53 protein-coding genes and 1 riboswitch (1 of these 54 only partly in view) are annotated in these 55,429 nt (G+C 72.3%); of the genes, 29 read left to right on the forward strand and 24 right to left on the reverse strand.

What is annotated here, in order from left to right:
- Positions 1-347 precede the first annotated feature (347 nt).
- Entirely contained in the window at positions 348-1,538 is a 1,191-nt protein-coding gene (locus tag ASF41_RS03435; protein ID WP_056490820.1) for an MFS transporter, read from the forward strand.
- Between the two features lie 7 nt (positions 1,539-1,545).
- Here the strand turns inward: ASF41_RS03435 and cobD are convergent, their stop codons facing one another.
- Positions 1,546-2,550, reverse strand: a complete 1,005-nt coding sequence (gene cobD, locus ASF41_RS03440) for a threonine-phosphate decarboxylase CobD (protein WP_056490823.1) — start codon at positions 2,548-2,550, stop codon at positions 1,546-1,548.
- Positions 2,551-2,562: 12 nt separating this feature from the next.
- Between cobD and cbiB the strand changes: the two genes are divergently transcribed.
- Complete coding sequence (gene cbiB / locus ASF41_RS03445) at positions 2,563-3,564, forward strand: adenosylcobinamide-phosphate synthase CbiB (RefSeq protein WP_056490825.1); 1,002 nt, start codon at positions 2,563-2,565, stop codon at positions 3,562-3,564.
- A complete protein-coding gene (locus tag ASF41_RS03450; protein ID WP_056490828.1) occupies positions 3,561-4,703 on the forward strand; it encodes a DUF3616 domain-containing protein in 1,143 nt (380 codons plus the stop codon). The genes cbiB and ASF41_RS03450 overlap by 4 nt, the downstream gene beginning before the upstream one ends.
- Here ASF41_RS03450 and ASF41_RS24580 read toward each other — a convergent pair.
- From ASF41_RS24580 to cobU, 5 genes are all read right to left on the reverse strand, one after another.
- Entirely contained in the window at positions 4,690-4,827 is a 138-nt protein-coding gene (locus tag ASF41_RS24580; RefSeq protein ID WP_156389707.1) for a hypothetical protein, read from the reverse strand. The two genes, ASF41_RS03450 and ASF41_RS24580, sit on opposite strands and share 14 nt — an antisense overlap.
- Before the next feature lie 67 nt (positions 4,828-4,894).
- On the reverse strand, positions 4,895-6,349 hold the full coding sequence (locus ASF41_RS03455) for a cobyric acid synthase (RefSeq protein ID WP_200941246.1): 1,455 nt from the start codon (positions 6,347-6,349) through the stop codon (positions 4,895-4,897).
- The gene (locus ASF41_RS03460; RefSeq protein ID WP_056490831.1) at positions 6,346-7,062 is read right to left on the reverse strand and encodes a hypothetical protein; all 717 of its coding nucleotides are present in this window, start codon (positions 7,060-7,062) and stop codon (positions 6,346-6,348) included. The genes ASF41_RS03455 and ASF41_RS03460 overlap by 4 nt, the downstream gene beginning before the upstream one ends.
- The gene (gene cobO / locus ASF41_RS03465) at positions 7,062-7,661 is read right to left on the reverse strand and encodes a cob(I)yrinic acid a,c-diamide adenosyltransferase (protein ID WP_056275327.1); all 600 of its coding nucleotides are present in this window, start codon (positions 7,659-7,661) and stop codon (positions 7,062-7,064) included. Before cobO ends, ASF41_RS03460 begins: the two co-directional genes overlap by 1 nt.
- Entirely contained in the window at positions 7,658-8,191 is a 534-nt protein-coding gene (gene cobU / locus ASF41_RS03470; RefSeq protein WP_200941247.1) for a bifunctional adenosylcobinamide kinase/adenosylcobinamide-phosphate guanylyltransferase, read from the reverse strand. The genes cobO and cobU overlap by 4 nt, the downstream gene beginning before the upstream one ends.
- An 85-nt stretch (positions 8,192-8,276) precedes the next feature.
- A riboswitch (cobalamin riboswitch) is annotated at positions 8,277-8,470 on the forward strand.
- Positions 8,471-8,507: 37 nt separating this feature from the next.
- On the opposite strand from cobU, the gene ASF41_RS03475 reads away from it, so the two are divergent.
- From ASF41_RS03475 to cobJ, 9 genes are read left to right on the forward strand one after another with little or no spacing between them, the layout of a single operon-like run.
- A complete protein-coding gene (locus tag ASF41_RS03475; protein ID WP_055947494.1) occupies positions 8,508-8,684 on the forward strand; it encodes a CbtB-domain containing protein in 177 nt (58 codons plus the stop codon).
- A gap of 27 nt (positions 8,685-8,711) precedes the next feature.
- A complete protein-coding gene (locus ASF41_RS03480) occupies positions 8,712-9,482 on the forward strand; it encodes a CbtA family protein (protein WP_056214759.1) in 771 nt (256 codons plus the stop codon).
- On the forward strand, positions 9,475-9,915 hold the full coding sequence (locus ASF41_RS03485; protein ID WP_244479537.1) for a DUF1636 domain-containing protein: 441 nt from the start codon (positions 9,475-9,477) through the stop codon (positions 9,913-9,915). The genes ASF41_RS03480 and ASF41_RS03485 overlap by 8 nt, the downstream gene beginning before the upstream one ends.
- The gene (gene cobW / locus ASF41_RS03490; protein WP_056490837.1) at positions 9,912-10,946 is read left to right on the forward strand and encodes a cobalamin biosynthesis protein CobW; all 1,035 of its coding nucleotides are present in this window, start codon (positions 9,912-9,914) and stop codon (positions 10,944-10,946) included. The genes ASF41_RS03485 and cobW overlap by 4 nt, the downstream gene beginning before the upstream one ends.
- A 9-nt stretch (positions 10,947-10,955) precedes the next feature.
- Positions 10,956-14,309, forward strand: coding sequence for a cobaltochelatase subunit CobN (gene cobN / locus ASF41_RS03495; protein ID WP_056490840.1), 3,354 nt, complete (start codon positions 10,956-10,958; stop codon positions 14,307-14,309).
- Positions 14,306-15,646 (forward strand): hypothetical protein, encoded by a 1,341-nt coding sequence (locus tag ASF41_RS03500; RefSeq protein ID WP_056490843.1) that lies wholly within the window; start codon positions 14,306-14,308, stop codon positions 15,644-15,646. The genes cobN and ASF41_RS03500 overlap by 4 nt, the downstream gene beginning before the upstream one ends.
- Positions 15,643-16,275, forward strand: a complete 633-nt coding sequence (locus ASF41_RS03505) for a precorrin-8X methylmutase (protein ID WP_055947476.1) — start codon at positions 15,643-15,645, stop codon at positions 16,273-16,275. The genes ASF41_RS03500 and ASF41_RS03505 overlap by 4 nt, the downstream gene beginning before the upstream one ends.
- Positions 16,275-17,066 (forward strand): precorrin-2 C(20)-methyltransferase, encoded by a 792-nt coding sequence (locus tag ASF41_RS03510; protein WP_056490845.1) that lies wholly within the window; start codon positions 16,275-16,277, stop codon positions 17,064-17,066. Before ASF41_RS03505 ends, ASF41_RS03510 begins: the two co-directional genes overlap by 1 nt.
- Entirely contained in the window at positions 17,063-17,839 is a 777-nt protein-coding gene (gene cobJ / locus ASF41_RS03515; protein WP_056490848.1) for a precorrin-3B C(17)-methyltransferase, read from the forward strand. Before ASF41_RS03510 ends, cobJ begins: the two co-directional genes overlap by 4 nt.
- A gap of 20 nt (positions 17,840-17,859) precedes the next feature.
- Here the strand turns inward: cobJ and ASF41_RS03520 are convergent, their stop codons facing one another.
- Positions 17,860-18,591, reverse strand: coding sequence for a cobalt-precorrin-6A reductase (locus ASF41_RS03520; RefSeq protein WP_082503969.1), 732 nt, complete (start codon positions 18,589-18,591; stop codon positions 17,860-17,862).
- 28 nt (positions 18,592-18,619) lie between these two features.
- Between ASF41_RS03520 and ASF41_RS03525 the strand changes: the two genes are divergently transcribed.
- The 4 genes from ASF41_RS03525 to ASF41_RS03540 are packed head-to-tail and all read left to right on the forward strand — an operon-like array spanning position 18,620 to position 22,381.
- Entirely contained in the window at positions 18,620-19,858 is a 1,239-nt protein-coding gene (locus ASF41_RS03525; protein ID WP_056490856.1) for a bifunctional cobalt-precorrin-7 (C(5))-methyltransferase/cobalt-precorrin-6B (C(15))-methyltransferase, read from the forward strand.
- Positions 19,855-20,295, forward strand: a complete 441-nt coding sequence (locus ASF41_RS03530; RefSeq protein WP_056491249.1) for a cobalamin biosynthesis protein — start codon at positions 19,855-19,857, stop codon at positions 20,293-20,295. Before ASF41_RS03525 ends, ASF41_RS03530 begins: the two co-directional genes overlap by 4 nt.
- Positions 20,292-21,074: a precorrin-4 C(11)-methyltransferase gene (cobM, locus tag ASF41_RS03535; protein ID WP_056490860.1), complete on the forward strand. Its 783-nt coding sequence runs from the start codon at positions 20,292-20,294 to the stop codon at positions 21,072-21,074. The genes ASF41_RS03530 and cobM overlap by 4 nt, the downstream gene beginning before the upstream one ends.
- Positions 21,071-22,381: a cobyrinate a,c-diamide synthase gene (locus tag ASF41_RS03540; protein ID WP_056490863.1), complete on the forward strand. Its 1,311-nt coding sequence runs from the start codon at positions 21,071-21,073 to the stop codon at positions 22,379-22,381. Before cobM ends, ASF41_RS03540 begins: the two co-directional genes overlap by 4 nt.
- 15 nt (positions 22,382-22,396) lie before the next feature.
- Here ASF41_RS03540 and ASF41_RS03545 read toward each other — a convergent pair whose 3' ends face one another.
- Complete coding sequence (locus ASF41_RS03545; RefSeq protein ID WP_056214719.1) at positions 22,397-22,798, reverse strand: helix-turn-helix domain-containing protein; 402 nt, start codon at positions 22,796-22,798, stop codon at positions 22,397-22,399.
- 481 nt (positions 22,799-23,279) lie between these two features.
- Here ASF41_RS03545 and ASF41_RS03550 point away from each other — a divergent pair, with 481 nt between their 5' ends.
- Positions 23,280-23,615 carry an antibiotic biosynthesis monooxygenase gene (locus tag ASF41_RS03550; protein ID WP_056490865.1) on the forward strand — a complete coding sequence of 112 codons (336 nt, stop codon included), beginning with the start codon at positions 23,280-23,282 and terminating at the stop codon, positions 23,613-23,615.
- Positions 23,616-24,098: 483 nt separating this feature from the next.
- Positions 24,099-25,601 (forward strand): exopolysaccharide biosynthesis polyprenyl glycosylphosphotransferase, encoded by a 1,503-nt coding sequence (locus ASF41_RS03555; protein ID WP_056490868.1) that lies wholly within the window; start codon positions 24,099-24,101, stop codon positions 25,599-25,601.
- Positions 25,602-25,641: 40 nt separating this feature from the next.
- Here the strand turns inward: ASF41_RS03555 and ASF41_RS03560 are convergent, their stop codons facing one another.
- Entirely contained in the window at positions 25,642-26,130 is a 489-nt protein-coding gene (locus ASF41_RS03560) for a Fur family transcriptional regulator (RefSeq protein WP_056214709.1), read from the reverse strand.
- 132 nt (positions 26,131-26,262) lie between these two features.
- Between ASF41_RS03560 and ASF41_RS26395 the strand changes: the two genes are divergently transcribed.
- From ASF41_RS26395 to ASF41_RS03570, 3 genes are read left to right on the forward strand one after another with little or no spacing between them, the layout of a single operon-like run.
- On the forward strand, positions 26,263-26,394 hold the full coding sequence (locus tag ASF41_RS26395) for a hypothetical protein (RefSeq protein WP_274534726.1): 132 nt from the start codon (positions 26,263-26,265) through the stop codon (positions 26,392-26,394).
- Positions 26,395-26,403: 9 nt separating this feature from the next.
- Positions 26,404-27,270 carry a metal ABC transporter ATP-binding protein gene (locus tag ASF41_RS03565; protein ID WP_056490872.1) on the forward strand — a complete coding sequence of 289 codons (867 nt, stop codon included), beginning with the start codon at positions 26,404-26,406 and terminating at the stop codon, positions 27,268-27,270.
- A gap of 38 nt (positions 27,271-27,308) precedes the next feature.
- Positions 27,309-28,133, forward strand: coding sequence for a metal ABC transporter permease (locus tag ASF41_RS03570; RefSeq protein ID WP_156389722.1), 825 nt, complete (start codon positions 27,309-27,311; stop codon positions 28,131-28,133).
- 49 nt (positions 28,134-28,182) lie between these two features.
- On the opposite strand, the gene ASF41_RS03575 is transcribed toward ASF41_RS03570, so the two are convergent.
- A complete protein-coding gene (locus ASF41_RS03575; RefSeq protein WP_274534725.1) occupies positions 28,183-28,785 on the reverse strand; it encodes an exopolysaccharide biosynthesis protein in 603 nt (200 codons plus the stop codon).
- Between the two features lie 335 nt (positions 28,786-29,120).
- Here ASF41_RS03575 and bcsS point away from each other — a divergent pair, with 335 nt between their 5' ends.
- The gene (bcsS, locus tag ASF41_RS03580; protein WP_244479538.1) at positions 29,121-29,840 is read left to right on the forward strand and encodes a cellulose biosynthesis protein BcsS; all 720 of its coding nucleotides are present in this window, start codon (positions 29,121-29,123) and stop codon (positions 29,838-29,840) included.
- On the opposite strand, the gene ASF41_RS03585 is transcribed toward bcsS, so the two are convergent.
- Entirely contained in the window at positions 29,812-31,452 is a 1,641-nt protein-coding gene (locus ASF41_RS03585) for a cryptochrome/photolyase family protein (protein ID WP_082504020.1), read from the reverse strand. The two genes, bcsS and ASF41_RS03585, sit on opposite strands and share 29 nt — an antisense overlap.
- A 234-nt stretch (positions 31,453-31,686) precedes the next feature.
- On the opposite strand from ASF41_RS03585, the gene ASF41_RS03590 reads away from it, so the two are divergent.
- On the forward strand, positions 31,687-32,553 hold the full coding sequence (locus ASF41_RS03590) for a formyltransferase family protein (RefSeq protein WP_056491253.1): 867 nt from the start codon (positions 31,687-31,689) through the stop codon (positions 32,551-32,553).
- A gap of 50 nt (positions 32,554-32,603) precedes the next feature.
- Entirely contained in the window at positions 32,604-32,774 is a 171-nt protein-coding gene (locus tag ASF41_RS23480; protein ID WP_181017229.1) for a DUF2256 domain-containing protein, read from the forward strand.
- A gap of 111 nt (positions 32,775-32,885) precedes the next feature.
- Here ASF41_RS23480 and ASF41_RS24585 read toward each other — a convergent pair whose 3' ends face one another.
- From ASF41_RS24585 to ASF41_RS03610, 4 genes are read right to left on the reverse strand one after another with little or no spacing between them, the layout of a single operon-like run.
- Positions 32,886-33,470 (reverse strand): NTP transferase domain-containing protein, encoded by a 585-nt coding sequence (locus ASF41_RS24585; RefSeq protein ID WP_056490875.1) that lies wholly within the window; start codon positions 33,468-33,470, stop codon positions 32,886-32,888.
- 5 nt (positions 33,471-33,475) lie between these two features.
- The gene (locus ASF41_RS24590) at positions 33,476-34,501 is read right to left on the reverse strand and encodes a molybdopterin-binding protein (RefSeq protein WP_056490878.1); all 1,026 of its coding nucleotides are present in this window, start codon (positions 34,499-34,501) and stop codon (positions 33,476-33,478) included.
- Positions 34,498-35,199, reverse strand: coding sequence for an XdhC family protein (locus ASF41_RS03605; RefSeq protein WP_056214685.1), 702 nt, complete (start codon positions 35,197-35,199; stop codon positions 34,498-34,500). Before ASF41_RS03605 ends, ASF41_RS24590 begins: the two co-directional genes overlap by 4 nt.
- Before the next feature lie 9 nt (positions 35,200-35,208).
- Positions 35,209-35,532 carry an XdhC family protein gene (locus tag ASF41_RS03610; protein ID WP_056490881.1) on the reverse strand — a complete coding sequence of 108 codons (324 nt, stop codon included), beginning with the start codon at positions 35,530-35,532 and terminating at the stop codon, positions 35,209-35,211.
- Between the two features lie 195 nt (positions 35,533-35,727).
- Here ASF41_RS03610 and ASF41_RS03615 point away from each other — a divergent pair, with 195 nt between their 5' ends.
- A complete protein-coding gene (locus ASF41_RS03615; protein WP_056490884.1) occupies positions 35,728-36,879 on the forward strand; it encodes a branched-chain amino acid ABC transporter substrate-binding protein in 1,152 nt (383 codons plus the stop codon).
- 304 nt (positions 36,880-37,183) lie between these two features.
- The gene (infA, locus tag ASF41_RS03620; RefSeq protein WP_056178999.1) at positions 37,184-37,456 is read left to right on the forward strand and encodes a translation initiation factor IF-1; all 273 of its coding nucleotides are present in this window, start codon (positions 37,184-37,186) and stop codon (positions 37,454-37,456) included.
- A 752-nt stretch (positions 37,457-38,208) separates the two neighbouring features.
- Here infA and parC read toward each other — a convergent pair.
- A complete protein-coding gene (gene parC, locus ASF41_RS03625) occupies positions 38,209-40,458 on the reverse strand; it encodes a DNA topoisomerase IV subunit A (protein ID WP_056214674.1) in 2,250 nt (749 codons plus the stop codon).
- Between the two features lie 53 nt (positions 40,459-40,511).
- Positions 40,512-41,252 (reverse strand): DNA repair protein RecO, encoded by a 741-nt coding sequence (recO, locus tag ASF41_RS03630; RefSeq protein WP_056490888.1) that lies wholly within the window; start codon positions 41,250-41,252, stop codon positions 40,512-40,514.
- Positions 41,253-41,381: 129 nt separating this feature from the next.
- Here recO and ASF41_RS03635 point away from each other — a divergent pair, with 129 nt between their 5' ends.
- The 3 genes from ASF41_RS03635 (at position 41,382) to ASF41_RS03645 (ending at position 44,950) form a co-directional block, all read left to right on the forward strand.
- A complete protein-coding gene (locus tag ASF41_RS03635) occupies positions 41,382-41,798 on the forward strand; it encodes a hypothetical protein (protein ID WP_056352479.1) in 417 nt (138 codons plus the stop codon).
- A gap of 148 nt (positions 41,799-41,946) precedes the next feature.
- Positions 41,947-42,666 carry a gamma-glutamylcyclotransferase gene (locus ASF41_RS03640; protein ID WP_056490890.1) on the forward strand — a complete coding sequence of 240 codons (720 nt, stop codon included), beginning with the start codon at positions 41,947-41,949 and terminating at the stop codon, positions 42,664-42,666.
- Between the two features lie 286 nt (positions 42,667-42,952).
- Positions 42,953-44,950, forward strand: coding sequence for a methyl-accepting chemotaxis protein (locus tag ASF41_RS03645; RefSeq protein WP_056490893.1), 1,998 nt, complete (start codon positions 42,953-42,955; stop codon positions 44,948-44,950).
- A gap of 377 nt (positions 44,951-45,327) precedes the next feature.
- Here the strand turns inward: ASF41_RS03645 and dnaE are convergent, their stop codons facing one another.
- The 7 genes from dnaE to ASF41_RS03680 form a co-directional block, all read right to left on the reverse strand.
- Entirely contained in the window at positions 45,328-48,837 is a 3,510-nt protein-coding gene (gene dnaE / locus ASF41_RS03650) for a DNA polymerase III subunit alpha (RefSeq protein ID WP_056490897.1), read from the reverse strand.
- Positions 48,838-49,247: 410 nt separating this feature from the next.
- Positions 49,248-49,961, reverse strand: coding sequence for an ABC transporter ATP-binding protein (locus ASF41_RS03655; protein ID WP_056352471.1), 714 nt, complete (start codon positions 49,959-49,961; stop codon positions 49,248-49,250).
- A gap of 13 nt (positions 49,962-49,974) precedes the next feature.
- Positions 49,975-51,279: a lipoprotein-releasing ABC transporter permease subunit gene (locus ASF41_RS03660; RefSeq protein ID WP_056214648.1), complete on the reverse strand. Its 1,305-nt coding sequence runs from the start codon at positions 51,277-51,279 to the stop codon at positions 49,975-49,977.
- Positions 51,280-51,287: 8 nt separating this feature from the next.
- The gene (gene proS, locus ASF41_RS03665) at positions 51,288-52,613 is read right to left on the reverse strand and encodes a proline--tRNA ligase (protein WP_056490901.1); all 1,326 of its coding nucleotides are present in this window, start codon (positions 52,611-52,613) and stop codon (positions 51,288-51,290) included.
- A 748-nt stretch (positions 52,614-53,361) separates the two neighbouring features.
- Complete coding sequence (locus ASF41_RS03670; protein WP_407067250.1) at positions 53,362-53,697, reverse strand: DUF1467 family protein; 336 nt, start codon at positions 53,695-53,697, stop codon at positions 53,362-53,364.
- 5 nt (positions 53,698-53,702) lie between these two features.
- The gene (gene mce, locus ASF41_RS03675) at positions 53,703-54,107 is read right to left on the reverse strand and encodes a methylmalonyl-CoA epimerase (protein ID WP_056214637.1); all 405 of its coding nucleotides are present in this window, start codon (positions 54,105-54,107) and stop codon (positions 53,703-53,705) included.
- Between the two features lie 274 nt (positions 54,108-54,381).
- Positions 54,382-55,429 carry the 3' portion of a ribonuclease J gene (locus ASF41_RS03680; protein ID WP_056214634.1) on the reverse strand. The gene runs 626 nt beyond the window's last position, so only the last 1,048 of its 1,674 coding nucleotides appear in the window; the start codon falls outside the window, past its right edge — the gene reads right to left on this strand; its stop codon occupies positions 54,382-54,384.

Raw genomic sequence — 55,429 nt, forward strand, 5'->3', positions numbered from 1 at the left:
GTCGCCCATAACATTCGGTATATGGGACGACTGAAATTCCGCGCACATACCCCGCGACGACGTGGCCGAGGGGGTGGCGGCAAGACAAAGCCTCCGTGCGCGAAAGAGTAGGGGCCAAGTCGGGCCGGACGATCAGGGGCGACGAAGACCGATTCCCATCCCTCGTCCGACCGTTCCGGGTTGCCGAAGCCAGTGCGCAGGCCTAACCGGGCAGCGGATGCCCCCGTCGGCGCCCGGATCCCATCGCGGCCCCGGCTCCGCCGCCCCCCCGAGATCCCGCGCATGACCCTCCAAGCCTGCCCGCCCCCCTGCCTGTCCGCGCGCGGAGTCGCCGAGGGCCGCCCCGCATGAGCGGCGGAGCACAGGCCGATACGGCCGGACGCCACGGGTTCACGCCGCGGGCCCGGCTCGGGCTGACCCTGATCGCGGGCGGGGCCGTCGCAAACATCTACTACAACCAGCCCCTCCTCGGGCTCCTCGTCGGGGAGTTCGGCGAGCGTGCCGCCCTCTGGGTCCCGACCGCCTCCCTCGTCGGCTATGGGCTCGGCATCCTCGGCCTGGTGCCGCTGGGGGACACCCTGTCCCGCCGGAGCCTGATCATCGGCCAGACCCTCGGCCTCGCCGTGGCGCTCCTGGCCGCGGCGCTGAGCCCGAACCTCGCCTGCCTGGCCCTGTCCAGCCTCGTCATCGGCATCCTCGCCTCGGCGGCGCAGCAGGCGGTGCCCTTCGCCGCCGAGCTGGCGCCGGACGCCACCCGCGGCAGCGTGGTGGGCCAGGTGATGACCGGCCTCCTCACCGGCATCCTGCTGGCGCGCACGGCCAGCGGCCTCGTGGGCGCGCAGTACGGCTGGCGGGCGGTGTTCTTCGCGGCGGCGGTCGTGGCGCTGGGGATGACCGGCATCGCCGCCGCCACGCTGCCGAAGATTCCGCAGACCCGGCCCCTGCGCTACCGCGCCCTGATGCTGTCGATCCTCCACCTCGTGCGCAGCCAGCCGGTGCTGCGCCGGTCGAGCCTGTCGCAGGGGCTGCTCTTCGCCAGCTTCAACGCCTTCTGGGCGACCCTGGCCCTGCTGGTCGAGGCGCCGCCCTTCAACCTGACGGCGGCCGGGGCGGGGATGTTCGGCGTCATCGGCGTCGCGGGCGCCTTCGTGGCACCGCTCTCGGGCCGCTTCACGGACCGGCGCGGCCCGCGCCCGATGGTGGTGGCCGGCGCCCTCTTCGTGGTCGCGGCCTTCGCGGTGCTGTGGGCGGGCGGCGCCTGGTCCCTGATCGCGGTGGGCCTCGGGGTCCTCCTGATCGACATCGGCCTCAACGCCGCCCTCATCGCCAACCAGACCCGGGTCTACGCCCTCGTTCCGAGCGCCCGCGGGCGGATCAACACCGTGCTGTTCACGGTGATGTTCGTATTCGGGGCGTTCGGGGCCTTCGCCGGTTCCCAGGCCTTCCTCATGGCCGGCTGGTCCGGCGTCTGCGCCGTCGGCATCCTCCTGGCGGGCGCGGGCTTCCTCGTGAACGTGCTGGAGCCGAGGGGCGCCTGATCGTCCCTTACCGGAGGATCCGCGACAGCCGGCACCAGGCCGCCTTGTCCGGCGGCAAGCCGAAGCGCAGGCGCGCGGGGGTCCCGGCGAAGCGCCGGACATAGATCCCGGCCGCGCCGAGGCGGTCGAACAGGCCGGGCGCGTCGGGAAAGTCGGCGGTGCGGAACAGGCAAGTGCCGCCGATCGGCGTCCCGCCGGCCCGCAGGATCATCCGGTCGAGGCGCGCGGCATCCGCGGCCCGGGCGATGGCGGCCTCCCGCCGCCAGGGCGCGTCGGACAGGGCGGCGCGCCCGATGGCCAGCGCCGGGCCCGAGACCGCCCAGGGCCCGAGCGCCTCCGCGAGGGCGGCGGCGAGGCCCGGTTCGCCGAGGGCGAAGCCGAGCCGGATGCCGGCGAGACCGTAGGTCTTTCCGAAAGAGCGCAGGACCACGAGGCCCGGGCCGAGGGAGGCCCCCAGGGTCTCGATCGGCTCCAGGTCGGCGAAGGCCTCGTCGACGACGAGCAGGCCCCCGCGGCCCGCCAGGTCGTTGGCGAGCGCCCGCAGCGTTCCGGCCTCCCAGGTCCGTCCGTCCGGATTGTTGGGGTTCACGACGACGACCACGTCCGTGTCCCGGGCCGCCCCGAGCCCCGGGACGGTCACGACGGCGTGGCCGGCCCGGGCCCAGGCGGCGGCGTGCTCGGCATAGGTGGGCCCCACCACGGCGACGCGGGCGCGTGTCACGAGGCGCGGCAGGGTCTCGATCAGGATCTGGGTTCCGGGCGCGGCGACGATCCGGTCCGGATCGGCCACCCCGTAGGCGTCGGCGGCGGCCGCGCGCAGGGCGCCGAGGTCGGCGGCCGAAGGCAGGCCCCGGAAGGCGCTGGCGTCGAGGACCGGACACGGATAGGGCACCGGATTGATCCCCGTGGAGAGATCCAGCCAGGGCTCGAGCGCTTGCGGGAAGAGGCGTCGGGCGGCATCGAGATCGCCGCCATGGGCGATTCCGTCACCCATCCCCGGGCCGCGCGCCATCACCGAGACCGCATGTCCTGGACCGCCCTCACCCATCCGCCCGATACGCTCATCGTCCTGGTGCTCGCCCTCGCCGTCGAGGCGGCAGCCGGCTATCCGGATCGGCTCTACAGGGCGCTCGGCCATCCTGTCACCTGGATCGGCGCGCTGATCGCGACCCTCGACCGCCACTGGAACCGGGGGGCACCGGTTCGCCGCCGGCTCGCGGGCGTGGCCGGGCTCCTCGTGCTTCTGGGGGTCGTCGGCAGCCTCGCCCTGACCCTCACCGCCCTGGCCGGCGCCGCCGGCCTCCTGCCCGCGCTCCTCGTCCTCGCCCTGCTGGCGGCGAGCCTGCCGGCCCAGCGCAGTCTGCACAACCACGTCGCCCGCGTGGCGGCCGATCTGCGGTGCGAGGGCCTCGCGGGCGGACGCCGCGCGGTGTCGATGATCGTCGGGCGCGATCCCGAGACCCTGGACGAGGCCGGCATCTGCCGGGCGGCCATCGAGAGCCTCTCCGAGAACTTCTCCGACGGCATCGTGGCGCCGGCCTTCTGGATCGGGGTCGGCGGCCTGCCCGGCGGCGCGCTCTACAAGGCGATCAACACCGCCGACAGCATGATCGGCCACCGCACCCCGCGCCACGAGGCCTATGGCTGGGCCGCCGCCCGCCTCGACGATCTCGTGAACCTTCCGGCCTCGCGGCTGACCGCCCTGCTCCTCGTCGCGGCCGCGGCCGTCCATGCCGGCGCTTCGCCCGGCCAAGCCTGGCGGGCGGTGCGGCGAGATGCCAGCCGCCACCGCTCGCCCAATGCCGGCTGGCCGGAGGCCGCCATGGCGGGGGCTCTCGGCTTGGCGCTCGCCGGCCCCCGAACCTACGGCACCACCCGCGTCGCGGATGGCTGGATGGGCGACGGGCGCACGGAGGCGACCCCGGCCGACGTGGAACGGGCGCTTGCGCTCTACCGCACGGCGTGCGGATTCCTGTTCGGACTCGCCCTCCTCCTCCTGGTCCTCCTCAAGGTCGCCGTCGCATGATCCGGTCGAAGACGACACGCCTCGGGCGACGGGGAGCCCTGGCGCTGGCCGCCCTCGGCCTCGCCGCTCCGACCCCCGGCCGCACCGCCGAGGGCCTGCCGACGCCCTACACCGTCACCCGCGATTTCGACGGCGATACGAAGGGCGACGGGGCCTACGACCTCAGCGGCATGGCCTGCCGCCCGACCGACGCGGACGGCAGCCGCCTCTGCGTCGTGGTCAACGACGAGAACCGCGGCGCGCAGTTCGCCCGCCTCGCCGGGACCACGCTGACGCCCGGCGCCACCGCCTACGACCTCGGCACGGCGCCCTCGCCGGCCATCCGGGGCACGCCCCCCGCGCAGTCCCGATGCAGCGGCGGTCCGGGCAGGTTCGATCAGCTCGACGGCGAGGCCGTGGCCTATGCCGAGCCCTTCTTCTACGTCACCGGGTCGCACGGCTGCACCCGGGGCAAGCGCAGGTACAAACTGTCGTCGATGATCCTCACGCGCCTGCGGCCGAACGCCGACGGCACCGCCGCCGCGGAGACGGTGAGCACCTACCGCCTGTTCGACGCCCTGATGGCCTCCGCGCCCGTGCGCGACTCCGTGCTGCGCGACCTGGAATTCGATTGGAACGCCTTGCCGCCGGAGGGCACGCCGCAGCCGAACGGCCTGAACGTCGAAGGGCTCGCGGTCGTGGGCGGGCGCCTCTACGCGGGCCTGCGGGCACCGAGCCTCGCGGGCAAGGCCTTCCTCGTCTCCGTACCGGTCGAGGCGCTGTTCGCGGATGGAAACGCCGCCCTGTCGGCCGAAATCGGCACGATCCCCCTGGAGGCCGGACCCGATGCGGGCGTCCGCGACCTCACGATCCTGCCCGACGGACGGATGCTGGTGCTCACGGGCTCGTCCCGCAACGGCCTGCCCGTTCCCTTTCGGCTGTCCCTCGTCGACCTGCCCTCCGGCGCCCTGACCCCCGTCGCCACCCTCACGCCGGTCCGCGGCGAGAACGAGAAGGGCAAGGTCATCGACGGCAAGGCCGAGGCCGTGGTCCCGCTCGGATCGGGCCGGGTCCTCGTCCTGTTCGACAGCCTTCGGAACGGGGCGCCGCACGCCTACGCGGTGCCGATCCCGGAGAGGGGCGCGCCTACGCCCCCCTGAGGCTCGGGCCGGCTTCCGCCGCGCCCCGGCGCGCGGCGTCGCGGCGGAGCGCCGAGAGCACGACGAACATCAGGCTCGCGCCGAGGCCGAGGCAGGGGTCGATCCGGGGCGGGGACGGGATCATGGAGGCTTCCTCGCCGCACCCGTCGTGAGGCAGGCGTTCCGGCGCCAAGCCTAAAACCGTCGGGACGCTACGAGGCCAGGGCGAGCAGCGCGTCGCAGGCGACATGCGCCTCGCAATGATCCGCGAGCCGGTCGAGTACCGCCTCGATGCCGGCCTCGTAGGCCAGCCCGCTCGGGGCCGCCCCCAGGCGGCCGAGCCAGGCGCCCCGCTGGCGGTCGTCGGAGAACAGGCCGTGCACGTAGGTGCCGGTGACGCGGCCGTCGGCCGAGACCGCGCCGTCGAGGCGCCCGTCCGCGAGCCGGATCGCCGGACGCGCGGTGTCCGGCCCGGTGGTGTCGCCCACATGCATCTCGTAGCCCGAGAACGGCACGCCGTCCGGCTGGCTCGTGCCGGTCACGGCGGCCAGATGCTTCACCGGCGTCATCACGGTCTCGACGTCGAGGAGCCCGAGACCCGGCACGGAGCGGGGCGCACCCTCGATGCCGTGCGGGTCGTCGATGCGCCGGCCGAGCATCTGGTAGCCGCCGCACAGCCCGAGCACCCGCCCGCCGCGCCGGACATGGGCGCGCAGGTCGATGTCCCAGCCCTCCGCGCGAAAGGCGTCGAGGTCGTCGATGGTGGTCTTCGAGCCCGGCAGGAGCACGAGGTCGGCCACCGGGATCGGCTCGCCCGGGCGCACCAGCACCACCGCCACGTCGGGCTCGGCCCGAAGCGGGTCGAGGTCGTCGAAATTGGCGATGCGCGGCAGCACCGGCACGGCAACGACCCTGCGCCGGGCCGATCCGGTGTCCGAGCCCGCGAGGCCGAGGGCGTCCTCCGCCGGCAGGCGCGCCGCGTCGGGAAAGTGCGGGATCAGCCCGAAGCTCGGCCAGCCGGTCGCCTGCGCGATGGTGGCCATGCCGTCGGCGAACAGGCTGGGATCGCCGCGGAAGCGGTTGACGAGGAAGCCCCGGATCATCGCGGCGTCCTCCGGGTCGATCACCGCCTTGGTGCCCACGAGGCTGGCGATGACGCCGCCCCGGTCGATGTCGCCGAGCAGGATCACCGGCGTGCCGGTGGCGCGGGCGAATCCCATATTCGCGATGTCGCCGGCCCGCAGGTTGACCTCGGACGCCGAGCCCGCCCCCTCCACCACCACGAGGTCGGCTTGCGCCTTCAGGTACGAGAAGCTCTCCAGCACGGAGGCGAGGAGACGCGGCTTCCAGGCCTGATAGTCCCGCGCCCTGGCGGTGCCGACCATGCGGCCCTGGACCACGACCTGGCTGCCGGTCTCGCTCTGGGGCTTCAGCAGCACCGGGTTCATGTGCACCGATAGCGCCACCCCCGCCGCCCGCGCCTGCAACGCCTGGGCCCGCCCGATCTCGCCGCCATCGGCGGTGACGGCGGCATTGTTCGACATGTTCTGCGGCTTGAAGGGCCGCACGGCGAGCCCGCGCCGCGCGAAGACCCGGCACAGCCCGGCCACGATCAGCGACTTGCCGACATCCGAGCCGGTGCCCTGGATCATGAGGGCGTGGGTCATGGCTGCGGCCCGTCCGACGGGGATGCGGCGCAGGCCGGATCGGCGGGCCGCGCGGCGCGACGAAAGGCCAGGATGGCGGCCCCGTAGGTCTCGACCACCTCCGAGAACGGCACGCGCTCCGCCGTGAACAGCACGGCCCGGTGCCGGAACAGATGGTCGGGAATCGCGAGGTCGCCGCAGGTCGACGCCGGGGGCGGCGCCTGCTCCCACCCTTGCGGCAGGGGCTGCCACAGGAGTTCCGCCCCGATGGTCTGCCGCGTCGTGCCGAGGGCCTGGACCGCCCGGCCGAACGGCGTGTCGGTGGTCTCGAGCAGGCGGTTCATCTCCGGGGTCAGGCGCTCGGGCACGTACCAGTTGTCCGCCTCCGACAGGACGTGGTCGCCGCAGGCGAGCCGCACCTGACGGTAGCGGAGGACGGTGTCGGGGCCGGCATTCAGGCGCCGGCGCGTCTCCTCCGAGGCGGGCTTGTCCGCGCCGCGCTGCCGATTCGCCGCGAGCCGCGGCGTCGCGGCCATGCCGTGCTCGGTGCACCAGCCTTCGAGGGTCGCGGTGGCGGAGCGGCTGGCGAGCAGCCGGGCGTTCAGGCCCTCCACCACCGCCAGGGCCTCGACGCGGCCGAGATAGCTGGCCGGCCAGGCCGGCGCGGTTTCAGCGTAGGCCGGATGGATGCCCGACAGGACAAGGAGCCCGACCGGGCCGAGGACGAAGCGCATCAGAATTCGATGCCCACCTGCGCCTTCACCCCGGCGGCGAAGTGATGCTTCACGACCGCCATCTCGGTGACGAGGTCGGCGGCCTCGATCAGGGCCGGCTTGGCGTTGCGGCCGGTGACCACGACGTGGAGGTCCGGTCGGCGCGCCCGGAAGGCCGCCACCACGGCCTCGAGATCCAAGTAGTCGTAGCGCAGGGCGATGTTGAGCTCGTCCAGCACCACGAGGCGGATCGTCGGATCGGCCATGAGGTCGAGGGCCTTGGCCCAGGCGTGCTCGGCGGCGGCGATGTCGCGGGCCTTGTCCTGGGTTTCCCAGGTGAAGCCCTCGCCGAGGGTGTGCCAGTCGATCCGGTCGCCGAAGGCCGTGAGGGCGTGCTTCTCGCCGGTGTCCCAGGCACCCTTGATGAACTGCACCACGCCGACGCGCCAGCCGTGGCCCAGCGCCCGCAGCATCAGCCCGAGGGCCGCCGTGGTCTTGCCCTTCCCCGGCCCGGTGTTGACGATGAGGAGCCCCTTCTCAATCGTCTTCTCCGCCACCTCGGCATCCTGGACGGCCTTGCGCTTCTCCATCTTTTCGCGATGGCGGTCGGCGTCGGTCATGGGGTGGCTCCGGGTTGGGGTTTCACGATCAGGGGCAGGCCCGCCACCGTGAGGACGACGCGGTCCGCCTGGGCCGCGAGGCGCTGGTGCAGGCGCCCCGCCGCATCGCGGAAACGGCGGGCCAGCGCGTTGTCCGGCACGATCCCGAGGCCGACCTCGTTGCCCACCAGGACCACCGGGCCGGAGGCCGCCGCGCAGGCCGCGAGCAGCGCGGCGGTGGCGGCGTCCACGTCGGCCTCCGCCAGGATCAGGTTGGTGAGCCAGAGGGTGAGGCAATCGACCAGCACCGGCCCGGTCGCGGCGGCGACCGCCTCGGGCAGGGCGAGCGGCACGTCCTGCGTGATCCAGCCGTCCGGGCGGCGGGCGCGGTGGAGCGCGATGCGCTCGCGCATCTCGTCGTCCCAGGCCTGGGCGGTGGCGAGGTAGAGCCAGGGCCGAGGCTGCGCCTCGATCAGCCCCTCGGCATGGGCGCTCTTGCCGGAGCGCGCGCCGCCGAGCACGAGGGTCAGTCTGGGTGGAGGATGCGGCATGCGGCCTGCTGTGCCCGAAATCGAGGTCCCGGGTCAAAGGCGGGAATCCGATCCGGGCCGCGTTGTCAGCAGATCGGCAACCGCGTAGAAGCGTGGACCGGACGGTGCCCCGGCGACGGGGTGAAAAGGGAATGCGGTGAGGGGGCGACCTCGAAACCGCAGCTGCCCCCGCAACTGTGAGCGGAGACGGGACTGCCATCAGCCACTGGAGCGATCCGGGAAGGCGGCAGGACCAGCGACCCGCGAGCCAGGAGACCTGCCGTCCTCCCGCTCGATGCTTGACGGCCGCCGGCGGGGCGGCCAGGAGATGAACCCGATGTCGACCAACACCCTCGTCCTGACCGGCACCCGCACCAACGAGCGCCTCGGCGCCGTGCTCGTGGCCGCCTTCCTCGGCCTCGGCCTCGTGTTCATGGCAGGCTTCGCCCCCGCGATGGCGCTGCACAACGCGGCGCACGACTTCCGCCACAGCCAGAACTTCCCCTGCCACTGAGCGTCTCCGCTTAAGGCAGACAATCCCATGATCATCCGGCTCGTGTCGGCGGCCCTGGTCGCCGGCTTCCTCGCGGCCGTCGTCGCGACGGGCCTGCAGCTCGCACTCACCTCGCCGCTCATCATCGCGGCCGAGCGCTACGAGACGCAGGCCTCCGCCGCCCCCGTTCGGCCGACCCCCGCCTCGCTGATCGTCCGCGTCCATGGCGGTCACGATCACGGCACCAAGGATCCCTCGGTGGCGGGCGGCGAGGTCGCGCCCGACTGGCAGCCCGGCCCCGGCCTGCCGCGCATGGCCTTCACCGCGCTCGCCACCCTGGTGGGCGGCGTCGGCTACGCGTTCCTGCTCGGTGCCGTGCTCCTGGCCTGCAACCGCGAGCCCAGCCCCGAGACCGGCCTGCGCTTCGCCATCGGCGGCTTCCTCGCGGTGGCGCTGGCCCCCGCCCTCGGCCTCGCGCCGGAACTCCCCGGGATGGAGGCCGCGCCGCTGGCCGACCGCCAGTTCTGGTGGGTGATGACCGCCGCGGCCACCGCCATGGGGCTCTACCTCATCGCGATCCGGCGGGCGCCGATCACCATCGCGGGCGGCATCGTGCTCCTCGTCGCGCCCCATCTCGCGGGTGCGCCGGAGGCGAGCCACGCCGCCTCGAACCTGCCGGCCTCCTACGCCGCGCAGTTCGCGGCGCGCTCGCTGGGCATCGCCTTCGTGTTCTGGGCGGTGATCGGGCTGGCCTATGGCTGGGCCTGGGGGCTGTTCGGCAAGACCCGGCCGACCCACGCGCGGCCGACCCATGCCTGACCACATGCCCAACCCGCGGCCTGACACGGACCACGCCGCCGTCACCCTCTACGTCTGCGCCACCTGCCGGACGGCCGGCGACGCCTCGGAGCCGCGGGCTGGCGCCCGCCTGCTCGCCGCGCTTCAGGACGCCGTGAGCGCCGGCGGCCACCCGGGCATCACGGTCGAGAGCGTCGAATGCCTCTCGGTCTGCAAGCGCCCCTGCACGGTGGCGGTGGCCTCGCAAGGCCGCTGGACCTACGTCTACGGCGATCTCGACCCGGTCGCGTCGGCCGGCACCATCCTGGACGGCGTGGCGCTCTATGCCGAGACGCCGGACGGCATCGTGCCGTGGAAGGCCCGGCCGCAGGAATTCCGCAAGGGCGTCGTCGCCCGCCTTCCCCCATTCCCGCCGCCCGTCGCGGCGCCCCCCCTTCCGGACGCCGCCGAATGACCCTCGTCGCCAAGATCCCCTGCACCATCGTCACGGGCTTCCTCGGGGCCGGCAAGACCACCCTGGTGCGCCACCTCGTGGAGAACGCGAACGGCCGGCGCCTCGCCATCATCGTCAACGAGTTCGGCGACATCGGCTTCGACGGCTCGTTCCTGGCCGCCTGCGGCATCGAGGGCTGCGGCGACGAGGACATCGTCGAGCTCGCCAACGGCTGCATCTGCTGCACCGTGGCCGACGATTTCGTGCCGGCCCTGAACAAGCTCCTCGACCGGGCCGATCCGCCCGAGCACATCCTGATCGAGACCTCGGGCCTCGCCCTACCCAAACCCCTGGTCCAGGCCTTCCAGTGGCCGGCGATCCGCTCGCGGGTGACGGTGGACGGCGTGGTCGCGGTCATCGACGGCCCGGCCGTGGCCGCCGGCTTCTTCGCCGACGATCCGGCGGCGCTCGCCGCCCAGCGCGCTGACGACGCAAGCGTCGACCACGACAATCCCCTCGAGGAGGTGTTCGAGGACCAGCTCCTCTGCGCCGACCTCGTGGTGATGAACAAGGCCGACCTCCTCGACGAGGCCGGGCGCGCCAAGGTCCGGGCCGAGGTCACCGAACACCTGCCCCGCGCGGTGAAGATGGTGGAGGCCGAGCACGGCCGCCTCGACCCGCGCGTGATCCTGGGGATCCAGGCGGCGGCCGAGGACGACCTCGACGCGCGTCCCTCCCACCACGGCGAGGGCGAGGACCACGACCACGACGACTTCGATTCGGTGGCGCTGCCGGTGGCGGCCACGGCCTCGGCCGAGGACCTGGCCATCCGCGTCGCCCGCGCCGCTGAGACGGAGGGCGTGCTGCGCATCAAGGGCTTCGCCGAGGTTACCGGCAAGCCGATGCGCCTCGTGGTCCAGGGCGTCGGTGCCCGCATCGCCCACCATTACGACCGCCCCTGGAAGTCCAGCGAGCTCCGCGACGGCCGCCTCGTGGTGATCGGCCTCAAGGGGTTCGACCAGGCCGCCGTCGCCGCCGCCTTGGCGGGATAAGCGCCCGCCATGCACCTGATCCGCATCGATACGGTCTCCCTCGACGAGGGCGAAGCCGCGATCGATCTCGGTCAGGCGCCGGGGGACATCGTCTTCCTGTCCTTCACCGATTCGGATCTCTTCGGCATGGCTGGCGCCCACGCGGCGGTCTTCCCGCCGGGTTCGGCCGGAGGCCCGACCCTGCGGCTCGCCAAGCTCGCGAAACTTCGCCACCCGATGTCGGTCGACCTCTACGTCGAGTCGGTGATCGCCCAGGCGCGGATGGTGGTGATCCGCTGTCTCGGCGGCCTCGATTACTGGCGCTACGGCATCGAGCGCGCCAGCGCGGCCGCCCGCGCCGCCGGGGTGGCGCTCGTGGTGCTGCCGGGCGACGACCGGCCCGACCCGCGCCTCGACGCCTATTCGACGAAGCCGGAGCTCGCCCCCGACTTCGACGCCTATTTCCGGGCCGGAGGCACGGCGAACCTGCGCCGCCTGGTCGGGCGCATGGCCGCCGCGATCGGATATCCCGCGGCGGTCGAGGCGCCCCTGCCCCTACCCCGCGGCTTCGTCTGCTGCCCGGGCTGCGGCCCCGTCGCGGACGGGCAGGCCCGCGCCGCCGGACGACCGTTCCAGACCGCCCCGGCCGAGGCGCCGCTGGCGCTGGTCGTGGTCTACCGGTCCAGCGTGCTCTCGGGCGACACCGCGCCGATCGCCGCGTTGGGCGCCGCGCTCCAGGCGCGCGGCCTTGCGGTGCTGGCCGTGGCGGTGTCGAGCCTGAAGGACCCCGCCGCGATCGCGCCCCTCCGGGCGGCCATCGCGGCGCATCGGCCCGCCATCGTCATCGCCTCCACCGCCTTCTCGGCGCGGGAGGATGCCGGGTTCGTCCTCGATGCCGCCGATTGCCCGGTCCTACAGGCCTTCAGCATCGGCGCGGCGCGGGACGCCTGGGCCGCCTCCGCCCGGGGCATGGGTGCGGCCGACCTCGCAATGCAGGTCGCCCTGCCGGAATTCGACGGCCGGCTCTCCGGGTTTCCGATCTCGTTCAAGGAGGAGGGTCCGGAAACCGAGGGCTTCGCCGAGCGCCGTGCCGTGCCGCACCCGGAGGGCATCGCGGCCCTGGCCGAGCGTGCCGCCGCCTGGATCCGCCTTGCCCGGCTCCCCCGGGCCGAGCGCCGCCTCGCCCTGGTGCTTTCGGACTATCCCGCCCGCGGCGGCCGCGCGGGCTTTGCCGTCGGCCTCGACACGCCGGAGAGCGCGCGGGCGATCGTCGCGGACTTGGCGCAGGCCGGCTACGGCATCGGCGCATTGCCGGACGCCGAGGCACTGATGCGGGGTCTGACGCAGGGGCCGAAGGACTTCGCGGTCGACCTCGAGGCCTACCGGGACTGGTTCGGCACGCTGCCCGAGACCGCGCGCGCGGCCCTCGACGCCGAATGGGGTCCGCCCGAGGCCGACCCGGTCTGCCGGGACGGCGCGTTCCGCTTCGCGAGCGTGGCCCCTGCGGGCGGGCGCCTCGCGGTCTTCCTGCAGCCCGATCGCGGGCGGTCGACGGACCGCAAGGCCGCCTATCACGACCCAGACGCGGTGCCGACCCACGCCTATCTGGCCTTCCACCTCGGGCTGCGCAGCCAGTTCGACGCCCTCGTTCACCTCGGCACCCACGGCACCGCCGAGTGGCTGCCGGGCAAGGCCGTCGCCCTTTCGCCGGATTGCTGGCCGGCCCGCGCCGTCGGGGCGCTCCCGGTGGTCTATCCCTTCATCGTCGACGATCCGGGCGAGGCCGCGCCCCTGAAGCGGCGACTCGGGGGCGTCGCCCTCGGACACCTGACGCCGCAGACCGGCGTGACGGGGCTCGACCCCGACGCGGCGCGCCTGCGCGCGCTCGTGGAGGAATACTCCGCCGCCAGCGTCCTCGACCCGCGCCGCGCCGCGATCCTGGCGCGCACCATCCTGGACGAGGCGATGTCGGCCGGGCTGCTCGCCGGTGCCGGGATCGACGCCGACACGCCGATGCCGGACGCGCTCGCGGCCCTCGACGCGCATCTGTGCGACCTCGGCGAGGTGACCGCGCGCGACGGGCTGCACGTGTTCGGCCGGGCCGGGGCCGAGGCCTCGGAGGCGGTGGCCGCCTGCGCGGAGGGCGAGCGCCTCGGCCTGCTGCGTGGCCTCGACGGCCGCTTCGTGGCGCCCGGTCCCGCCGGCTCGCCGTCGCGCGGGCGCACCGACGTGATGCCCACGGGCCGCAACCTCGCCACCCTCGACCCGCGCAGCCTGCCGACCCGGGCCGCCACCACCCTGGGGGCCAGGGCCGCCGACGCCGTGGTCCTGCGCTACCTGCAGGACGAGGGCGAGTACCCGGCCCGGATCGTCATGGATCTCTGGGCTTCGCCCACCCTGCGCACCGGCGGCGAAGACATCGCCCACGCCCTGGCCCTGATGGGCGTGCGCCCGGTCTGGGACCACGCCTCCACCCGGGTCACCGGTTTCGAGGTGCTGCCGCTGGCGCTCCTCGACCGGCCGCGCATCGACGTGACGGTGCGGGTCTCGGGCGCCTTTCGCGATACCTTTCCCGAGACCCTGTCGCTCCTCGCCCGGGCCGCCGAGGCAGTGGCAGCGCGGGAGGAAGAGGATGACGAGAATCCGCTGGCCGCCGCCCGCCGCCGGGGCGAGGCGCCGGCCCGAGTCTACGGCGCGGCGCCCGGGCGCTACGGCGCGGGGGCCGGCGGCCTCGCCCTCGACGGGGCTTGGGACAGCCGCGACGATCTCGGGCGGGCCTATCTCGCCGTCACGTCGCACGCCTATGGGAGCGCGGCGGACAGGGAGGATGCGGGCTTCGCCGCCCGGGTGGCCGGCGCCGACGCCTACGTGCACGCCTTCGACGTCGCCGAGCGCGACCTTCTCGACGGCGACGCCGCCGTGGAGGCGATGGGCGGCTTCTCGGCCGCCGCCGCCCTGACGGGGGCGAGCCCCGCCCTCTACAGCCTCGACGTCGCCACGCCCGAGAGCCCGAAGGCGCGCACCGCCCGCGAGGACGCCGCCCGTCTGATCCGGGGCCGCCTCGCCCATCCGCGCTGGATCGCGGCGCAGCTCCGGCACGGCTACCGCGGCGCCCAGGAACTGGCACAGGGGATCGACGCGGTCTTCGTCCTCGCCGCCACCACGGACGCGGTGTGCGACGCCGACCTCGACCGGCTCTACGGGGCGATGATCGCCGACCTCGAGACCTTCGAGACCCTGCGGGCGGCCAATCCGGAGGCGGCCCGCGCCATCCTCGAGCGCTTCGACGAGGCCCGCCGGCGCGGCCTCTGGACCACCCGGCGCAACGCCATGGCGGCCGACGAGATGGCGGCCGACGAGCTGCTGCGCGAGGCGGCGGAATGACCGCGCCCCGCCGCGTCGCCCCGGAGGCGCCGAGCCGGCGCGGCTGGTGCCCCAGCCTCGCCCGGCCGATGCCCACCGGCGACGGCCTGCTCGCCCGCGTCCACCCGCCCCTCGGGCGCCTCACCCCGGCCCAGGCCCGGGCGGTGGCGGCGGGCGCGCGCCGCTTCGGCAACGGCCATGTCGACGTCACAGCGCGGGCCAACCTGCAGATCCGCGGGGTCACCGAGGCGACCCGCTGCGACCTCGCCGAGGCGCTGGCGGCCATCGGTCTCGGGGATGTCCGCCACGACGGGGGCCCGCAACGCCTGACCCTGACCCCGCCGCTGGCCGGGCTCGAACCCGAGGCGGTCCCGGCCCTGGCCCAGGCCATCGAGGCGATCGGGCGGGTGATCCCGGGCCTGCCGCCGAAGTCGCTGGTGGCCGTCGAGGCGGCCACGCACGGGATCAGCCTCGGTTCGGCGGAGGCCGACCTTCACGCCGTCGTCACGCGCGCAGGTTTTGCCCTGCGCCTCGCCGGCGACGCGGCCTGGTGGCGCCTGCCCGACGGTGCGGCGCCGACCATCATCGAGGCGGCCCTGCGCCTGCTGGCGGCGAGCGGGCAACGGCGGATGCGCGATGTTCCGGCAGCGGCCTGGGCGGAGACCCTGGCTCGCTTCGGCCTGCAGCGCATCGCCGGGCCGGCCGAGTCGGCCGCCCTGAGCCCGGGCTTGCTGGCCCTGCCACCCCTCTCTCTCCCGGACAGCGAGTCCCGGCGATCCCCGCCCCCGAGGGCGGAGGGGCGCGTCGCCCTCCTCGTCGACGCCCCCTTCGGCCGCTGCACCGCCGACGCCCTCGACGCGCTCGCCGACACGGCGGACGCCGTCGGCGGTGCGGACCTGCGCCTCTCGCCGACCCGCGGCTTCCTCCTCGTCTGCGCCGACGCCGGCGTTGCCGAAGCCGCGCGGGAAACCCTGGCCGGGGCCGGCTTCCTGACGCGGGCCGACGATCCGCGCGGGGCGGTGGCGGCCTGCCCAGGCGCGCCGGCCTGCGCGTCGGGATCGACCCCGACCCTGCACGACGCGGCCCGCCTGGCCGAGGCGTTCCGGCCCTTCGCGGCGCGCGGCCTGCGCGCCCATGTCTCGGGCTGCCCCAAGGGCTGCGCCCATCCGGGCGCCGCCGACCTCACCCTCGTCGGGCGGGACGGGTGGTACGACGTGGTGCTGTCCGGGCGGCCGGATGCCTTGCCGGCGACGCGCCTCCCTTTCGAGGCCGCGCTGGAGCGCGTAAGGAGGGCGGATTCGGCACATTCCCTCGCCCGGATCTTCCCAGACCACCCGCCAGGACCGCGACCGTCATGAGTTCCCGCCTCGACTACCTGCGTGACGGAGGGGCCATCTATGCCCGCTCCTTCGCGATGATCCGGGCCGAGGCCGATCTCGCGCGCTTCCAGGGCACCGCCGAACGGGTCGTGGTGCGGATGATCCACGCCTGCGGCATGACCGACCTGCCGCGCGACGTGGAGGCCTCCCCGGACTTCGCGCAAGCCGGCGAGGCGGCCCTGAAGGCCGGCGCGCCGATCCTGTGCGACGTCCGCATGGTCGCCGACGGCGTCACGCGGGCGCGGCTGCCCGCCGACAACCGGGTGATCTGCACCTTGAGCGATCCGCGCGTGCCGGACCTCGCCGCCGCCATGAACACCACCCGCTCGGCCGCCGCCATGGAGCTCTGGCGCGAGCACCTGCCCGGCAGCGTCGTGGCGGTGGGCAACGCCCCGACCTCGCTGTTCCGCCTCCTCGAGCTTCTCGACGAGGGCGTGCCGCCCCCTGCCGCCGTCATCGGCATCCCAGTCGGGTTCGTCGGCGCCGCAGAGTCGAAGGAAGCCCTCGCCCGCGACGGTCGGGTGCCCTTCATCGTGGTCCATGGCCGGCGCGGCGGCAGCGCCATGACGGCCGCGGCCATCAACGCGCTCGCGCAAGAGATCGAGTGATGGATTCCGGCGAGCGCCTTCCCCCCGATGCGGCGGAACGGACCGAGATCCCGCGCGCGGTGAGCACCGGCACCCTGTACGGCGTCGGCATGGGCCCGGGCGAGCCGGACTACCTCACCGTGCGCGCCATGCGGGTGCTGGAGCGGGCCCCGGTGCTGGTGCATTTCTGCAAGAAGGGCCGGCGCGGCAACGCCCGCACCATCGCGGACGCCGTGCTCGCCGCCGAGCCGGGGCGCGAATGCCCCCTGGTCTACCCCTACACCACCGAGCTCCACCCGGAGCACCCGGACTACGTCGCGGCCCTCGCCGCCTTCTACGACGACGCGGCCGGGCGCCTCGCCGACCATCTCGGTGCGGGCCGGGACGTCGCCATCCTGTCGGAGGGCGATCCGTTCTTCTACGGCTCGTTCATGCACCTGTGGCGGCGCCTGAAGGACCGCTTCCCCGTGGAGGTCGTGCCCGGCGTCACCGGGATGTCCGGCTGCTGGACCCGCGCCGGCACCCCGATCACCTGGGGCGACGACGTGCTGACCGTGCTGCCCGCCACCCTGCCGCACGCCGCCCTGGTGGAGCGCCTGCGCGCCACCGACGCCGCCGTGCTGATGAAGCTCGGCCGCCACCTGCCGAAGGTGCGGGCGGCGCTCGCCGAGGCCGGCGTGCTGGAGCGCGCGGTCTATGTGGAGCGCGGCACCATGGCGGGCGAGCGGGTGATCGCCCTCAAGGACAAGCCCGACGACGAGGCGCCCTACTTCTCGATGGTGCTCCTGCCCGGCGAGGGACGCCGGCCGTGAGCGGCCCGACCTCGGCTTCCGGGTCCATCGCGATCGTCGGTCTCGGCCCCGGCGATCCGCGCCTCCTGACGGCGGCCGCCCAGGAGGCCCTGGCCCAGGCGCAGGATCTCATCGGCTACATTCCCTACGTCGCCCGCGTGCCCAAGCGGCCGGGTCTCGTCCGCCACGCCAGCGACAACCGGGTGGAGGTCGACCGGGCCCGCCACGCCCTCGAACTCGCCGCCTCCGGCCGGCGCGTCGCGGTGGTCTCCGGCGGCGATCCCGGCGTGTTCGCCATGGCGGCGGCGGTGTTCGAGGCGGTGGAGGCCGGCGATCCGGCCTGGGCCCGGCTCCCCATCACGGTGGAGCCCGGCATCACCGCGATGCTGGCCGCCGCCGCCCGCCTCGGCGCGCCCCTGGGCGGCGATTTCTGCGCGATGTCCCTCTCGGACAACCTCAAGCCCTGGGAGGTCATCACCGCCCGTCTGGAGGCGGTGCTGCGGGCGGATTTCGTGATCTCCCTCTACAACCCGATCTCCTCCGCCCGACCCTGGCAGCTCGGCAAGGCCCTCGATCTGGCCGCCGAGATCCGGCGCGGCGACACGCCGGTGATCTTCGCCCGCGCCGTCTCGCGGCCCGACGAGGCGATCCGAGTGCTCACCCTCGACGAAGCGCGGACGACCACGGCCGACATGGCCACCATGGTGATCATCGGCGCCTCGGCCACCCGCCTGATCCCGCGCGGCGACGCCACGCCCTTCGTCTACACGCCGCGCAGCGTGCCGGCGGCGTGATGCGCGGGTCGGTGCGGGCCTCAGAGGGCGGCGATCCCCCCGAGGGCCGCCGCGACGTCCGGTACGCTCGGCACGTCCGGCTTCTCCGGGCGGTCGACCATCACGACCGGCAGCCCCAGCGCCCGCGCCGCGGCGATCTTGCCGTAGGTGGCGCCGCCCCCGGAATTCTTGCTGACCAGGACCTCGATCGCGCCCTCGGCCAGGAACGCCGCCTCGGCGGCCGCGTCGAAGGGGCCGCGCGCCTGGACCGAAGTCAGCCGCGGGACCGCCAGGGCGATGTCCTCGATGGCGCGCACGACGTAGTCGTGCTGCGGCGCGCCGGCGAAGGCCCCGACCTCCTGCCGGCCGATGGTGAGGAAGACCCGGCGCGGCGCGGGGCCGAGCGCCCGGGCGGCCGCCGCCATGTCGGGCACCGTCGTCCAGCGGTCGCCGGCCACCGGCCTCCAGGCCGGACGGCGGATCGCCAGCAGGCGCGTGCCGGTCCGGGTGCAGGCCTCGGCGGCGTTGGCGCTCATCCGGGCCGCGAAGGGATGCGTCGCATCAACCACGAGGTCGGTGCGGTCCTGGGCCAGCCACGCGGCGAGCCCCTCCACGCCGCCGAACCCGCCGATCCGCGTCGGCACGGGTTCCGGCTTCGGCCGGCTGGTGCGGCCGGCGAGCGACAGGGTGACGGCATCGCGCCGGTCCATGGCCAGGAGCCCGCGCACCAGGGCGCTCGCCTCGCCGGTGCCGCCCAGGATCAGTATCCGCATGCTCCCCCCACCCTCGGGGCCGTTCTCCATGACCGGTAACGCCGTGTCCACCAGCCCGCCGGCCGCCCCCTGGCTCACCATCGTGGGCATCGGCGAGGACGGACGCGCGGGCCTCAGCCCCGCCGCCGCCGCCGCCCTCGACGGCGCGCGCCTCGTCTATGGCGGACGCCGGCACCTGGCGCTGGCCGCGCCGCTCGCCGCCGAGACGCGGGTCTGGCCGAGCCCCATGGCGGACGCCTATCCGGGACTCCTCGCCCGGCGCGGCACGCCCACCTGCATCCTGGCGACCGGCGATCCGTTCCACTACGGCATCGGGGCCGAGATCGCCCGCCTCGTCCCGGCCGCGGAGATGCGGGTCTTCTCCCAACCCTCCGCCTTCAGCCTCGCCTGCGCCCGCCTCGGCTGGCCCCTGGCGGAGACGGGCTGCCTCACCCTGCACGGCCGGGCGCTGCCCCGGCTGATCCCGCATCTCCAGCCCGGCGCCCGCCTCCTGGTCCTGACCTGGGACGAGACGACGCCGGCGGCGGTCGCCGCGCTCCTGGCCGAGCGCGGCCTCGGCGCATCCCGCCTCACCGTCCTGGAGGCCATGGGGGGCCCGCGCGAGCGCCGGCGCAGCGCGACGGCCGCGGGCTTCGACCTCGTGGGGATCGACCCCCTGAACACCCTCGGCATCGAGGTCGTCGGCGCGGCCGCGGCCCAGGTGGTCACCGTGAGCCCCGGCCTCGACGACGCCTGGTTCGAACATGACGGCCAGCTGACCAAGGCCGACATCCGGGCGGTGACGCTGGCAGCCCTGCGCCCCCGCGCCGGCCAGACCCTGTGGGACATCGGCGCCGGGGCCGGCTCCATCTCCATCGAGTGGATGCTGCGCCACCCGAGCCTGCGGGCCATCGCCGTCGAGGGCAACCCGGCCCGGGCCGCCCGCATCGCCCGCAACGCGGCCCGCCTCGGGGTGCCCGACCTGCGCGTGGTGGAGGGTCCCGCCCCGGCGGCGCTGGCCGGCCTGCCGGCCCCCGACACCGTCTTCATCGGCGGAGGCGTCACCGCGCCGGGCGTCCTCGACGCGGCCGTCGCCGCCCTGCCCCCGGGAGGCCGCCTCGTCGCCAACGTGGTGACCCTGGAGGGCGAAGCCGTGCTGCTCGCGGCCTTCGCGCAGCAGGGCGGGAGCCTCAAGCGCCTGACGGTCGCCCATGCGGATCCGGTCGGGCACCTGCACGGCTGGCGCGGGGCGATGCCGGTGACGCAATGGGCCTGGGTGAAGGCATGAGGGGGGATGGCACGGCGCCGGTGGAACCCGGACCGGGCGACCTCGTCGCCGGAATTGGGTTTCGTCATGCGACCGCGCCCGCCGAGATTCTCGCCCTGGTCGCGCAGGCCTGCGACGCCGCAGGCCTGCCGCGCGCCCGCGTCGTCCGCCTCGCCACCGCCGGCGACCGGGCCGAGGAGCCGGCGATCCGCGCCGTCGCCCAGACGCTCGGCTGTCCCCTGGAGGCCGTCCCGCCCGAGGCCCTGATCGCCGTGGACGCCGAAGTGGCCACCCGCTCGCACCGGATCGAGGCCTCGCGCCGGGTCGGCTCGGTGGCGGAGGCCGCCGCCCTCGCCGCCGCCGGACCGGGTGCGACGCTGCTGCTGCGGCGAATCGCCAGTGCCGGGGCGACCTGCGCCCTTGCGCTTCGCGCACAATCCGTCACGCAGGAGCCATGACCGTACACTTCATCGGCGCCGGCCCGGGCGCCGCCGACCTCATCACCGTCCGTGGCCGCGACCTCATCGCGCGCTGCCCCGTCTGCCTGCATGCCGGGTCCCTCGTCGCGCCCGAGATCCTGGGCTGGTGCCCGCCGGGCGCCCGCATCGTCGACACGGCCCCCCTCGACCTCGACGCCATCGTGGCCGAATGCGCGGCCGCCCACGCGGCGGGCCAGGACGTGGCGCGCCTGCATTCGGGGGACCTCTCGATCTGGAGCGCCCTCGCCGAACAGACCCGCCGCCTCACCCAGGCCGGCATCCCCTTCACGGTGACGCCGGGCGTGCCTTCCTTCGCCGCCGCCGCCGCGCTCCTGCGGCGCGAGCTCACCGTTCCGGGCCTCGCCCAGTCCGTCGTCCTCACCCGCACCTCCGGGCGCGCCAGCGCCATGCCGGCGCGCGAGACCCTGGCGGCCTTCGCGGGCACCGGCGCCACCCTCGCCCTGCACCTCTCGATCCACGTCGTCGACGCGGTGGTCTCCGAGCTGACGCCGTTCTACGGCGCCGATTGCCCCGTCGCGGTGGTGTTCCGCGCCACCTGGCCCGACGAGCGGGTGCTCACCGGAACCCTGGCGACGATCGCCGGCCAGGTGGCCGAGGCCGGGCTGGAGCGCACGGCGCTGATCCTGGTGGGGCCCGCCCTCGAACCGGCGGAGTTCCGGGAGAGCGCCCTCTACGCCACCGATTACGACCGGCGCTTCCGGCCGACGGGCGAGCGCGCAAACGGAGACCGACCGTGAGCGTGCCCGGTCTCCTCGTCGCCGCGCCCCGTTCGAGCTCGGGCAAGACCACCGTGACCCTGGCGCTGATGCGGGCGCTGGCCCGGCGGGGCCGGGCCGTGCGCGGCGCCAAGTGCGGGCCGGACTACATCGACCCCGCTTTCCACCAGGCGGCCACCGGCCATCCGAGCTTCAACCTCGACAGCTTCGCCATGCCGGGGCCGATGCTCGACGCCGTGGCGGCCCTCTCGGCTCTGGGCGCCGACCTCGTGATCGCCGAGGGCTCGATGGGGCTGTTCGACGGCATCGTGGCACCGGAGGGGCGCACGGGCGCCAATGCCGACATCGCCGCGCGCTACGGCTGGCCGGTGATCCTCGTCCTCGACGTCTCCGGCGCCGCGCAATCGGCCGCCGCCCTCGCCCTCGGGTGCCGATCCTACGATCCGCGCATCCGCATCGCCGGGGTGATCCTCAACAAGGTCGCGAGTGCCCGCCATCGCCGCCTCGTGGAGGCAGGCCTGAGCCGCATCGGCATGCCGGTGCTCGGGGCGCTGATGCGGGATGCGAGCCTCGTCCTGCCCGAGCGCCATCTCGGCCTCGTCCAGGCCCGCGAGACCAACGACCTCGAGGCCCGGCTCGACCGGCTCGCCGACCTCGCCGAGGCCGGCCTCGACCTCGACGCGATCCTGGCCGCCGCGGCTGGCGCGGCCCCCGCCCCGGGCGCCGGCATCCTGCCCCGGCCGCCGGGCCAGCGCATCGCCATCGCGTCGGATGCGGCCTTCTCGTTCCTGTACCCGCACATGGCGGCGGGCTGGCGGGCGGCGGGCGCCGAACTCGTGCCCTTCTCGCCCCTGGCCGACGAGCCGCCCCCGGCCGATTGCGATGCCGGCTGGCTGCCCGGCGGCTATCCCGAGCTCCATGCCGGCGCCCTGGCGCAGGCCAGGCGCTTCCTCGACGGATTGCGGGTGTTCGCCCGGGGAAAGCCGGTGCACGGGGAGTGCGGCGGCTACATGGTCCTGGGCGAGAGCCTGGAGGATGCGCAGGGGGTCACGCACGCCATGGCGGGCCTGCTGCCGGTGGCGACCTCCTACAAGACCCGCCGCCTGCACCTCGGCTACCGCGTCGCGACGCTGCTGGCCGAGGGCCCCCTCGGGGGCGCGGGCGCACGCCTCGTCGGGCACGAGTTCCACTATGCCAGCGAGACGAGTGCGCCGCCGACCCCCGAGACGGGGCTCGCGGCGGTGACCGATGCGGAGGGCGTACCCCTCGGCCACGCCGGACACCGGCGCGGCGCCGTGACGGGCAGCTTCTTCCACTGGATCGGTTAGGGGCTCGGCGAGCCCCTAACCGGCGGCGGCGGGCTCGGGTGCCTGCTTGCCCATCTTCGCGGCCGTCCGCACGATGGCGAGCACGTCGCGGCGCAGCTGGTCGTCCTCGATCAGCGCGTAGGCCCGCAGCAACTCGATCGCGCCCTGCGCGCTGAGGAAGCCGAAGACATCGGACTGGGTGCCGCCAACCTCGTCTTCCTCGAAGAAGGCCGAGACCGGAACTTCGAGAAGACGGGCGATCTCGCGCAGGCGCCCGGCACCGACGCGGTTCTGCCCCTTCTCGTACTTCTGGACCTGCTGGAAGGTCACGCCCACGGCAGTCCCGAGCGCGGTCTGGCTCAGGCCGCGCGCCTTGCGCAAAGCGGTGATCCTCAATCCGACGAGGCGATCGACGTCGGTAGTCTGCTTAGGCATCATCTCTCGATTCAGTCCCTATAGAAATTTTCAGCCCCCGCCCGGACCAGCCCCGGGGACGATGAGGTTGGAGCGCTTTCGTACGAAGGCGTGCAGGATTCCTTAAGTTCATTCGCCACGAAACCAAGGCAGTCGATCAACGATTGAACGTGGTGGTAGAGACTATCCTTGTCTGCAGTCGAACGCCACTAGATGTTTACTCCGCATGAGCATCGGAGGTGACCGTTCTGAGAGCTTGACCACAAAGCTGGCACGGATTGCAAGCGCGACGTTGCGATCGTCCCTCGCGAGTTTCGCTGCACCGCGAACGCACCCACGGCTCCGAATGCCTGACGAACCGGGCGCGGCCCGGCTTTCATCGGACGGTCCGCGCCGGGCCGGAGCGCGGCGCATCCGCCGCACCGGATGGCTTTTCGTGCCCCTATGCCCCAGGTTAGAGGTGTCGCACGGGATCGTCCGAGACGCCGAAAAACCCAGGTGGATCATGTATATCGCAATGAATCGCTTCAAAGTCGTCAAGGACGCGACGGAAGACTTCGAGCAGGTTTGGCTCGGCCGCGACAGTCATCTCGGCGAGATGCCGGGCTTCGTCGAGTTCCATCTCCTCCGCGGTCCTGAAGGCGAGGACCACGTGCTGTACGCCTCCCACACCATCTGGTCGTCGAAGGCGGATTTCGAGGCCTGGACCCGATCGGAGCAATTCCGGAAGGTCCACGGCCGCGTGCCGTCGACCAAGCCCCTCTACCTGGGCCATCCTCAGTTCGAGGGGTTCGAGACGATCCAGACCGTCGCACGGCCCGATTCGGACGCCGCCGCCTGATGCGTGGGGACCTCTCGCGGCAGCCGCGAGGCCGATCGGATCGACCCGGCGTGACGTGTCCCGGGTCGAGACGTGACGGGACAACCCGGCGAGGCGCGGCCGGCCCGCCGCGCCGGCCGCGCCTGAACCAGGGGCGTCGGGCGGAGGCCGGGATCGATCCCCAGCGCCCGGGCGCTCCGGGTCGAATGATATTCGTGCGCAACCCTCTGCGCGGGACCGACGTTGTGGGGCGGTATGCGCGACCGGACGGATCCGCAGGATCGCGGGACGGCGCCTCAAGGGTCCACCGGAAGAGGTCCTTCGCGAAGCAACCTGTCGAACGCGCGACCCCGTCGCGGTCGAGACCCCGCGCCGCGCCGTCGGACGAGAGCAACGGACTCCGGGCCCATGTCTTGCACCGATCGTCTCGGCATCCCTAACTGATCCGCAATTTCGGTTCAGTTTCGGACAGTCTTCGCATCAGGACGGGACAGAGCGCTCCAGATGTTTCATGACCGAATCCCAGCCGCTCTCGAGAAGCTTCCGGTGTCGCGGGCGCGTCATGATGTCTGGGCGGCGCTTCTCCCCCGACGTAGCCGCACCGCGTTTCGGATCGGGCTCTCGGCTGCGACCGCCATTGCCGATATCCTCGTCATCGTCAGCGTCGCCGCGGGGATCGACGCCGCCTATCGGACGGCCTTCGACGTCACCGGGCCGGTGGCGGGACACAGCGGCAGCTTCGAGCTCGCCGCCCTGGTCGCCCTGTTCGTGCTGCTGACGAACCTCGTCCGCGAGGACTACCATATCGAGACGTTGCTCGCCCGCCGGCCGCACCTGCGGCGGGCGACGACGGTCTGGATCGGGGCCTGGGCCGTCGTGCTCCTGATCGGCTTCGCCACGAAGACCACCCATGAGTATTCGCGCCTGGTGTCCCTGGGGATGTTCGCCGGCGGCCTCCCGGCGATGCTGTTCGCCCGCGCGACGATGCTGCGCCTCGTCCGCAGCGCGGCGACATCGACATCGGGCAACACCAACCGGGTCCATCTGGTCGGCTACGAGGAGGATATCGCGCGGTTCTATGCCCACAACGACCCCGAGGCCCTCGGCCTGCGCGTGATCGGCACGAGTTATCTGCGCCAGGTCGACCCGACCGGCGACGCGGCGGCCCGGCACGCCCAGAGATCGGAGGATCTCGATCTCGCGGTCTCCGTGGTGCGCTTCCTGCGCCCGGACGATGTGTTCATCCTCCTGCCCTGGTCGGACGCCTCGGACATCGAGCGCTGCATCGACGCCTTCCTGCGGGTGCCGGCGGCCCTCCACCTGCGCCCCGGCTCGGTGATGGATCGCTTTCCGGACCTCGCCCTTGCCCGGGTCGGCCGCCTCTCGGGCATCAATATCGGGCGTCGCCCGCTCCAGGCCGGCGAGTTGTTCCTGAAGCGCAGCCTGGACCTGACCCTGGCCCTGATCGCCCTGGTGCTGCTGAGCCCGCTCTTCCTCGTGGTGGCGGCGCTGATCAAGCTCGACAGCCCGGGTCCGGTGTTCTTCCGGCAGAGGCGGTACGGCTTCAACCAGCAGCCCTTCGGCGTCTTCAAGTTCCGCAGCATGAAGGCCGCTCCGGAGGAGGTCTTCAAGCAGGCGACCCGCAACGACAGTCGCATCACGCCGATCGGCCGCGTCCTGCGGCGCTCGAACATCGACGAGCTGCCTCAGCTCATCAACGTGGTGCTTGGCGAGATGTCCCTCGTGGGGCCGCGCCCCCACGCCCTGGCGCATGACCGCAGCTTCGAGAACCGCATCGCCCTCTACGCGCGACGCCACAACGTGATGCCGGGCATCACCGGCTGGGCGCAGGTGAACGGCCTCCGGGGCGAAACCCTCACCGACCTCGACATGCAGCGGCGGGTTCAGCACGACCTGCACTACATCGACAACTGGTCGATCTGGTTCGACCTGCGGATCCTGTTCATGACCGTGTTCTCGCCCCGCGCCTACGAGAACGCGTGCTGAGCCGACGATCGGCCCGGCGCGAGGCCGCGGGCGTGCCCGCTCACTCCGCGGTGGTCCGGCCGAGGCAGGCACCGCACTCGCCCTCGACCTCGAGGATGCGGCTCGTCGGCTTGAAGCCGGCCTTGGCCAGGGTCCGGCCGAGCTGATCCTCCACTTCCGGCGAGGTGGTCTCGTCGATGGTGCCGCAGTTCCGGCAGATCAGGAAGACGAGGCCGGCGCCCTCGGTGTGGGCGTGGCCGCAGGACACGAAGGCGTTGCGGCTGGCGATCCGGTGCACGAGTCCGTGCTCGGTGAGGAAATCCAGGGCGCGGTAGACCGAGACCGCCGCCACGCGTCGCCCCGGCTCGCTTAGGGTCTCGGCGATGTCGTAGGCGCCCATCGGCCGCGTCTGCCCCGCCACGGCCGCCAGCACGTCGCGACGCAGGCGGGTGAATTGCAGGTCGCGCTCGCGACACAGGCGCTCCGCCCGGGCGATCGCTTCTTCCGCCCCGCCGCAACCGTGGTCATGCGTCGCCGCATGGTCGTGCATGATCTGCCCCGTGAACCCGGCCCGTTGAACTGCCCGAGTGTTACAGTGTATCACCGCCAACATAAGCCGGCGCTCCCGTTCGGGCAAATGATCCATCGGTGACCCGAGCCCCGCCGTGACCCAAGCCCCGCCGTGATCCAAGCCCCGCGCCCCCCTGCCGCCCTCCGCCGCTCGCTGTTCCAGGCCGGCGCGTCCTTGCGCTTCGCGGTGGCGCTGGTCCTGACCCTCCTGCTCTGGGCCGCCATCCTGTGGGCCTCCCGATGAGTCGTGACCATGAGCTGTGATCTGCCCGGCGCCATCACGCTCCACGGGCTGACCCTGGGCTACGACCGCCACCCGGCGGTCCACCACCTCGACGGGGTCATTCCGCCCGGGGCCCTCCTCGCCCTGGTCGGGCCGAACGGAGCCGGCAAGTCGACCCTCCTGAAGGGCATCGTCGGTGAGATTCCGTGTCTCGACGGCCGGATCGCCCGTCCGGGCCTCGAGGAGGCCATCGCCTACCTGCCGCAGGCGGCGGAGATCGACCGCAGCTTCCCCCTCAGCGTCCTCGATCTCGTGGCCATGGGCCTGTGGCGGCGCCTCGGCCCCTGGCGGAGCGCGCGCCGGCATCGGGCGACGCTGCTGGACGCCCTCGCCGCCGTCGGCCTCGCCGGATTCGAGGCGCGCCTGATCGGCACCCTGTCGGGCGGCCAGTTCCAGCGGGCGCTGTTCGCGCGCCTGATCGTGCAGGAGGCCCGCGTCCTCCTCCTCGACGAGCCGTTCACGGGGGTCGACGGACGCACCACGGCCGACCTGCTGGCCCTGGTCCGCGCCTGGCACGGGCAGGGCCGCACCATCGTGGCCGCCCTCCACGATCTCGGACAGGTGCGGAGCCACTTCCCGCACACGCTCCTGCTCGCGCGGGAGCGCGTGGCCTGGGGACCGACCGAGCGGGTGCTGACGCCCCAGAACCTCGCCCGCGCCCAGAGCCTGTCGGAGGCCTGGGACGAGGATGCCGCGGTTTGCGGCCGGCACGAGGAGCCGGGCCCGCCCCACGACCACGACCACAGTCCCGACCATGACCACGGCCCCGATGGGCGCCATGCGCATCCGCATGCCCACGACCATGGGGCGGTACGCGACCGGGGGCACGCCGCGTGATCGACCTCCTCTTCGGTCCCTTCGTCGAATTCGGCTTCATGCGCCGGGCCCTGGTCGGCTGTCTCGCCCTGTCGCTCTCGGCCCCGCCCGTCGGCGTGTTCCTGATGCTGCGGCGCATGAGCCTGATGAGCGACGCCATGAGCCACGCGATCCTGCCCGGGGCGGCGGCGGGCTTCCTGGTGGCGGGGCTGTCCCTGCCGGCCATGACCCTGGGCGGCTTGGCCGCCGGCCTCGCGGTGGCGCTGCTGGCCGGCTTCGTGACCCGATCCACCGTGATCAAAGAGGATGCGAGCCTCGCGGCCTTCTACCTGATCTCGCTGGCCGGCGGCGTCCTGCTGGTCTCCCTGCGCGGCTCGCAGATCGACCTGCTGCACATCCTGTTCGGCAGCGTCCTCGCCCTCGACGACCCGGCCCTCTGGCTCCTCGGCGGCATCGCCACCGTGACGCTGTTCGGGCTGGCGGCGATCTATCGACCCCTGGTGATGGAATGCGTCGATCCGCTGTTCCTGCGCACGGTCAGCCGGGCCGGCGGCCCGGTGCACTACGCCTTTCTCGGCCTCGTGGTGATGAACCTCGTCGGAGGCTTCCAGGCCCTCGGCACACTGCTGGCGGTGGGGCTGATGCTGCTGCCGGCCATTGCGGCGCGGTTCTGGGCGGCGGACCTGTCGGGCATGATCCCGGTCTCGGTCCTGATCGCGATGCTGTCGAGCGTGGTCGGGCTCAGCGTGTCCTACCAGGCCGATCTCCCGACCGGGCCCGCGATCGTACTCGCGGCGGGCGGCTTCTACCTGGTCTCGATGCTGATCGGGCGCCGGGGCGGCCTGGTCCGCCGGCTGGTGCGGGCGCGCCATCTCGAAGCCTGACGGGCGCAGCGACCCTCGGAGCGCGGCGATCCTCGGCGCGGTCCGTCCGTCAGAGAGCGAACAGGCTCATGAGGCCGGAGATGATCGCATAGACGAAGCCGGCATTGAGGAGGACGCCCACGGCGCCGATGGCGAGGCCCCCCAGAACCACGACGCCGTCGCGCTCGACGAGGCCGAGGCCGACGAGGCAGATGGCGAGGCCGAGGGGGATCTGCCCCACGATCGGCGCGGCTACGATCAGGGCCAGCGACAGGGTCAGCAGGATGAGGCCGACGCCGCGCATGCCGAGGGCGGTCTCGAACAGGCTCATGCGCGGGCGCGACCAGTGCTCGAGGCGGCGCAGCAGCGGCACGGCCCGGCTGGCGGCCCGCTCGACGTCGCTGCGGGCGACGGACCGGCGCAGCAGCGCGCGGGGCAGCCAGGGCGAGGCCATGCCGGCCGTGATCTGAATCGCCACCAACAGCAGCAGAAGACCGCAGACCAGGGGGATCGGCGGCGGCATCGGCAGGCAATTGGGCAATCCGAGGATGACGATGAGGAGCGCGAAGGCGCGATCCTTCAGGACGGCGACGATCTCGCCGACGGTCAGCCGTTCCCCTTCCTGCTCGGCGAGCACGGTGAGAACCTCGGAAGTTCTGGCAGCTGGTGACAAGAAAGCTCGGCCATTGGCGACGGTCCTGAGCCGGGCTGTAGCCGAGATGGGCGCCGAGGCCAAGCGGCGCATCCGCGCGCCGGAAAGGCCCCGAAATGCGGTCCTCGAACGGATCCACCCGTTCCTGGAAATCGACTCGCGCCCAGATAATCAATCTCAGGTTGCGAAAGATCTCTATAGTTTCGATGAGGTATCTTGACCAGGATGTGTTCTGTGCAATGGGTCGAGAATACAATCAGAAGCTAATAATTTCTGTGATATGTCGATTCTAGATTGATACCGGGGCCCGGCGCCATGACCGCCAGGGTGTCCTCGGGGTCGAACCTGGGACGCCCGTGCGCGCGACGACCACAGCCCTGTCCGAGGCGAAGCGAAAGCCCAGGCGGTTCGTCGTGCCGGCCGCCTGCGCCGCCGGTCTCCTCGGCACGCCGGCCCTGTCCTCCTCGCCGGCCTCGCTCGTCCTGTTCGGAAGCCTGGAGGCGAGCCCCTCCGTCTTCGTGACCACCGGGGCGAAGCTGGCGCTGGACCGGGTCGACCGGGAGGGATTCGTGGCCCTGGGGAGCCTCGGTGGCCAGCGCCGCCGCGAGGGCGCCGCCACGCGCGACACCGCGATCGGCGCCGTCGTGCTCGGCTACCAGTGGTTTCGCGACTGGGGCGTCGTGGCGGCCTATGCGGGGCCGGAGGGATCGATGGAGGTGGTGTCGGGCTGCGGCTGCGTGCAGGCCCTGCCGCCCCGCTTCGGCCTGCGCCTCCACGGCGAGGTGTGGGCCCACCCCACCGACGCGACCCTGTTGGCCGCCACGCTGGTCACCGGCACCACCCGCATGAGCGCCTGGGGTCGCCTCGCCTGGGGCTATCGGCACTGGGGCGCCTATCTCGGACCCGAGATCGCCTTCTCCGGGGACGGGACCGGCTACCGGAAGTGGAACGTCGGCCTGCACGCGACGGATTTCGCCCTCGGCCGCTTCAGCCTGCGCCTCTCGGCCGGGCTGCAACTCGCCGGCGATCAGGACCCCGGCCCCTATCTCAGCCTTTCCGTCTGGACGCCCTGGTAACCGTGTCCCGGGCCGGATGGCGGGCCGGCTTCGACCGGGGCGGCGTCAGGGCGAGGGTGCCCTGGTCGGCCGGGGCGGCCGGCGGCGCCGCGTCGAGCCCGTCGAGGAAGCGCGCCGCGTCGTCGAGGATCGCGGCGCGCTTCGTCGGGTCCATCCGCGCCAGGGTGCGGTAGGGCATGGCGAGGCGCGGATTGTCCGCCAGGCGCTCCGCGTGCCGGATGAGGAAGTTCCAGTAGAGATAGTTGAACGGGCAGGCCGATGGACCGGTCTTCTTGGCCACGTCGTAGGCGCAGCCCCGGCAGTAATCTGACATGCGGTTGATGTAGGCGCCCGAGGCCGCGCAGGGCTTCGAGCCCATCACGCCGCCATCGGCCCAGAGCACCATGCCGTGGACGTTGGGCAGCTCGACCCATTCGTAGGCATCGGCGTAGACGACGAGGTACCATTCCTCCACCTGCTCGGGGGCCAGGCCGGCGAGCAGGGCGAAGTTGCCCGTCACCATCAGGCGCTGGATGTGATGGGCGTAGGCGTGGGTGCGGGTGGCGCCGATGCACTGCGCCAGGCAGTTCATCGCCGTCTCGCCGGACCAGTAGAACCACGGCAGATCGCGGGTGGCCTCGAGGGCGTTCGACGCCGCGTAGTCCGGCATCCGGGCCCAGTACAGGCCGCGCACGTATTCGCGCCAGCCGAGGATCTGGCGGATGAACCCCTCGACGCAGTGAAGCGGGGCCTCCCCGGCGCGATAGGCGCGCTCCGCCGCCCGGCAGACCTCCTCCGGCGTCAGCAGCCCGGCATTCAGCGCCGGCGCGATCAGCGCGTGGTACAGGAACGGCGCGTCCGCGCGCATCGCGTCCTGATAGTCGCCGAAGGCCGGAAGGCCGACGGCAAGGAAGTGCTTGAAGGCGGTGATGGCCTCGGCCCGGGTGACCGGCCAGGCGAAGGCGTCGGTCTCGCCGAAGTGATCCGCGAAGTCGCGCTCGACCAGGGCGATGACCTCCCGGGTCACGGCATCGGGCGGGAAGCCGACGCGCTCGGGCACGCCGTGGCCCTTCGGCAGCCCCTTGCGGTTCTCGGGGTCGAAGTTCCAGCGGCCGCCGGTCGGCTCGGTCCCCTCCATCAGCAGGCCGGTGCGGCGGCGCATGCCGCGGTAGAACGTCTCCATGCGCAGGCTCCGGCGGTCGCCGGCCCAGGCGGCGAAGTCGGCGCGGGGGCAGAGGAAGCGGTTGTCGTCGCGAATCTCCACGAGCGGGCCGAGATCGGCGCGCCAGCCCTCCATCATCGTCCAGACCCGCCACTCCCCGGGTTCGGTGACGACGACGCGGTCGACCGCGTGGCGCGCGACGGCGCGTTCCAGCTCGCCGGTGAAGCTGCCGGTGTTGCCCGGGGCATCGAGGCGGACATAGTCGACGGTGATGCCCTCCGCCTCCAGCTCCGTCGCGAAGTGGCGCATCGCCGAGAACAGGAAGGCGATCTTCTGCTTGTGGTGGCGCACGTAGGTGGCCTCGGCCCGCACCTCGACCATCAGGACGACGTCGTGGTCCGGATCGAGATCGGTGAGGGTGGCGATGCGGCGGGTGAGCTGGTCGCCGAGGAGGAAGCGGAGCGTGCGGATGGCGATCAGCCCTCGGCCTGCCGAAGAGCCCGCAGGGCGTCCCGCGGCGGACGCCGGCCGGGCGCTCGTCCGCCCGCGTCGCCGATGACGATCTCCCGCCTCATGCGCGCTCCCATATTCATGCCCGCTCCCAATTCGCTCCCGATGCGGTAGGTATGGCGGATGCCGGGGACGGGGAGCCGTCCCCGCGCGGGATCGACCGATCCGTGACGTCGCAGGACCGTCGGGAGCCGCATGAAGTTCGCCTTTGCTGGAATCGATTTCCTCGGCGGCGTGTTCGAGGCCCTGATCGGGGCGGGCTGGACGCCGATCAAGCTGTTCACCCGGCCCTGCGACGGGATCTACGACCACAACGAGGCGGTGGTGGCCCAGGCCCGCCGCCACCGCGTGCCGATCCAGATCTCGCGGATGCGGCCGGAGGACCTCGCCGGGCTCGCGGAGGCGCAGGGCCGGGACTGGGCCCTGGTGGTGGCGGGCTATCCCTGGCTGATCCGGGGCTGGCGCGGGCGGTGCGCCTACGCGCTCAACTTCCACCCCTCCCCGCTTCCCCTGGGCCGCGGACCCTACCCGCTCTTCAAGGCGATCTCCGACGGGCAGCCGGACTGGGGCGTCACCGCCCACGTGCTGGCCGAGGACGGCTTCGACACCGGCGACATCCTGGCCCAGGAGCGCTTTCCGCTGGCCGCCCTGGAATCGCACGAGACCCTGCTCGCCAAGTGCCAGATGGCGGCGCGGCGCATCGCCGCCGGCCCGATCGCCCGGGACCTGCCCGCCCTGTGGCGGACGCCCGCTCCCCAGGGCACCGGCTCATACTGGCCGCGGGTCACGGATGCGGATCGCACCCTCGACTTCCGCTCCGAGGTCGAGGCGATCCTGCGCCGGGTCCGCGCCTTCGGCACGATCGAGACGATCGCCCGGGTCGGCGAGTCCCGGGTCTACGTGGCGGCGGCCGAGGGCTGGCGCGAGGCGCATCGGCATGCGCCGGGGACGGTGGTGCAGCGCTACCGCCGCCACGTCGTCATCGCCGCCCGCGACGGCTACATCCAGCTCACCCGCTGGAGCCCGGTCCCGGTCAGCGAGGCCGGACAGCTGGGGCGGTAGGCTGCCCTATATCGGAGCGACCCCTCCACGAAAGCGATCGAGCAGACCCCATGGCGCGGATGCGCAAGAAGGCCGATCTTCCCACCAAGATCTGCGTCCAGTGCGGCAAGCCCTTCGCGTGGCGCAAGAAGTGGGAGCGGGTCTGGGACGAGGTCCGCTACTGCTCGGACCGCTGCCGGGCCGAGGCCAAGCGCGCGCCGGCACGGGCGGCTCAGGACTGATACGGGCTCCGCCCGACCGGAGCGGTGCCCGTCTCGGCCAGCCTGCGCAGCGCTTGAGCGAGGCCCAAATCCGCCATCCCGAAGGGATCAAACGGGTTTGTAGGAGCCCCCTCAGCGGAGGGCCGCGAGACCGTCCGGCGTGTCGACGTCCAGGCGCACACCCGCATCCATCGCGCATTCGAGCACGTCGGCGCGTCCGGCGAGCAGCCGTCCGGCGCCCTGGTCGCCCGAGAGACCGGCGAGGGCGGGAGCCAGGAGGCGCAGGTTCAGGAGGACCGGGTTGCCGCGCACGCCCGCATGGATCGGCACCACCGCCGCGGGGGCCGGCTCCGCCCGGCGGAAGGCGTCGGCCAAATCCTGGAGGTGGCGGGCGGTCACGCGCGGCATGTCCCCGAGGAGCACGATCGCGCTCCCCGCCGCCGGCAGGGCCGCGAGTCCGGCCTGGAGCGAGGTGGCGAGACCGTCCGCATAGGCCGGGTTCACGACCCGGGCGAGGTCGAGCCCGTCGAGGGCGGCGCCGACCCGGCCGGCATGGGCGCCGAGCACCGCAACCACCGGGCCGAGCCCGGAGGCGATCGCGGCCTCCGCGGCGTGGCGGACGAGCGGCCGCCCGGCCAGCGGCTGCAGCAGCTTCGGCTCCGCGCCGAAGCGCGTCCCGCGCCCGGCCGCCAGGAGGATGAGACCGAGCTCAGGCATCGTTCTCAGGCATCGTCTTCGGCCGGGTCGCCGCCGGAGCGGGGCTGGGGCCGCGACCCGATCTCCATGAGGAGCCCGCCGACACCGAGGGCGACGATGTCGGCCCGGGTCACTTCGAGGCCGGCGAGCAGCCGGTGCAGCACCCAGTCGAAGCCGTTCTCCTTGGGCGAGCGCGCGCAGCCCGGCGCGCCGATGACCGGCACCGCGGCGACCCGTCCGACCAGGAGGAGGTTGCCCGGGTCCACCGGCATGCCGAGATGCGCGACGTGGCCGCCCGCCGCCTCGATCCCGGCGGGGATCACGTCGCGCCGGTCGGCGATGGCCGAGGCGCCGAATACCACCACCAGCTCGGCGCGATCCTCCGTGACCGCGGCCCGGATCGCCTCGGCCACGGCCTCGCGGCGATGGGGCACCCGGGCGTCGGTGACGAGGGCGGCGCCCGTCGGGGCGAGGCGGTGGCGCAGGTTGGCGAGGGTCTTGTCGATGGTTGCGGGCTTCAGGCCGGGCAGCAGGGTCGAGACGACGGCGACCCGGGTCAACCGGTAGGGCGCCACCGCGAGCGCCCCCGCGGGCGCGGCACGGCAGGCCCGGTCGAGGGCCGCGCCCGGAACCGCATAGGGGATGATCTTGACCGTGGCGACCATCTCGCCGGCCACCACGGGCTTGTAGGGCGCGAGCGTCGCCACCGTGATCGCCTCGTCCACACCGTTGACGGCGTCGACGGCGGCCCGGTCGATGTGCAGGAGCCCGGCGGTCGCCGCATGGAGGTTGCAGCGGCCGGTGAAGGGCAATTCGTGGCGCAGGTGCGGACCGGCGAGATGCGCGGCGAGGCGTTCGGCCGCCGGATCCTCGGCCACGTCGCCCGGCTCGAGGGTGACGGCCACGAGTTCGGACAGCCCGGCGGCCGCGAGGCGCGCGGCGTCCTCGGCCGGGATGACCCGGCCCTTGCGCAGGGTCACGTCGTGGGAGCGCACCGTATGGGCGGCGATCAGCCCGGCAGCCTCGCGCGTCGGGACGGCCCCGAACTTCACGCGGCGGCTCCGGTGCGGGGGGTGCGCTGCGCGGCGATGATCTGCGCCAGGATCGAGACCGCGATCTCGGCCGGGCTGACGGCCTGGATGGAAAGGCCGATCGGCGCCGCGATCCGGCCAATCTCGGCCTCCGCGAACCCCGCCTGGGTCAGCCGGCCGACGCGGGCCGCGTGGGTTTTGCGCGAGCCGAGGGCTCCCACATAGAAGCACCCCGCCCGGAGGGCTGCGGCCAAGGCCGGGTCGTCGATCTTCGGATCGTGGGTCAGGGCCGCCACGGCGCAGTAGCGGTCCAGGGGCGGGACCGGACCGGCCAGGGCGTCGTCCGGCCATTCGGCCACGAGGTCGATGCCGGGGAAGCGTTCCGGCGTCGCGAAGGCGGTGCGCGGATCGATGACGGTGACGGCGAGATCGAGGGCGCGCGCCATCGGGCACAGGGCCTGGCTGATGTGCACGGCGCCGATCACCACCAGGCGCACCGGGGGCGCCTGCACGGTGAGGAAGACCGAGCGGCCGCCCGCCTCGGCGAGGCCGCTCTTGCCGGAGGCGAGGTGGCGGGCGAGGAGGTCGCCCAGGGGATCGCCGGCGATCTCGGCCTCGCGCACCACCCGCTGGGCCCCGCCGTCGAGGTCGGTCACGAGGATGGCGGCGCGGCGCGCAGCGCGCTCGGCGTTGAGGATGGCGAGAGTCTCGAGCTGCATGCCGGCGCCTCAGGCCACGGGCTCGACGAAGACGCGGATGCGCCCGCCGCAGGACAGTCCGACCCGCCAGGCGGTCTCGTCGGCCACGCCGAATTCGATGATGCGCGCCTGCCCGTCGGCAATCGCCTCCAGGCCCTCGGTGATCACCGCGCCCTCGACGCAGCCGCCCGAGACCGAGCCGAGGAAGTTGCCCTCGCCGTCGACCACGAGGTGACTTCCCACCGGCCGCGGCGCCGAGCCCCAGGTCTCGATGACGGTGGCGAGCGCCACCGCGCGCCCCTCGCGACGCCAGGCTTCGGCCGCGCCGAGAATGTCGTTGTCGGTGGAAAGCATGGTCCTGGCGAACTCCGGCGCGGGATCCGGCCCGCTGCGTGGAACTGGAATGAAAACCCGGTAGACCGAGGTAAGGTCCCGCGCCGCCGTGGCAATGCGCACCGGGCGGCGCGGCCACCGGGGCGTGTCTTCCCGCACCGACCGGGCGCCCCTATCGTGGGGCCGCGTCACCCGCCCCGATGGAGCCCTGCCCCGATGCCCAGCCTCCGCGCCACCGCCTTCGCCTTCGCCGGCCTGCTGATGGGTTCGGCCTCCGGCTCCGCGGAGGCCCAGGTCCGCATCGGGCTGTCGGCACCGCTGACCGGCCCGGATGCCGCCTTCGGACAGGGCCTGCGCCTCGGCGCCGAGCAGGCGGTGGCCGATCTCAACCGGGCCGGCGGCGTCGACGGGCAGCGCCTGGTCCTGGTGGTCGCCGACGATGGCGGCGAGGGCAAGCAGGGTCTCGCCGTCGCCCGGCGGTTCGCCGCCGAGCGGGTCGGCCTGGTGGTCGGCCCCTTCAATGCCGGCGTCGCGGGGCTGGCGATGCCGGTCTACGAGGAGGCCGGCATCGTCGCCGTGACGCCGGGCACCGGCTCTGCCGCGCTGACGGCCAAGGGCCTCTGGAACGTGTTCCGCACCGTGCCGAACGAGGCCGAGCAGGGGCGGCTCGCCGGCGCCTACCTCGTCGGCCGTCACGGCGGCCAGCGCATCGGCCTCGTGCACGACAAGAGCCCGTTCGGGCGCGGCCTCGCGGAGGGCGTGAGCCGCGTGCTCAAGGCCGCGGACCAGCCGGAGGCGGCCTTCGAGACCCTGACCCGCGGCGAGCGCGACGTCTCCGGACTGGTGGCGCGCCTGAAGCGGGCGCGGGTCGAGGTGGTGTATTTCGGGGGCCTCGCGCCGGAGGCGGCCGTGCTCCTGCGCGGCCTGCGCGACGCCGGCGTGACCGCGCCCCTGGTGGGCAGCGACGGCCTCCTCGATCCGGCCTTTCCCCAGGCGGCCGGCCCGGCGGCCGAGGGCACGGTGATGACCCTCACCGCCGACCCGCCGCGGCTGCCCGAGCCGAAGACACCCGATGCGAAGGCGACGAAGGGTCCCCGCAGCCCGGACGCGAACGCGGTGGCCGCCCAGGCCTATGCGGCCGTCGAGGTCCTGCGCCAGGGCGTCCTCGGCGCCGGATCGGCGGAGGGCCGGGCGGTGGCGGCCTACCTGCATGAGGGCCGGGCCCTGCGGACGGTTCTCGGCGACCTCGCCTACGATGCCCGGGGCGACCTGAAGCCCGATCCCCGCCGCCCGGCCACGGTCCTGCAGGCCTGGAAGCGGATGCCGGATGGGCGGATCGACTTTGCGGGCAACGACGTCACCCCGTGAGTCGAGTCTGCCCGCCGCCGCCGTCGCGCGTCCGGCCGGCCGGAAGCGCGACGGAGCGAAATCGCGGGCCAAATCTTGATCTTTCCGAATCCACGCCGGATCCGCGCGCGACTTGTGCCGGGTTCATCACCGGCCTGCATCGGGAAAAGCTTGCTTCCGGCCGATCTGGACATTATGTCGGGGCAACGCTCGCCGGTGTTGCGCATCCGATGGGATCGGACCCGCCGCCCGCCGCGTTTTGCCGAACGGCTTCGTTTTGTGTCCCGGGTCGCCCCTTTTCAGGCCGTCCGGCTGGAGAGTGTGGATGGCGAAAGAAGAGTTGATGCAGTTCGACGGTCTCGTGATCGAGATCCTGCCGGACGCGCGCTACCGCGTGCAGCTCGACCAAGGGCACGAGATCGTGGCCTACACGGCCGGCAAGATGAAGAAGAACCGCATCAAGACTCTGGCCGGCGACCGCGTCACCGTCGAGATGTCGCCCTACGACCTGGAGAAGGGCCGCCTCGTGTTCCGGCACAAGGACGAGCGCTCCTCCGGTCCGCGCCCGCCCATGCGGGGTCAGTTCCGCCGCCGCTGACTCAAGCGGCGCGACCCGGCTTCTCGACTTGTAGGGATTCCTGTGCGGCAAGACTCGGTTTCCCGGGCCTTGCCGTCTGTGTTTGGCCCGGTTGACGACTGTCTGCCGGTCCTTGACGGATCTCCACCGAGCTCCTCGACCTGTCTCCTGCCATTGACGGACATGCGCCAACGGCGCGGTCTTGGGCATGGCCAGCGTGCTCCCTACGGTCATCGAGACGAGGTCTATCTGCGCTCTGCCGAACGCGCCATGACCGACGTCGCGCGAAGTGCGGTGGTGGATTTCCTCGCGGCCCATCCGCAGGCGCGCGAGGTGATTCCGGGACCTAGCGGCCTTCGGAAGGTTCGCGTTCCCTTGACCGGGCGCGGCAAGCGCGGCGGCGCCCGCGTGATCTCGTTCTCTGGGGGCGATGAGCGAGGGACGACGCGATGTTCGCCGAGTTGGCGCTGAGCCTGAAACAGGCGGCCGCCCATGCGCGCGGGGACATCGGAGCCGGGTTCGGCATCCACGTCCCGCAGGACATCGACGTCGCCGCGATCCGAAAGGCGACGGATCTCTCACAGGATGCCTTCGCCCGTCGGATCGGTGTCGCCGTCGGCACCCTGCGGAACTGGGAACAGCGCCGTCGCCAGCCCGAAGGACCGGCCCGCATGCTCCTGGCGCTCCTCCAGCGGAACCCGCGCCTCGTCGAGGAAACGCTCGGCCAGACGCCCTTAAATTCGCGTCCAGGCGCCAGGGGCCGACCGCGCCTTCTACTTCCCGAACCGCTCGAACTTCGGGAAGCTCCGGGTCATCAGGGCGCCGGCATCCGAGCGGTGGCCGAGCCATTTCTCCAGAATCCCCGCATTGGCGAGGCGCGCCTCGCCGCCCGCCTCGCGCCAGGGCAGCCCTTCGGCCAGGGGGAAGACGTGGGCGTCGGTGAGCGTGGTCTGGCGGCAGCGCTGCAGGCGCACGCCCTTGCCGCGCACCATCTCGGGCAATTCGCTCAAGGGGAAGACCAGCATCAGCCGGTCGGCACTGCACACCGCCACGTGGTCGCCGGTGGCCGGCACCAGCACGGCGGCCGTCGCCGGCGCGTCGAGGCCCATGATGCCCTTGCCCTTGCGGGTGTTGGCCACGAGCGCATCGGCCGGCGCCAGGAAGCCGCGCCCATCGGTGGCCGCGACCAGGACCTTGGCGCCCGGCTGGTAGGGGATGGCCGCCACGATCTCGGTGCCGTCGTCGAAATCCACCATCAGGCGGATCGGGTCGCCGAAGCCGCGCCCGCCCGGCAGCTTGGCCGCCTCCAGGGTGAAGACCTTGCCGTTCGAGGCCAGCACCAGGATCTTGGCCGTGGTCTCGCTGGGAAAGGCGAGCTTGAGGCCGTCGTCGCCCTTGAAGGCGACGCCCGAGAGGTCGGCGACGTGGCCCTTGAGAGCCCGGATCCAGCCCTTGTTGGAGACGATGACGGTGATCGGCTCGCGTTCCACCAGGGCGGCGGCGAAATCGATACCGGCGGTGTCGGGCGGGTTCTCCAGGGTGGTGCGCCGGGCGCCGATCTTGGTCTCGGGACCGAAGGTCTTCTTCACCGCGCGGATCTGCTTGGTGATGTCGGCCCATTGCAGCTTGTCGGAGCCGAGCAGCCCCTCGATCCCCTCCTTCTCCAGGGTCAGGGCGTCGAGCTCGCGCTTCATCTCCATCTCCTCGAGCTTGCGCAGCGAGCGCAGGCGCGTGTCGAGGATGGCGTTGGCCTGCACCTCGGTGAGTTCGAAGCGCTTCATCAGGGCAGGCTTCGGCTCGTCCTCCTCGCGGATGATGCGGATCACCTCGTCGAGGTCGAGATAGACGATGAGCAGGCCGCCCAGGATCTCCAGGCGGCGGTCGATCTGGCCGAGGCGGTGGCGCGACCGGCGCTGGAGCACGACGCGGCGGTGGTCGAGCCACTCGCGCAGGGCCTCGGCGAGGCCGATGACGCGGGGCACCAGCCCGCCCACCAGCACGTTCATGTTGAGCGAGATGCGGGATTCGAGCTCGGTGAGCCGGAACAGCGATTCCATCAGGATGACGGGATCGACGTTGCGGGCGCGCGGCTCCAGCACGATGCGGACGTCCTCGGCCGATTCGTCGCGCACGTCGGCGAGCAGGGGCAGCTTGCGCTCCTGCAGGAGCTCGGCGAGCTTCTCGATCAGGCGGGCCTTCTGCACGCCGTAGGGGATCTCCGTGACCACGATAGTCCAGGTGCCCCGCCCCAGGTCCTCCTTGGCCCAGCGCGCCCGCACGCGGAAGCCGCCGCGCCCGGTGCGGTAGGCCTCGGTGATCGATTCGGCGCTGTCGATCAGGATACCGCCGGTGGGGAAGTCCGGCCCCTTCACGAAGGTGAGGAGCTGGGCGGAGGTCGCCTCGGGATGGCCGATCAGGTAGAGCGCCGCGTCGCAGAGCTCGGCCGCGTTGTGGGGCGGGATCGAGGTCGCCATGCCCACCGCGATGCCCTGGGAGCCGTTGGCCAGCAGGTTCGGGAAGGCGGCGGGGAGCACCACCGGCTCCTCCTCCTGCCCGTCGTAGTTCGGGCGGAAATCCACCGAATCGTCGTCGAGACCTTCGAGGAGGAGGCGCGCCACCTCCGTCATCCGGGCCTCGGTGTAGCGCTGGGCAGCGGCGTTATCGCCGTCGATGTTGCCGAAATTGCCCTGCCCGTCGACCAGCGGATAGCGTTGCGCGAAGTCCTGCGCCATGCGCACCAGGGCGTCGTAGGCCGCCGTGTCGCCGTGCGGATGGTACTTGCCGATGACGTCGCCCACGATGCGGGCGCATTTCTTGAAGGCCGAGGTCGGATCGAGCTTCAGGAGCCGCATGGCGAACAGGATGCGGCGGTGGACGGGTTTGAGCCCGTCGCGGGCATCGGGCAGCGCCCGGTGCATGATCGTCGACAGCGCGTAGGCGAGGTAGCGATCCTCGAGCGCGGTCTTCAGCTCGACGCTCTCGATGCCATCGGGACTCGATGGCGGCTCGAAGGGCTGGCCCATCACGAACTCCCGGGCCTCAGACGACCCAATTCAGAACAAAACACGAACGGAATCTAGGCGCTTCCCGTGCCCAATGCAACGAAGCGCGCGCGCTCCTCGGGTACGGGGATCGCGCGCGGTCCCCAGATGTGCTGGTCGAGGAAATACCCCGTCAAGGTAAACCCCGCGGTAACGTCCCGGGCGTCCGGCGTCATCGGCAGGGACGCACCCGGCGCCCGGGCCCGCAGGAAGTCCGGCAGCGCCAGGAGCCGGTCGCGATAGGGCTCGCCGGCCGAGGCGCTCACCGCCCGCCCGCTGCGGGGCGAGACGTAGATCAGCGCGTCGTTGCCCCCCGTGGAGGCGCAGGCCGCCAGGTCGAGCCCGAAGCCGAGCTCGGCCAGGATGGCGAGTTCGAAGCGGACCATCAGCGGCGGGGCGATGTCCGGGTCGTGCAGGTGCGCCACCAGGAGGCCGGCCGCCTCGAACAGTTCGGGATGGGGGTCGCGCTCGGGCAGCAGGCGGAGCAGGCCCGCGAGATGGCTCATGCCGTAGAGGGCGAGCCCCGACCCCATCAGCCGGGCGGCGACGGATTCGACGGGCTCCACCGCGAAGGCGCCCAGGCTCTCGTCGAGGCGCGCCCGCCAGGTGGCCTGCACCCGGTTGCCGGCCTGCAGCACCGGCTGCATCCGTCGCGAGCGCCCGCCATGCACGAGCCCGAGGTGGCGGCCGTGGGTCCGGGTCATGAGTTCGAGGATGACGCTGGTCTCGCCCTGGCGGCGCAGGCCGAGCACCAGGGCCTCGTCGGTCCATTGCATGCCCGTGTCTTACGGCGCCGTCGAGGCGATGCAAGCGCGCTGCGTCCATTCCGGTTGCAAGTGAACGCGGTTTCCCCCAAGGCGGGAAATTCGATAGGCTCGCCATCACACTGAGTCGAGCCTGCCCCGATGTCCCTGCCCGCGCGCGCGGCCCGCCGCCGCCCCGCCCTTGTCCTCGCCGCCCTGCTGCCCCTCGCGGCCTGCGGGCCGCGGGCATCCATCCCGACGCCCGCCGCGACCGCGCCCCTGCGGGAACGGCTCGCCGCCTTCGCCCTCGGGCAGGCCGCGTTCGGCGCGGTCTCGCTGATCCCGGTGCGGTTCGCGCACAGCCGGGTCTCGCAGCCGTTCCAAGACGCCGGCCGCACGCTCTACTGCCTCTCGAGCCGGATGACGGGACGCACCTTCGGCCGCGCCGAGCGGCCGAAGATCGTCGTGCAGGAGGCCGGCGGCGTCCTCACCCGCGTCGACGAGGATCCGGAGATCTGCGAGGGGCACCGGACCGAGCCGTTGCCGGAACTGGAGGCTTTGGCGGCCGGCCGGGGCTGAGGCACGCCCCCCGGTGCGGCCGGTCTTGCGCTTCGGCGCAGCCGGTCTTGCGCTTCGGCGCAGCCGGTCTTGCGCTTCGGCGCAGCCGGTCTTGCGCTTCGGCGCAGCCGGTCTTGCGCCCCGGCCTGCCCGGTGGTTCGCTGGCCCCATGCCCGACCAGCCCCTCGCCCTGACCCTCGCCCTCATCGCCCGTGCCCATCCGACGCCGGTGGCGGACGACGCGACGGCCCTCGCGCTGCTGAGCGATGCCGAACTGGCCCCGGGCCTCGCCGCCGCCCTCGCCGCCCGGCCGATGCCCGCGGAGGGCTTGTGGGTGTTCGGCTACGGCTCGCTGATCTGGCAGCCGGAATTCGCCTATTCCGAGCGCCGGGTCGGCACCGTGCACGGCTATCACCGGCGCTTCTGCCTCCTCCAGCGCCGGTTCCGCGGCAGCGTGGACAATCCCGGCCTCGTCCTGGCCCTCGATGCGGGCGGCTCCTGCGAGGGGGTCGCCTTCCGGCTGACCGGTGCGGAGGCGGCCGAGACCCTGCTGCCGGTCTGGCGCCGCGAGATGCGCGGCAACGGCTATCTCGGGCGCTGGGTCCCGGTGGAGACGGCCGCCGGCACGATCCAGGCGCTGACCTTCCTGGTGAATCCCGAGAGTGACCGCTACACCGGCCCGATCCCGGACGACGTGGTCGCGGACCGGATCGCCGCCGGGGCCGGCCATCTCGGGCCGAGCGCCGAGTACCTGTTTCGCACGGTGGCCGCCTGCCTCGAGGCGGGCATCCGCTGCCCGCACCTCCTCACCCTGCAGGCGATGGTGGCGGAGCGCCTGCGGGCGCGAGTCCGGGCCGGCACCGCCGGCCCGTCGGCGGCCGGCGCCTGACGCGCCCTTTCGGACCCTCGACGCGCGGGTTCCGCCGGAACGACGGGGCGTGGCGCGCGGGTGGGACGTCGGGCGGTCCGTTCGTTCGACCCCGATCGACCGGACACGCCCGCGATCGGTGATCCGCGTGACGTTGCTGGTCCAAAAGTGCTCACCTCGATTGTATAGCTGGACAATATTAGTTCAGATAGATCTGACGATTTAGATAGATAATGTAATTTAAGACATTTTTATTGGTCAACACCTAGGAGAAATGCACAAACCACGCAACGGATCAGGCCTCTCGATGACATACGGTATCCGCGCTCGCCTCTACGCCGGATTCGGCAGCCTGATCCTGATCACCGGCGGAATTGGCCTGACCGCGCAGTATCAACTCGGCTCCATCGTGGCCGAATACGCACGGGTCGCTCGCCTCGAGGAGGGGGCACGCAACGTCTTCGCGATGAACGGCCTCGCGGAGCGGCTGTCCGGGCAGGCTCTGGATCTGCAGTCGAGCCAGACGCCCGATCAGATCGAGCAGGTCGAGCAGACACGCCAGGCCATCACCACGGTGCTCCAGCGCCAGGTCGACATCGCGGTGTCGGAGGAGCGGCGCGCGATCTACGCCAGCATGCGGGACCAGTCTGCCGCCCTGAAGGACGATATCCAGCGCCTCGGACAAGCCGGTCTGGCGCTGACGGACAGCAAGACCAAGCTGTTCCGGACCGGCGACGAGCTGACGCGCGTGGCCGGCTTCCTGATCTCCGACATCCGTCAGAACGGGTCCGCGGCGCAGATCGCTCAGGTCGCGACGGTCGACAGCACGGTGCTGCTGATGCGGGTCGCGAACTGGCGTTTCCTGGCCACCCGCGATCCCCAGGGTCCCGCGACCTTCGCCACGAACAGCCTCAAGGCCGACACCGCCATCAGGACGCTGAAGGAGCTCGACACGGGCGGCGCGTTCACGCGTCCGATCAAGCGGTTGCAGGACACGGTCGCCGCCTACATCGACGCCTTCAACGCGGCGGCAGCCGCCATCGAGGCGACGCGGGCGGCCCATGACGACACGCTCAAACCGCATGCGGCGGCCCTGATGCAGGCGGGCCTGGGAGTCCGGGCGAAGATCGAGTCGGCCGTGAGCGAGATCATCGCCGACACCGACGCGAGCGTGAGCCGGGCCCGCGTCCTGCAGATGGCCTTCGTCGGCCTGGCGCTGGCGCTCGGCGGCGCCCTCGCCGTCCTGATCGCCCGCAGCATCATCCGGCCGATCTCCGGCATGACGGACGCGATGAGTCGCCTGGCCGCCGGCGAGACGGCCGTCACGGTGCCCTCGCAGACGGCGGGGGACGAGATGGGCGCGATGGCCAAGGCCGTCGACGTGTTTCGCCAGAACGCCATCGCGCGCATCGAACTGGAGGCGCAGCAGGTCGCCGCGCTGTCGGCGCGCCAGCGTCGGGCGGACCGGGTCGACGAGCTCGTCCAGAGCTTCGAGCAGACCATCTCGGGCAACATCGGCATCGTCACCTCCGCGGCGACCGAACTCGACGCCACGGCCCGGTCGATGACCCAGGTGGCGGAGAGCACCAGCGGGCAGGCGCTCGCCTCGAGCGCGGCCGCGCGGGAAACCGCAACGAACGTACAGACCGTGGCCGCGGCCGCCGAGGAGATGGTCGCCTCCCTGCAGGAGATCGAACGCCAGGTTCAGCAATCGAACGCCGCCGCCGGTGCCGCGGCCCGCGAGGCGGAAGCGACGGACGCCAGCATGGGCAGCCTGATCCAGGCCGCCGACCGGATCGGAGAAGCCGTGACGATGATCTCCGGCATCGCCAGCCAGACCAACCTGCTGGCGCTCAACGCCACCATCGAGGCGGCGCGGGCCGGCGAGGCGGGACGCGGCTTCGCGGTGGTCGCCGCGGAGGTCAAGGAGCTCGCCGGCCAGACCGCCCGGGCCACCGACCAGATCGGCGGGCAGATCTCTGCGATCCAGCAGGCCACCGCCCAGGCCGTCGCGGCCATCCGCCAGATCGGCCAGACCATCGTATCGGTGAACGCGATCACCGAGAGCATCGCCGCGACGGTGGTGGAGCAGACGGCGGCCACCGGCGAGATCTCCCGCAACGCGGCCGAAGCGGCCCGCGGAACCCAGGACGTCTCGACGAACGTCGCCCAGGTCCTCGCCTCCTCCGGCGACACCGGCTCCGCGGCCCAGCAGGTGCTGATGGCGGCGGGCGAACTCTCGGTCCAGTCGGTCACCGTGCGCCAGGAGGTCGAGGGCTTCCTCGCCGCCATCCGCGCGGCGTGAGACGGCTCCGCTTACTCAAACCGGGGCCTCGATCGGGCTAAGTCGGAGGCGCGCAGGACAGGCCCGCGCACCCCCTGATCGGAGCCCGGCATGCCGAAGGGATCGATCGGGTCCGATGCGAGAGGGCGTCCGCGCGATCCCTCAGGTGGGGTGGGTCGAAACAGGCCCCCGCCTTCATCCGGGAGAGGGTTGGGGTGAGGGGTTCGCCCCTCCGACATGGTCACGCGCCTTACCCCGTTCCCCTCCCTCCAGGAGGGGGACCTGCGCGAGAGGCGCCGGAGGAATCCACCGAAGACCGTCCAAGACCGGATGAGCGGAAGCGTCGGTCGGGCTCCCGGCCCGGCCGATGCGAGGCCCCGTGCCCGAGGGCCGACGCCTCAGTTCACCTCGACCTGCACCACGCCCGGCACCGCCCGGAGCGCTCCGGCGATCTGGGGCGTCGCCTGGTAGCGGCCCGGCAGCTTGACCTCGACCTCGCGGGCGCCGTCGAGGAGGAGGATCAGGGAGACCTCGCCCTCCCCGCGTACCTGCAGGCGCTGCTGCACGGATTGGATCGGGCGCTCGTCCTGCAGGTAGACGCGCATGCCCTTCTGGTGGCGGGCCACCGCCACGTCGAGGGGCTCGGCGGTCATGATGCGGGCGCGCACGTCCTCGCCCTCGAGGTTGGCCTGGAGCTGGAGCACCAGTGGCCGGCCCGGCTCGAGGATCTCGCGGTACTGGCCGAGGCCCTCCGAGAAGATGATCGCCTCGAAATGCCCGGTCTGGTCGGACAGGATGACGATGCCGAGCTTGTTGCCGGTCTTGGTCCGGCGCTCCGAGCGGTCGAGCACCGAGGCCGCCACGCGGCCCACGCTGGTGGTGCCGGCCCGGACGGCGCGGCAGAACTCGGCCCAGGTCTGGACCCGGAGCTTGCCGAGGAGGTCGCCGTACTCGTCGAGGGGATGGCCCGAGAGGAAGAAGCCGATCGCCTCGTATTCCTTCTTCAGCTTGTCGGCCATCGGCCAGGGGTCGTAGGGCGGCACCCGCAGGGTGACGTCGGCGGCGGTGATGCCGCCGAACATGTCCTCGATGCCGGTGCTGGCCGCCTCGGCCGCCCCTTGCGCCAGCTTCATCATCGGTTCGATGGCGGCGCAGGCCCGGGCGCGATCCGGCTCGATGGTGTCCATGGCGCCGGCCGCCACGAGGTTCTCCAGGGTGCGCTTGTTGAGCATGCGCGGGTTGAGGCGGCGGGCGAGGCAGGCGAGATCCTTGAAGGGCCGGTCCCCCCGGGCCTCGATCAGGGCCTCGACCGCCCCCCGGCCCACGCCCTTGATCGCCGCGAGCGCGTAGTGGATGCGCCCCTCGCGCACCTCGAAGCCGACGCCCGAGGTGTTGATCGAGGGCGGCTCGACGGTGATCTTCAGGCGCTGGGCGTCCTGGCGGAACTCCGCCAGCTTGTCGGTGACGTCGATGTCGAGCTGCATCGCGGCGGCCAGGAACTCCACCGGATGGTTCGCCTTGAGGTAGGCGGTCTGGTAGGTCAGCAGGGCGTAGGCGGCGGCGTGCGACTTGTTGAAGCCGTAATCGGCGAACTTGGCGAGCAGGTCGAAGATCTCGTTGGCCTTGGCCTTGGTGAGGTCGCGCTCGACGCAGCCCTTCACGAAGCGGTCGCGCTGGGCGTCCATCTCGGCCTTGATCTTCTTGCCCATGGCGCGGCGGAGCATGTCGGCCTCGCCGAGCGAGTAGCCGGCCAGGACCTTGGCCACCTCCATCACCTGTTCCTGGTAGACGATGATGCCGAAGGTCTCCTTGAGGATCGGCTCCAGCTTCTCGTGCGGGTACCAGCTCGCCTCGTTGCCGGCATCGCGGCCGAGCTTGCGCTCGCAATAGACCGGGATGTTGGCCATGGGGCCCGGGCGGTAGAGCGCCACCAGGGCGATGATGTCCTCGAAGCGGTCGGCCTGCATCTCGACCAGGGCCTTGCGCATGCCGGCCGATTCCACCTGGAACACGCCCACCGTCTCGCCGCGCTTCATCGGCGCGTAGGTCGCCGGGTCGTCGAGGGGCAGCGAGGCGAGATCCACGATGATGCCGCGCCGGGCCAGGAAGTCCGTGCAGCAGCGCAGCAGCGTCAGGGTCTTCAGGCCGAGGAAGTCGAACTTCACCAGGCCCGCGGCCTCGACCCACTTCATGTTGAACTGGGTCACCCGCATGCCGGTCTTCGGGTCGCGGTAGAGCGGCACCAGCTGTTCGAGGGGACGGTCGCCGATGACCACGCCGGCGGCGTGGGTCGAGGCGTGCCGGTGCAGGCCCTCGAGCTTCTTCGAGATTTCCATGAGCCGGGCGACGATCGGCTCCTCCTCGATCGCCTGCTGGAGCTTCGGCTCGCCCTCGATGGCCTGGACCAGGGTGACGGGATTGGCCGGGTTCTGCGGCACGAGCTTGGTCAGCTTGTCGACCTGCCCGTAGGGCATCTCCAGCACGCGGCCGACGTCGCGCAGCACGCCGCGGGCCAGCAGGGTGCCGAAGGTGATGATCTGCGCCACCTGCCGCTCGCCGTAGCGCTGCTGCACGTAACTGATCACCCGCTCGCGGCCCTCGACGCAGAAGTCGATGTCGAAATCCGGCATCGAGACGCGCTCGGGGTTGAGGAAGCGCTCGAACAGCAGGCCGAAGCGCAGGGGATCGAGGTCGGTGATGAGGAGCGACCAGGCCACCAGGGAGCCGGCGCCGGAGCCGCGGCCCGGCCCCACCGGGATGTCGTGGTCCTTGGCCCACTTGATGAAGTCCGACACGATCAGGAAGTAGCCGGGAAACTTCATGCCGACGATGACGTCGAGCTCGAAGGCGAGGCGGTCGCGATAGACCTGCTCGGACATGCCGGGCGCGGTGCCGTGCTGGGCGAGGCGCCGTTCGAGGCCGGCCTCCGCCTGCCGGCGCAGCTCCGCCGGCTCGTCGAGGGGGGGCGCCGCCGCGACTTCGGGGGTGCCCTCGGGGGCGGCGGCGTCGAGGGCGGCGACCACGCCGAAATTCGGCAGGATCGGCTTGCGGGTGCGCACGCGGTAGGCGCAGCGCATGGCGATCTCGACGGTGGCGTTCAGGGCGTCCGGCAGGTCGGCGAAGAGCGCGGCCATCTCGGCGCGGGTCTTGAAGCCGTGGCGCGGGGTCAGCTTGCGGCGGCGGTCGTCCGAGACGAGGCGGCCGTCCGCGATGGCCAGCAGCGCGTCGTGGGCGTCGTAGTCGCCCTCCCGGGCGAAGAACGGCTCGTTGGCGGCCACCACCGAGAGGCCGTTCGTGTCGGCGAGCCGCAGCAATTCCCGCTCGACCATGCGCTCGTCGGGCAGCCCGTGGCGCAGGATCTCGACGTAGAGGCCGTCCTCGCCGAAGGCCGCGCGCAGCTGCGCCAGGCGGCCGGCGGCGAGTTCGGCCCGGCCCTGCCGCAGGGCGCTGTCGAGGGGCCCGGTGGAACCGCCCGTCAGGGCGATCAGGCCGGCGCTCGACTCGGCCAGGGCCTCGACGCCGACCCGGGGGGCGTCGCCCAGCGCCCCGTCGAAATAGGCGCGGCTCGCCAGACGCAGCAGGTTGCCGTAGCCGGTCTCGTCCTTCGCCAGCACGACGATGTTGGCGCAGCCGGCCTGGCCCTGCCCGACGCGCGCCATCGGATCGGGCGCCTCGAAGGCGACGGTGAGCTGGAGGCCGGGGATCGGCTGGAGGCCGGCGCCGGCGGCCTTCTCGGAGAATTCCAGCGCCCCGAACAGGTTGTTGGTGTCGGTGAGCGCCAGGGCCGGCTGCCGGTCGGCGAGCGCCGCCTTCACGATGTCCCCGACCTTCAGGGCCCCTTCCAGCAGGGAGAACGACGAGTGAACGTGGAGGTGGACGTAAGCCGGGTCTTTCAGGATGCGCGCCATGAGACCACCAGCCCGAGTCGTGGTTTCCAATCCATGAGAATTCGGGGCCCGGACGCGTTTCCCTGTGGACCGCGCGACCCCTGTGACCCCGCCGCAACGCTAACGCAAGGGCGCCAGTGCGACAGCCCAGGCGGCGATGGACATCGCCAGGAGCCCGAAGGCCATGAACTCGACCGCACCCGTCAGGATCATCCGCTTGAACATGGGCCTCGCCTTTCGTTGACGCCCCGAGTTTTGTTCTTGTTTTGTTCTATGTAAAGCGAAACTCGTCGGCGCACCGCATCGTGGTTACGGCCCGGTAAATCCCGTCGCCTTGGCCAGCGGTCGCGGATCGGCTCCGCGTGCTCACGCGAAGGCGTCGGACCTCCGCGGTCCAGCGATCCGCCGCCATTGATATCCGTGCCCGGCCCTCAGGGCAGCTGCTCGATCAGCCCGTCCCGGATCGTCACGCGCCGGTCCATGCGGGCGGCGAGATCCATGTTGTGGGTGGCGATCAGCGCGGCGAGGCCGGAGGCGCGCACCAGCGCCACCAGGATGCCGAAGACGTGGGCGGCGGTGTGCGGATCGAGGTTGCCGGTGGGCTCGTCGGCCAGGAGCAGGCGCGGGCCGTTGGCGACCGCGCGGGCGATGGCGACGCGCTGCTGCTCGCCGCCCGAGAGTTCGGCCGGCCGGTGCTGGAGGCGCTCCTTGAGGCCGAGGAAGCTCAGGAGTTCGTCCGCCCGCGCCCGCGCCTCGCGCTGCGAGAGCCCGCGGATCAGCTGCGGCATCACCACGTTCTCCAGGGCCGAGAATTCCGGCAGGAGGTGGTGGAACTGGTAGACGAAGCCCATCTCCTCGCGCCGCAGGCGGGTGCGCTCGGAATCCACCATCGCGGCGGTCGGACGGCCGCCGATGTAGATCTCGCCGCCGTCGGGGCGCTCCAGCAGGCCGGCGAGGTGCAGCAGCGTGCTCTTGCCGGCCCCCGAGGGCGCCACCAGGGCGACGAGCTCGCCCGGCCAGATCGCGAAATCCGCCTGGCGCAGGATCTCGAGGGCCCCCGCCCCTTGGGCGTAGCGCCGCTCCACCTTGGCGAAGAACAGGGCCGGGACCGGCTGCGCGCCGGGCGCCTCGGCTGTCGTGGTCATGGATGCTCGGGCCTCAACCGTAGCGCAGGGCCTGCACCGGATCGAGCCGGGCGGCGCGCCACGAGGGATACAGCGTCGCGATCAGCGACAGGGCGATGGAGGTGACGACCACCACGGTGATCTCGTTGGCGTTCATCTCGGCCGGGATCTCGGCCAGGAAGCGCACCGTGGGGTCCCAGGCGGAAGGGAACAGCACCCGCTGGATCCCCTTGATGTTCATCGTGATCAGGATGCCGAGGGCCAGCCCGCTCAGGGTCCCCACCACGCCGATCAGCGCGCCGTTGATGAGGAACACCCGCATGATGGTGCCGGGGGTCGCCCCCATGGTGCGCAGGATGGCGATGTCGCTGGACTTGTCGCGCACGAGCAGGATCAGTCCCGAAATGATGTTCAGGGTCGCGACCACGACGATCAGGCTGAGGATCAGGAACATCACGTTCCGCTCCACCTCCAGGGCGCCGAAGAAGGTCCGGTTGCGCTGGCGCCAGTCGGTGAGGAGCACCGGGCGCTCGGCCGCCATCTCGAGGTCGGGCCGCATCGTGCCCACCGCCTCGGCATTGTCGAGGTAGATCTCGATCAGGCTGACATCGGCGTCCCGGTTGAAGAAGGCCTGGGACTCCGTCAGGGGCATGAACACGAAGGTCGAGTCGAACTCGGTCATGCCGATCTCGAAGATCGCCTTGATGGTGTAGCCCTTGGTGCGCGGCGCCGTGCCGAACGGCGTCGAGGCGCCCTTCGGCGTCAGCAGGTTGATCTGGTCGCCGGCCTGGACGCCGAGGGATTCGGCCAGGCGCCGGCCGATGGCGACGCCCGACCCGTCGTCGAAGCCCTCCAGGCTGCCGCCCTTGATGTTGCTCGCGATGGCGCCGATCTTGTCGAGGTCCTCGCCCCGGATGCCGCGGACCAGCACGCCGCTGCCGGCGCCGCCATAGGGCGAGGAGGCGAAGGCCTGCCCCTCCACCAGGGGGATCGCCGCCCGCACCCCGGCGACCTTCGACAGGCGCTCGGACAGGTCGGCATAGTCGGTGAAGAGCTTGTCGATCGGGGCGACGAAGACGTGGCCGTTGATGCCGACGATCTTCGACAGGAGCTCGGTGCGGAAGCCGTTCATCACCGAGAGCACGATGATCAGCGTGGCGACGCCCAGGGCGATGCCGAGGAGCGAGAAGAACGCCACCACGGAGACGCCGCCGCCCCGGCGCCGGGCCCGCAGGTAGCGCCCGGCGATGATCCACTCGAACCCGGCGAAGGGGGGCGTGCTCCCGCGCCGGAACCGGGCGCGAAGGCCCGCAAGCCTGTCCGTGAGGGTCGCCGCCATGGGGTGCCTCAGAGCCGCTTCAGGCGGGCGAGCAGATCGATCGGGGCGATGCTTTCGCGCTCGCCGCCGGCCCGACGCTTCAGCTCCACCTTGCCCTCCGCGAGGCCGCGGGGGCCGACGATGACCTGCCAGGGCAGGCCGATGAGGTCGGCCGTGGCGAACTTGGCGCCCGGGCGCTCGTCGCGGTCGTCGTAGAGCACGCTGAGGCTGGCCGCCTCGAGGGTGGCCTGGATCTCGCCGCAGGCGGCGTCGGTGGCGGCATCGCCCGTCTTGAGGTTGATCAGCGCCACATCGAAGGGCGCCACCGCGTCGGGCCAGATGATCCCGGCCTCGTCGTGGGAAGCCTCGATGATCGCCGCCACGAGGCGGCTCGGGCCGATCCCGTAGGAGCCCATGTGGACCGGGCGCTCGACGCCGTCGGGACCGGTGACCTTGGCGCCCATGGGCTCGGAATACTTGGTGCCGAAGTAGAAGATGTGCCCGACCTCAATGCCGCGCGCGGCCATCTGCTTGTCGGCCTGCACCTCGGCGAAGGCCGCCGGCTCGTGCATCTCGGAGGTGGCGGCGTAAAGCGAGGTCCAGCGGTCGACGGTGCCCTGGAGCGCAGCGACGTCCTCGAAGTCGGTGGTCACCGGCGGGACCTCGAAATCGAGGTACTGGCTGTCGCAGTAGACCTCGCTCTCGCCGGTCTGGGCCAGGATGATGAACTCGTGGCTGAGGTCGCCGCCGATCGGACCCGTGTCGGCCCGCATCGGGATCGCCTTCAGGCCGAGGCCCGCGAAGGTGCGCAGGTAGGCCACGAACATCCGGTTGTAGGCGTGGCGGGCGGCGGCCTGGTCGATGTCGAAGGAATAGGCGTCCTTCATGAGGAACTCGCGCGAGCGCATGGTGCCGAAGCGCGGCCGGACCTCGTCGCGGAACTTCCAGGAGATCTGGTAGAGGTTCTTCGGAAGGTCCTTGTAGGAGCGCACGCTGCCGCGGAAGATCTCGGTGACGACCTCTTCGGCGGTGGGGCCGAACAGCATCTCGCGGTCGTGGCGGTCGGAGATGCGGAGCATTTCCTTGCCGTAGGCCTCGTAGCGGCCGGATTCCCGCCAGAGCTCGGCCGACTGGATCGCCGGCATCAGGATCTCGATGGCGCCCGCCCGGTCCTGCTCCTCGCGGATCACCGCGCAGACCCTGTTCAGGACGCGCAGGCCCAGCGGCAGCCAGGCATAGATGCCGGCGGCCTCCTGGCGCACGAGCCCGGCGCGCAGCATGAGGCGGTGGGAGACGATCTCGGCCTCCTTGGGCGTCTCGCGCAAGGTCGGCAGGAAGTAGCGGGAGAGACGCATGAAAGGCCCTGGAAACAGCGTGCCAGCGGGTCGGCGGTACGCCGGGGCACACAACACATTGCATCGGGAAAACACAAGCGCGGAGGGGTGACACGGGTCCGCCGCGTGGCGTTTCGCCCTCAGGAGGCAGGGTGGTCCGGCCGAACGTTGCCCGCGCGCCAGGCTCCGCTCGCAAGCGCCGCCTCCCATTCCGGTAGAAAAGCGCAGGAATGTCTCACGAAGCAGGTGACAATGAGAATTGTTGTTCCTATAAGCGCGTCCGTGATGGATGCGCCGCCCAAGCAGTGGCGCCACACGGTCCGAGTCTCGGGAGGAATTTCAGCCGCCACGCCGTCAGCAATGCGTGAGACAATCGAGGCTGAGCAAACGACCATCTTCATAAAAGCAAGGCTTAGGCCTTGCTTTTTTTATGTCTCGACGCTTGCGCGAGGCTGTCGCCACTGCGTCGCGGTCCGACCGACGTCTCACGCCGACGCGCCGTCATCCCGGGGCCGCGCAGCGGAACGCGGGATCCAGAAACACAGGTGGCGCAAGACCTTGCACCGTCGGCGGTTCTGGATTCCGGGCTCGCCTGCGGCGCCCCGGAATGACGCGGTGCTGTCATTGCGGCCGTGGTTCGATGTCCCGCGTGCGCGACGTCCGTTCTTCGCGGGGGCAGCGACGCGCCCGGTCTGGAAGACGACGGCGGCGTGACCTTACGTCCGTGCGCGGGCTCACGTCCGGTTCGACCGGACCACGCCGACCCCCCTCAGAGGCCGGCCAGCTCGAAGACCTGGATCGCCACCAGGAAGACGACGCTCGCCAGAAGCGAGGTCAAGATCGCCTTCTCGCGCAGGCGCGGGACGGCGGGCGCCCCGGGATCCTGGCCGGGCACGATCCGCTCCGGGTCGGTCTCCACCTGGTTGCGGAGGGGCAGGATGACGAAGAGCAGGGTCCACCAGACCACGAAGTAGAGGGCGAGCGCGCCGAACACCGAGAGCTTGAACAGGCCCACCGCGAGGGCGACCACCCCGGCGAGCACCACCACCATCACGCCGACGGTGCGCAGGGTGGAGGCTGCCAGGGCCTGGAGGACGGCGCCCATCCGGCTCAGACCTGTTCCAGCTCGACGAGGGTGCCGAGGAAGTCCTTCGGGTGGAGGAAGAGAACGGGCTTGCCGTGGGCGCCGATCTTCGGCTCGCCGGTGCCGAGGACGCGCGCGCCCTGGGCCTTGAGCTTGTCGCGGGCGGCGATGATGTCGTCGACCTCGTAGCAGACGTGATGGACGCCGCCGTTAGGGTTGCGCTCGACGAAGCTCTCGATGGGCGAGCCCGCGCCCAGCGGCGCCATCAGCTCGACCTTGCTGTTGGGCAGGTTGACGAACACCACGGTGACGCCGTGCTCGGGCTGCGGCAGCGGCTCCGTCACGGTGGCCCCGAGGGTGTCCCGGTAGATGGCGCAGGCAGCGTCGAGATCGCGGACCGCGATGGCGACATGGTTCAGGCGTCCGATCATGGTGTCCTCCCCTTCCTTCCCTCAATCCCGACCGCCACCCCTCCCCCGTCGAAGCGGGCGATATCGATGGCACCGCGGCGTCATTCCAGGGCGCCGCAGGCGAGCCCGGGAATCCAGAGCTGCCGACGGTGCCGGACGCGACGAAACCTATGGTTCTGGATCCCGGGCTCCGCTGCGCGGCCCCGGGATGACGGTGTGCTGCGCGCCGACGTCCCGCGCAACCCACCCGCATCGGCGACACCCCTCCCCCGCAGAGGGGGGGAGGGTTCGCCCATTAGACCTCGACCACCTGCACGTGGCAGGCGGGCTTCTTGCCCCAGACCTCGTTCACCGCGGAGCGGATCGCGCGGTCGACGGCCTTCTCGACGCCCTCGGCGTCCTTGCGCTTGGGCTTCGACAGCCCCGAGAGCGTGCGCGACACGCACTCCACGACGACGTCGAGCATCGCCTGGCCGGTCCGGCCGCGATTGGGCAGGCCGATGATGTCGATCGCGGGCTCGCCCAGGATCTCGCCCTGGACGTCGATGGCGATGGCCACCGAGACGAGGCCGGCCTGCGAGAGCTTGCGGCGCTCGGGGATGGCCCGGTCCTTGGCGTCGATCAGGACGTTGCCGTCCTTGAACAGGCGCCCGGCCTTGACGTGGTCGACGATCTCCGGCGTGCCGGGCGCGAGGCGCACGACGCTGCCGTTGCGGGCCTTGACGATGTTCGGAACGCCCTGGTCCCGGGCGAAGCGGGCGTGCTCGTCGAGGTGCAGGGCCTCGCCGTGGACCGGGATCGCGGTCTGCGGCCGGGTCCAGGCATACATCTCCGCCATCTCGTCGCGCCGGGGGTGGCCCGAGACGTGGACGAGCTTGGTGCGGTCGGTGACCACCTCGATGCCGGCATTGACGAGGTCGTTGATGATCGCGCCCACCGCCCGCTCGTTGCCGGGGATCGCCCGCGAGGAGAAGATGACGCGGTCGCCGGCGGCGAGGGTGATGTCCGGATGGTCGTCGCGCGAGACGCGGGCGAGCGCGGCCCGCTCCTCGCCCTGCGAGCCGGTGAGCAGGGCCACGACCTTGTCGCGCGGTAGGTAGCCGTAGCTGTCCGACGACCGGAACTCGGGCAGCCCGTCGAGGAAGCCGCACTCGCGGGCGACCGCGATGACCCGGTCCATGGCGCGGCCGACCGCGACGACCTCGCGGCCGCAGGCCTGGGCGGCCTCGGCCACGGCCCGCATGCGGGCGACGTTGGAGGCGAAGGTCGTCACCGCGACCCGGTGGGGGGCGTCGGCGATGAGCTCGCGCAGGGTGGCGGCGACCTCCGCCTCGCTCGGGGAA

The organism is Methylobacterium sp. Leaf111 (genome assembly GCF_001423285.1).
GTDB lineage: Bacteria > Pseudomonadota > Alphaproteobacteria > Rhizobiales > Beijerinckiaceae > Methylobacterium.

Bases quoted from the DNA above. Each gene is read 5' to 3' on its own strand.
- proS (WP_056490901.1), bottom strand. From the start codon at position 52,613: ATGCGTCTCTCCCGCTACTTCCTGCCGACCTTGCGCGAGACGCCCAAG.
- ASF41_RS03450 (WP_056490828.1), top strand. From the start codon at position 3,561: ATGATCCGGTCGAAGACGACACGCCTCGGGCGACGGGGAGCCCTGGCG.
- ASF41_RS03525 (WP_056490856.1), top strand. From the start codon at position 18,620: ATGACCGGTAACGCCGTGTCCACCAGCCCGCCGGCCGCCCCCTGGCTC.
- ASF41_RS03500 (WP_056490843.1), top strand. From the start codon at position 14,306: ATGACCGCGCCCCGCCGCGTCGCCCCGGAGGCGCCGAGCCGGCGCGGC.
- ASF41_RS03485 (WP_244479537.1), top strand. From the start codon at position 9,475: ATGCCTGACCACATGCCCAACCCGCGGCCTGACACGGACCACGCCGCC.
- ASF41_RS03590 (WP_056491253.1), top strand. From the start codon at position 31,687: ATGAAGTTCGCCTTTGCTGGAATCGATTTCCTCGGCGGCGTGTTCGAG.
- ASF41_RS03560 (WP_056214709.1), bottom strand. From the start codon at position 26,130: ATGCACGACCATGCGGCGACGCATGACCACGGTTGCGGCGGGGCGGAA.
- ASF41_RS03635 (WP_056352479.1), top strand. From the start codon at position 41,382: ATGTCCCTGCCCGCGCGCGCGGCCCGCCGCCGCCCCGCCCTTGTCCTC.
- ASF41_RS03505 (WP_055947476.1), top strand. From the start codon at position 15,643: ATGAGTTCCCGCCTCGACTACCTGCGTGACGGAGGGGCCATCTATGCC.
- parC (WP_056214674.1), bottom strand. From the start codon at position 40,458: ATGGGCCAGCCCTTCGAGCCGCCATCGAGTCCCGATGGCATCGAGAGC.
- ASF41_RS03610 (WP_056490881.1), bottom strand. From the start codon at position 35,532: ATGCTTTCCACCGACAACGACATTCTCGGCGCGGCCGAAGCCTGGCGT.
- ASF41_RS24585 (WP_056490875.1), bottom strand. From the start codon at position 33,470: ATGCCTGAGCTCGGTCTCATCCTCCTGGCGGCCGGGCGCGGGACGCGC.
- ASF41_RS03660 (WP_056214648.1), bottom strand. From the start codon at position 51,279: ATGGCGGCGACCCTCACGGACAGGCTTGCGGGCCTTCGCGCCCGGTTC.
- ASF41_RS03555 (WP_056490868.1), top strand. From the start codon at position 24,099: ATGTTTCATGACCGAATCCCAGCCGCTCTCGAGAAGCTTCCGGTGTCG.
- ASF41_RS03520 (WP_082503969.1), bottom strand. From the start codon at position 18,591: ATGCGGATACTGATCCTGGGCGGCACCGGCGAGGCGAGCGCCCTGGTG.
- ASF41_RS03550 (WP_056490865.1), top strand. From the start codon at position 23,280: ATGTATATCGCAATGAATCGCTTCAAAGTCGTCAAGGACGCGACGGAA.
- ASF41_RS03480 (WP_056214759.1), top strand. From the start codon at position 8,712: ATGATCATCCGGCTCGTGTCGGCGGCCCTGGTCGCCGGCTTCCTCGCG.
- recO (WP_056490888.1), bottom strand. From the start codon at position 41,252: ATGCAATGGACCGACGAGGCCCTGGTGCTCGGCCTGCGCCGCCAGGGC.
- ASF41_RS03570 (WP_156389722.1), top strand. From the start codon at position 27,309: ATGCGCCGGGCCCTGGTCGGCTGTCTCGCCCTGTCGCTCTCGGCCCCG.
- cobU (WP_200941247.1), bottom strand. From the start codon at position 8,191: ATGCCGCATCCTCCACCCAGACTGACCCTCGTGCTCGGCGGCGCGCGC.
- ASF41_RS03615 (WP_056490884.1), top strand. From the start codon at position 35,728: ATGCCCAGCCTCCGCGCCACCGCCTTCGCCTTCGCCGGCCTGCTGATG.
- ASF41_RS03645 (WP_056490893.1), top strand. From the start codon at position 42,953: ATGACATACGGTATCCGCGCTCGCCTCTACGCCGGATTCGGCAGCCTG.
- ASF41_RS03545 (WP_056214719.1), bottom strand. From the start codon at position 22,798: ATGATGCCTAAGCAGACTACCGACGTCGATCGCCTCGTCGGATTGAGG.
- cobW (WP_056490837.1), top strand. From the start codon at position 9,912: ATGACCCTCGTCGCCAAGATCCCCTGCACCATCGTCACGGGCTTCCTC.
- cobN (WP_056490840.1), top strand. From the start codon at position 10,956: ATGCACCTGATCCGCATCGATACGGTCTCCCTCGACGAGGGCGAAGCC.
- ASF41_RS03460 (WP_056490831.1), bottom strand. From the start codon at position 7,062: ATGCGCTTCGTCCTCGGCCCGGTCGGGCTCCTTGTCCTGTCGGGCATC.
- ASF41_RS03565 (WP_056490872.1), top strand. From the start codon at position 26,404: ATGAGCTGTGATCTGCCCGGCGCCATCACGCTCCACGGGCTGACCCTG.
- ASF41_RS03605 (WP_056214685.1), bottom strand. From the start codon at position 35,199: ATGCAGCTCGAGACTCTCGCCATCCTCAACGCCGAGCGCGCTGCGCGC.
- cobO (WP_056275327.1), bottom strand. From the start codon at position 7,661: ATGACCGACGCCGACCGCCATCGCGAAAAGATGGAGAAGCGCAAGGCC.
- ASF41_RS03640 (WP_056490890.1), top strand. From the start codon at position 41,947: ATGCCCGACCAGCCCCTCGCCCTGACCCTCGCCCTCATCGCCCGTGCC.
- cobM (WP_056490860.1), top strand. From the start codon at position 20,292: ATGACCGTACACTTCATCGGCGCCGGCCCGGGCGCCGCCGACCTCATC.
- ASF41_RS24580 (WP_156389707.1), bottom strand. From the start codon at position 4,827: ATGATCCCGTCCCCGCCCCGGATCGACCCCTGCCTCGGCCTCGGCGCG.
- ASF41_RS03670 (WP_407067250.1), bottom strand. From the start codon at position 53,697: ATGGGCGCCGTCCTCCAGGCCCTGGCAGCCTCCACCCTGCGCACCGTC.
- ASF41_RS03530 (WP_056491249.1), top strand. From the start codon at position 19,855: ATGAGGGGGGATGGCACGGCGCCGGTGGAACCCGGACCGGGCGACCTC.
- ASF41_RS03475 (WP_055947494.1), top strand. From the start codon at position 8,508: ATGTCGACCAACACCCTCGTCCTGACCGGCACCCGCACCAACGAGCGC.
- dnaE (WP_056490897.1), bottom strand. From the start codon at position 48,837: ATGGCGCGCATCCTGAAAGACCCGGCTTACGTCCACCTCCACGTTCAC.
- ASF41_RS03435 (WP_056490820.1), top strand. From the start codon at position 348: ATGAGCGGCGGAGCACAGGCCGATACGGCCGGACGCCACGGGTTCACG.
- infA (WP_056178999.1), top strand. From the start codon at position 37,184: ATGGCGAAAGAAGAGTTGATGCAGTTCGACGGTCTCGTGATCGAGATC.
- ASF41_RS03510 (WP_056490845.1), top strand. From the start codon at position 16,275: ATGGATTCCGGCGAGCGCCTTCCCCCCGATGCGGCGGAACGGACCGAG.
- ASF41_RS03655 (WP_056352471.1), bottom strand. From the start codon at position 49,961: ATGACCACGACAGCCGAGGCGCCCGGCGCGCAGCCGGTCCCGGCCCTG.
- cobD (WP_056490823.1), bottom strand. From the start codon at position 2,550: ATGGCGCGCGGCCCGGGGATGGGTGACGGAATCGCCCATGGCGGCGAT.
- cbiB (WP_056490825.1), top strand. From the start codon at position 2,563: ATGTCCTGGACCGCCCTCACCCATCCGCCCGATACGCTCATCGTCCTG.
- ASF41_RS23480 (WP_181017229.1), top strand. From the start codon at position 32,604: ATGGCGCGGATGCGCAAGAAGGCCGATCTTCCCACCAAGATCTGCGTC.
- mce (WP_056214637.1), bottom strand. From the start codon at position 54,107: ATGATCGGACGCCTGAACCATGTCGCCATCGCGGTCCGCGATCTCGAC.
- ASF41_RS03455 (WP_200941246.1), bottom strand. From the start codon at position 6,349: ATGACCCACGCCCTCATGATCCAGGGCACCGGCTCGGATGTCGGCAAG.